The sequence below is a fragment of the Nostoc sp. genome, from assembly GCF_036917155.1.
GTDB lineage: Bacteria > Cyanobacteriota > Cyanobacteriia > Cyanobacteriales > Nostocaceae > Nostoc.
The window spans coordinates 57,672-115,342 of record NZ_JBALDZ010000215.1; the positions used below are offsets into that span (position 1 = coordinate 57,672).

Genomic DNA, 57,671 nt, shown 5'->3' on the forward strand with positions numbered 1-57,671 from the left:
GAAATGCAAAGAGTTATTAACGGTTTCGTACAGTCCTTGGTGGGGTAAGTTGAACGGGCCATCAACTTTATTACCGTAGAAGTCCTTGGAGTCCATCATCTCTTTGATGCTGTGACCGATACCCCAATTAGTCCGGTACATGTGACCCGCAACAATGAAGATTACAGCGATCGCCAAATGGTGATGCGCCATATCCGTCAACCACAAAGATTGAGTCTGGGGATGGAAACCACCCAAAAAGGTGAGAATTGCTGTTCCTGCCCCTTGAGTACTATTAAATACATGGGCTGGCGTATCGGGATTTTGCGCGTATGCCCCCCAGTTAAGAGTAAAGAACGGTGTTAAGCCACTTGGGTGTGGTGCAGTAGACAAGAAGTTATCCCAACCTACATGAATACCACGAGATTCTGGAATAGCAACGTGTATTAAGTGACCAGCCCAAGCCAAGGAACTGACACCAAACAAACCCGCTAAGTGGTGGTTGAGACGAGGTTCTGCACTCTTGAACCAAGCCAAGCCAGGACGGAATTTGGGCTTTAAATGCAACGCGCCTGCAAACAAAAATACAGCCGCCAGCAAAACTAGGAAAATGGCCCCAGCATACAGTTCATTATTCGTCCGCAAGCCGATGGTATACCACCAGTGATAAACACCGGAGTAGCAAATATCTACCGGGTTACGCGCTCCCGCTTGGGTGTAAGCTTCAATTGCTCCTGGACCAAATTGAGCATCCCAAATCGCGTGGGCGATGGGACGGATATGTATGGGGTCTTTAATCCATAGTTCAAAATTACCTTGCCAAGCAACGTGGAACAAAATTCCCGACGCCCACAGAAAGATAATTGCCAGATGACCGAAGTGAGAGGCAAAAATCCTTTGATAAAGATTTTCCTCCGTGATGCCATCTTGACTTTCAAAATCGTGAGCCGTGGCGATCGCATACCAAACGCGTCGCGTCGTTGGATCTTGTGCAAGGTCTTGGCTAAATTTGGGGAATTTAGTCGCCATAGTTTTAAAAGTTTTGAGATTTTCTCGTTCCCAGGCTGAGTCTGGGAATGCACATCCAGAGGTTGAACCTCCTAAGAAACCAGGGAACAGGGAACAGGAAATAAGGTTGCCTTCTGGATCAGGGAGATCAGGGAGATGTTAATACTATTTCTTCTCTCCCTGCCCCCTGCTCCCTGCTTCCTGCCTCCTGCCTCCTGGATTAGGCGAACAAAAGGAGTATCATCCCAATGCCGACATTCGCGCCAGGAAGAACGCCCAAGTGGTGACAATTCCTCCCAAAAGGTAATGAGCTACCCCCACAGCCCGACCATGAGTGATGCTCAAAGCGCGAGGCTGAATAGTTGTGGTAATTTTCAACTTGTTGTGCGCCCAAACAATTGATTCGATTAATTCTTGCCAGTAGCCACGACCACTAAACAGGAACATCAGACTAAAGCCGAAAACGAAGTGTCCACCTAAGAACATTAAGCCGTAGCCCGAAAGTGCTGTATTGTAGGATGTGATTACTTGCGTCGCCTGGGCCCAGAGGAAATCACGCAACCAGCCGTTATTGGTAATCGATGATTGGGCAAAGTTTCCGCCCGTAATGTGCGTTATTACCCCATCTGCATCTACCGTCCCCCAGACATCCGACTGCATTTTCCAGAAGAAGTGGAAAATCACCATTGACAAGGAGTTATACATCCAGAACAGACCCAGGAAAACATGATCCCAAGCTGATACCTGGCAAGTACCACCTCGTCCCGGACCGTCACAGGGGAAGCGGAAGCCCAAATTGGCTTTATCTGGAACTAAACGCGAACTGCGGGCAAACAACACACCTTTCAGCAGCACTAAAACAGTGACGTGAATTGTGAAGGCGTGAATGTGGTGAATCATAAAATCCGCAGTACCCAAGGTAATGGGCATAATCGCCACTTTGCCAGCCACTGCCACAATACCGCCGCCGAAGGCATAGCTGACAGGCTCGTGCAAATTAGGTGCACCAGTTCCCACTCCGCTCAGTTCCAGACCCCGCAAGCCACCGAACGCATTACCCAGAGGTGCAGCAGCTTGGAGAACTGGATTTCCGATGGTCATCGTCTGGATGTGTTGTATCCACTGAGCAAACACTGGCTGCAACTGAATTCCCGTATCCGAGAACATATCTTGGGGACGACCAAAAGCCCGCATGGTGTCGTTGTGGCAGTACATCGCAAAGCTATGGAAGCCCAAGAATTGACATACCCAGGCTAGGTGGGAGATGATTGCATCGCGGTGGCGGATCGTCCGATCCAACACGTTGTTAACATGGTCGGCTGGATTGTAGTCCCGTACCATGAAGATGCCTGCGTGAGCCGCGCCCCCAACAATGCAGAAACCTGCAATCCATACGTGGTGAGTGAATAGCGATGTAACGGTCGCATAATCCGTTGCCAGATAAGGATAAGGAGGCATCGAGTACATGTGGTGCGCCACGAGGAGGCTGGCTGTTCCAAACTGTACTAGGTGGATAGCTAGATTAGCGTGCCAGGAAGTCTCGAAAATTTTATCGAGGCCTTTATGACCGACAGGCCCAATAAAGCTGAATAATGGCAGCATCTTCGGAGTTCTGGCATCATCGAGCATTTCCTTGAAGTCGTGGCCGATGCCCCAATTCGTGCGGTAGAAATGGCCGGCAATGATGAATAGCACTGCGATCGCTAAATGATGGTGTGCTACATCTGTTAACCATAAGCCGCCCGTCACGGGGTTCAGACCGCCCTTAAAGGTCAAAAAGTCAGCAAAATTTCCCCACTGCAAGGTGAAGAAAGGCACTACACCCGAAACGAAACCCCAACTTGCACTGGGATAGAGCTGATCCATCAACTTGGAATTCAAGATGAATTCGTGGGGTAAAGGAATGTCTTTGATAGCTACCCCAGCATCTAACAACTTGTTAGTTGGTGAGGCAACATGAATCAGGTGTCCTGTCCAACCCAAAGAACCCAAACCTAAAAGCCCTGCCAGGTGGTGGTTCATCATTGACTCCCAATTCAGGAACCACTCTAGCTTGGGAGCGCGTTTATGGTAGTGGAACCAGCCAGCAAACAGCATCACTGCTGCCATCACCAAGGCACCAATGGCGGTGCAATATAGCTGGTAGGTATTAGTAAAACCTTGCCCGCGCCACATCTGGAAGAGTCCAGAGGTAATTTGAATACCGTGGAAGCCGCCGCCTACATCTGCATTCAAAATTTCTTGACCGAATATCGGCCAGACAACTTGGGCGCTGGGTTTAATGGCAGTCGGGTTCGCCATCCAACCCTCAAAATTGGAAAAGCGAGCGCCATGAAAATACATACCGCTCAACCAAATAAACACTACAGCTAAGTGTCCGAAGTGAGCGGCGAAGATTTTGCGCGATACGTCTTGTAAATCGCTGGTATGAGTATCAAAATCGTGGGCGAGTGCGTGGAGGTTCCAAATCCAAGTGGTGGTTTTGGGACCTCTGGCAAGGGCGCGGTCAAAGTGTCCTGGTTCCGACCACTTCTTAAATGAAATTGGCACCGGATTGTTATCAACCTCAACCCTTACCTTTTGCTCTCGCTCAGGAGTAATTGTCATTGAAATTCTCCCTTTTCCGTGAAAGAAATGAGAACTTTACTCTGCTCAAAGTTTCTCTATAAGTACTTAGTTATTAGTTGGTAGTCGCTGACCAACTAATAACTAACTGAAGCAAGAATTTACAACTTTGAGTTTTGTTTATTGGTAAGCTGTTCCACATTTAAATTGCATAATATCATAAAGAAAATTCTCTAGAAGCTTAGATGCAATAAGAACTCAAGAACGTCTTTCTGATAAGTTATGCAATTTAGATGAGTTTCAGTTTAATGATTTAACAGCAGAGAAAAAAGCCAGCGATTGACTAACCAGTAACGCTAGATTAGCGAAACAAAGGTAACTCAAGAAAAATAATTAGCTGAAAAACTCTTTCTTTGGAGAGAATAGGAAATAAAAATGAAGAACCCATGAAGAATAATACTTTCTTAATGAAAGGTTACATTTGTGTAGCTATCTGTTGTTGATTATCGATTCCAGCCCAGCACTGCTGAAACTTGGCTAGCTAGAGTTATAAAATCGAAAGGTTTAGCGATCGCAGTTCTTACCCCCAATTTGGTAAATTGTTCTAGTTCCTTAGATGATAATGTCGTCGTTAACAAAATTACAGTTATATCCTGGGTGACGGGGTTGTTCTGTAGTTGGTGCAAAATTGTCGATAAGTTTCTATCGGAGGCAAAAGTATCGAGATCCACAAGGATAACATCAACTGTTTGCGTCTTTGTTTTAGCGATGCCTGCGGCGGGCTACGCCTACGCTTCTTGGCTCGATACCGCCGTCAGTACTTCCCAGCCTTCTACTGTCTCCAAGCAAGGCTGAGTCACTTCCCGAATAGCATTTTTATTCTCAATCAGTAAGATGCGTCGGGTTTTCACTATTAATATTTACCTTCTGGCTTGCGATCGCCAGCTTCTTCTCATAGGGTAGGCAAAAAATATGAAAAACTAATGAAGAATGATAAAGAAAAAGAAAAATAGTTACACATTCGTGAGACACAAGATCCCCGACAATTTTTACGAAGTCGGAGATTTTGGGGTTGCAATTCTCACAAATCAAATATAGCGATTTTCATTTTAATGAGATACACGGTAGGGTAGCACAGCTGTCATTGGTGTCAACTTAAGCTAGAAATAGCTTACCTATTGGCTTCGTCACCCGCCTTGAACTAAAGTTCAAGGCTAATAGCTAAAGTCTACTGAAGTAGACTCAAGATTTTTGGAGATATTTTAGTCATCTTTAGATGACTTTTGCTATTAGCAAGGAACTTCAGTTCCTTGCAGGAGATAGCTTTCACGTTAAGTTGACACCCATGCATATCTGTGGGCCCCTACGGATTGTCTGTACTCCACACGATTGCAAATCGCTATACCCGCATTTCTCACAAGGAGAGAAGGGATTGAACTTGGCAGATTGAACTCTCCCCTGCTCCCCTCACGGGCGAAGTAATAAGTAATAAGTAAGATTCATTACTCATTACTCATTACTTATTTAATTATTGAGATGTGGTGAGAAATCCGGGTATAGGATTGCTATATTAACGCCTGCGCCACTTGTTCAGACAGAGTAAAGGGGTCGTAAGGCTTAGTAATTACTGCCACCACTTTTAGTTGAGTAAACTGACGCTGTTCAGCAGCCTGTGCTTTTGCTGTTAATAAAATCACGGGAATATTCTGGGTTTGGGGATTTGCTTGCAGATTCTCCAACGTCGTCAAGCCATCCATATCTGGCATCATGACATCTAAGAGAATCACATCTGGATGTTCACAAGCAGCTTTGAGCAAACCTTCTCTACCAGAACCAGCTGTCAGCACTTCCCATTCATTAGTTATCTCTAAACATATCTGAGTGGTTTCTCGGATATCTTCTTCATCATCAATAATCAAGATGCGCTTGTTCATTTGTTATCCCATTTTGGATTTTAAATTTTAGATTTTGGATTGTGAATGCGAGTGATTCTCACAGAGAAAAATTTACTGGTATCCATCTGTCGCAGTCATTTTTCAAATTGGTCAGGACTTACGCAAAATAATCAAAAAACGAATAGGTAAGTAATCGGACAGAAATATTTACACATTAGGTTTCAAGCTACATAAGGGTTTCAGGTAGAAATTTGTGTAATTAATTTTGTCTTACTACTTAATTCAAGTAGGGTGTGTTAGAGGTGTGTTAGACGAAAATAACGCACCCCAGCTTTCAATCATGGTGCGTTACGGCTGACGCCTAACACACTCTACATAAGCTTTATATTTGTTTACATGCCTATCTACTTAATGACTAATAGGTAATGTGAAATAAAATGTACTACCTTCCCCTAAAGTACTTTCTACCCAAATCTGGCCTCCGTGCTGTTGTATAATACTGCGGCAGATTGCTAATCCCAAGCCAGTTCCCCCTTGATGACGTGAGTTAGAGGCATCGACTTGCTGAAAACGGTCAAAAATTGTTTCTAATTTATCCTCAGGAATTCCTCGCCCCTGGTCTTTTACCTGGAATAGGATGTTGGAGTGGCAAGGGTCAGAAGAAGAACCAATCCCTTTTGTGTCTGTATTTATTTCTTTCCTAGTCTCTACTTGGGCGCTCAACGAAACTGTAAAACCTGGAGACGAAAATTTAATCGCGTTGCTGAGTAAGTTAGTGAGTGTCTGGATGATGCGGTCTGAATCTGCCCATAGCTGCACTGAAAGGGTCGTTAATTCTAGCTTAATTTCTGCTTTTTCAGCCATTGCCCGCATTTCGTCCACTGCTTGACTCATCAAGTCAGCTGCATTGCAAGTCTGTTTATACATCGTTGCTTTACCGGAATTGATGCGTTCAATATCAAGGATGTCGTTAATCAGACGCACCAAACGGTTAGTGTTATCAAAGGCAATTTCCAGCATCCGCTGACTTTTTTTTGGTTGATCGTTCAAGGAACCACGCGCTAGTAAACCTAAGGCGCTGCGAATTGAGGTGAGAGGTGTCCGTAGTTCGTGACTAACCACTGAGACAAACTCATCCTTCATTTGCTCGACTATCTGTCGCTCGGTAATATCCTTAAAGATGACTACTGCTCCGACAATATCGCCTTGTTCTCTAATTGGTGTACTTACATACTCAACTGGAAATTTCGACCCATCACAACGATAAAATATATCATCAGAAATATGTTGTACTGCCCCAGTTTCCAGAGTGGCGTGAATGGGATTTTCTTCCCAGCAATAGGGAGTGCCATCGGGTTGGGAATGGTTCACAATCTTGTGCATCAACTGATTTTTTAGTTCTGTCACCCCAGATAAAAGCATTCTAGCTGCTGCTGGATTAACAAAAGTGATTTTACCTTGGGAATTTAAACCGTAAATTCCCTCACCTGCGGAGTTCAAAATTAACTCGCTCTGTCGGCTGAGGCGTTCTAGAGAGGCTTGTGTTTGCTGGCGAGCGCGTAGTGCCCGTTCGCGTTTGCTCATTTCCCGCAGCAATCTTTCATTAGCACGCTGTAACTCCGCCGTTCGCTCCTGTACTCGCTCCTCTAGTTCGGCATTCAAGGCAGAGATTTTTTTCTCAGCCTGCTTGCGTTCTTCAATATCCTGCTGCAAGTCAGCATTGAGCGCGTGAACTTGCTGATAGAGTTCATACTGATGAATTGCCATCGCAAAGTGACTGCCCAAAGCTTGAGCGAGTTCAATTTCTGCGGTTTTCCATTCTTGGGCTTGACCTCGCTTTAACTCTCGCCATACTTCAAAAGATTGTATCGGATGCTGATGTCGCAAATCATTACGGTCAACTCGTCGTGCCCACAGAGTCTCTGTGTCTATTTCATAGCGAAAAATACTTAAGTAACCCAATATCTGCTGCCGATATTGCAAGCAAATAACCAATAAGCTGCGAATCCCAGCATCAAAAAACGCCTGTGCCAAGTCTGACTGTAGTGCGGCTTGATATAAATCAGTAATTGCCCAGACTAGTTTTCCCTTCTCGACAGTCGGCTCCATGTTTAAACACTCTTGCCAACCGGGATGCTCCTCGAAGAGGAATGGGGGACTGGGGACTGGGGACTGGGGATTGGGGATTGGGCATGGGGCATTGGGCATTGTTATTCTTTGCTCCTCTGCTCCCCTGCTCCCCTGCTCCCCTGCTCCTCTGCTCCCCTGCTCCCCTGCTCCTCTGCTTCTTCCCCAATCCCCATAGCTAAACACCTGAGCCGCCTCACCTGGGTTTTGGGGAGCGATATAAATTCTGCCACCAGCAGCCTGTAAAGCAGATACAGTCAACTCCAGGGCTTGTTGTAACTGCATTTCGGTCATGGAATGCAGTAGTTTGGCCACGCGGTTAATTGTGGCTTCTTGGTCAGCTTGGGCGCGGGTTTGTTCGAGGAGGGTATTCTGAGCGATCGCAATTGATAATTGATCTGCAACCAGTTGCACTACCTGTAATTCCCGCTCACTCACCTCTCGCGGCAAACTGTGATGAGATACCAACAACCCCCATAATTGGTCACGATGCAAAATTGGCACCACCAGAGAAGACTGCACTCCCATTGAGGTGAGGTATTTTACGTGACATGGGTCTACAACTCGAAACCGGATATCATTTTCATCAAGTGGCTCGGTCGTTTCCGAAGAATCTAAGGGACTCAGCCCAATTTGCTGGGCTGCAACATCCACAATTGAGCGCTGACGAGCTTTCAAAAACAACTCACGAGCTGCAAATGGAATATCCTCAGCGGGAAAATGTTGCCCTAGTAGAGATGGTAAGCGATCGCAGTTAACCGACTCAGCCACAACCTCACCGCTAGCATCTGCATCAAAACGATATACTTTTACACGATCAGTCTCCAAAAATACACGTACTTCAGCAACGGTTCCTGAGAGGATTGCTGGCAACTCTAGGGATTGACGAATGCGGTTCATCATCCGATGTAGCAGCGCTTCTAAGGAGTCGATAGGCTTTTGTTTTTTGTCTTTTGTCATCTGTCAGTTGTCTCAAGAAACAGTGCTGAGTGTTGACTGTTGACTGTTGACTGGAAACTGAGAAGAATTTCTTCCCCTGCTCCTCATCCCCTTCATCGCCCTCATCTCCCTCATCTTCCCCAATCCCCAGTCCCCAGTCCCCAGTCCTATTCACCCACATCGTCTAGAACATAATGGCAAAGGACTTTATCTAATTCTCTAAACGCCGGCTGCTGTAGTTCCCCAGAAAGAAGTTCTACTAAATGGCGAAGATGCAATACCTCACTTTGGTCAAGAGTAATTTGGGATAGCAATATTTGCTCTATGTGTTTAGCCAAGCGTGAACCTTCCGCAAAGCCAAAAATGCCTAAAGCTCCCCCTAGCTTATGTGCTGCATGATATGCTTTTTTCCGTAATTCTTCAGAGAGATTGTTGGCTTGTAACGCGAGTGAGGCTTGTTGGAGAATTTCTAAGCGATCGCTACTGTGTACTTTCAGCCTCTCCCACACAACTGCTAATGCTTCCCTAATCTGTGGCTTCCTTTTGCTTTGGCTTTGTTTTGTCTGTCTTAAGGCTACAGAGGGTTTTTCTTCATCTGCAAATACTTTCAGACGATAACCCAAACCATAGACTGTTTCAATAAAATCAGTTGGTGCGCCAGCTTGCGTTAGTTTCTGCCGCAAACCTTTGATGTGAGCTGTCACCGTATCTTCTTTGGGTGCTTCTTCTACAGACCAGAGGTGGTCTAAAATTTCACTGCGGCTGAAGACAATATGCTCGTTACGCAGAAAAAGCTCCAGTAAGCGATACTCCTTAGGCGTTAAATTCAAACCATGACAACCATAAGTCACTTCACAGCTACCAGGGTCAATACGCAGTTTTTCCCATTTCATCACTGACAACATGGGTGAATTTCGTCGCCGCAATAAAACACGAATTCGAGCTAATAATTCCGAGAGTTCAAAAGGTTTAACAACATAGTCATCTGCTCCTGCATCTAATCCCATCACTTTGTGAGTGCTAGAATTTTGGGCTGTCAGTAGCAGTACAGGTGTTTGATAGTTATGGGAACGTAACCTCTGACAAAGTTTTATGCCGTCCAATTTGGGCAGGATGATATCTAGCAAAATTAAGTCATAGCTAAAAGCTTCTACTAGCTCCCAACCAAGCAGACCATCAGCAGCAATATCAACTACATAGTGTTGATTACCAAGAACATTTTCAAGTGTTTTGGCAATACACTCGTCATCTTCAACTAGTAAAATTCTCATTCCATATCACCCTACTGTACCTAAAAGCTAGGACTTCATCAGAGGGAAAACAAATAATTAGGGAACTCCCAGAAATACATCATTACATAAGATAGGCAAGATGCCTAGACTAGCAAAAAAAAATTGGCTATTTTTTTTCCTTGGCAGTCCCTTAGCAACAATCAAAGTAGAAAAGTTTTACCTCAGAAAAAATCTGCCAATTGTTCACCACATATACTACTAGCACAGCACAGTGCAAACAGAGCAAGCATTGAAAATCAATGAAATTCTTGCAATATTAGGAATTACGAATTACGAATTCTGCCTTGGAGTACTAGCATCTTTGGTGAACAGAAAGCTTTGTATCGAACAAGTCTAATTCAAAATCATTATTGACTATTCTTTGACGCAAAAGTTATACAGCTTCAACCAAATTTACATTTGTTGACTTATTTTGATAATTAAAATGTGACTTACATATTGATTTTTGTATACCTCTATGTAGTCCTAGTAGAACATGGCGTAAATAAACAGACCATCTGGAATTGGTAAAAGGCTTATGGTATGGCTATTCTTTCTTTTGATTTTTGACTTTTGACTTATTGTACTAGGGGTAGGTCTTTTCCCTCTGACCCTTCTGATGAATATTGTGAACTTTTATGAAAATATGAACTTCCTTCATTGGTTCTTCATGTTTTTATTTTATGTTCCTTTTCATCGACCTTGAAGTAGTTTTTGTCTCAACGGCTTTGGTTTGAGTGCAAAAGATTATTCTGTCGTCTCCGGTTTTAGAAACTGCGGCGATAGAGAATTCCTATTTAATTATGCAAGGATCTATGTAACATGACGCCAAAGTCAGACAGCATAATTGCAACTTCGACTGTTAGCGTAGACGAGGCAGTCAGAGCAGCGGCTCCCACCGATGTTAACTGCCATGGGGTGAAGGTTACGCCTGCAAATCACAATCTTCAAACAATACCAACAAACATCTTAGAAAGACGCGAAAAGATTAGTTTATGGGAAAAGTTTTGTTCATGGGTGACTAGTACTGAGAATCGGCTGTATATTGGCTGGTTTGGCATACTGTTGATTCCTTGTGTTTTAACAACCACCATTGTTTTCATCATTGCTTTTATTGCTGCTCCGCCAGTAAACATGAACGGAATGGGTTCACCAATTTCCGGTGCTTTATTCGACGGCAATAATATCATTTCAGCCGCTGTAGTACCGACATCGGCTGCGATTGGTTTGCACTTTTACCCCATTTGGGAAGCTGCTTCTTTAGATGAGTGGCTTTACAACGGTGGTCCTTATCAAATGATTGTGCTGCACTTTGTGATTAGCATCATTTGTTACCAAGATCGGGAATGGGAATTGAGCTATCGCTTAGGGATGCGTCCCTGGATTTCTCTGGCGTTCACTGCTCCCGTTGCTGCTTCCGTCTCTGTATTCTTAATTTACCCAATTGGGCAAGGCAGTTTTTCTGCGGGAATGCCTTTAGGGATTTCTGGTACTTTTAACTTCATGTTGCAGTTTCAAGCAGATCACAATATTCTGATGAGTCCCTTACATCAGTTAGGGGTGATTGGGGTATTAGGTGGTGCAATGCTGAGTGCGATGCATGGTTCCTTGGTGACATCGACCTTGATTCGTACCAACGAAAGCGACTCAGAATCGATTAATGTCGGATACAAACTCGGTCAAAAACATCCAACCTACAACTTTAGGTCTGCTCAATTCTATCTTGGGCGGTTGGGATGGCGGCGGGCAAATTTTCCTAATTCTCGCAAATTGCATTTCTTCCTAGCGGCTTTTCCAGTAGCAGGAATTTGGTCTGCCGCCTTAGGGGTTGATGTCGCTGCATTTAACTTTGAAAAACTCACATTTGAGCAGCCAGAAATCAAAAGCCAAGGACGAGTTATTCACACTTGGGCAGACACAATTGATTGGGCTGATTTGGGGATAAAAGTGGCAGGTGAAAGCGATCGCCGAGATTATCACTTCTCTGAAGATTTAACTACAGAGGAAGCAGTGCCGTTGAGTTTATCATTACCGGAGCCGTAGTCCCGATATTCAACGCCAAATGAGCGCCAGACAGCTTCTTGTCAACTTCTATCTTGGCAGGGAGTGAAAAACCCTTGGAAGAAGTTGGCACGATTGGTATTAAGGGACTGACAAATAAAAAATATCCCACTGTTCACATTAAAAAGTAAAAAGTGAAAAGTAAAAAGATAATCCCCATAAATATATTTAGGGGAAATAATCACGGACGTATTATTTCTCGCGCTGCGCGTCTCGAAATAAATGTTTTTATTTCATTCCATAAATAAATTTAGGGGCTTGTGACCATTTTCCTTTTTCTTTATGAGTGCCTTTTTACTTTTTACTTTTGCTTTGTTCGGTCAACAGTCAGCAACTTCAAGCGGGATAATTTATTTCTTGGAATTACCTAAGAAAATGTACAACAATTTAGAAATTCCTCTCAGAAATATCAAGGCTACGCGCTGCATTCAAGAAGAAGCCATATCCTTGATGAGTGAGGAAGATGCAGTCGAACTATGACCTTATTTTGACTACATCATGAGAGCGTTGTCATAGGAAAATGTCAGGATGAAGTATGAAGTTTAAAAAACAAGTTCTTACTTCATTTTTTCCTAAATGCGGACTCGCTAAGAAGCAGGGGAGCAGGGGGAAAATTGTAGTAGATTTTTTCCATTTGCCCCTGGAGCCTCTTCCAATGACGCCATTTGCTTAAAGTCGTCATAGCCGACGCTAGCCAGTCGCTCATGGGGGCGCTACCCCATATCCCATATCCCATATCCCATATCCCATATCCCATACCCCATGCCCCATGCCCAAATTAGATTTTCTGAAACAGACAATTATTGCTCCCATAGTTGGGAATATTGCAATCGCCTTTTTTTCTGTGCTTGTAATGTTGTTGAAAACCTTTTTTCCCAACTCAATATCGGGCACATACTTACAACTGTTTTTCTAAAAGTTAAGAGCCTTGAAGAAGAATTCAGCTATTCTGAATTCAGGAGTCAGAATCAAGACGCGACTCGAAAATACTCGCTAACGCTGCGCTATCCGCTTTTTCGATCAAAATTCATTCTGTACATGGATAGCGGGGCGTTTAGCCCATTCTGACTCCTGACTCCTGAATTCTTCTTGATAAATTTAAAACTCCTAACTCGTAAATTCAAATTGAACGGTGGCCATTGTTCATCCTAACTAAGCAAAGGACAAAATTATGAAACGAATATTTGCTTTAATTTTGGTAATTTTTCTCTGGCTTAATGTTGTCCCCACAGCTTTAGCGGAGAACACTACATTAGTACCTTGTACCGAATCATCTGCATTTGTAGAACGAGTGCAAAATGCACCTGATAGTTATTACACGACAAAGCCATTAAAGGCTTATTCTCGGTTACTTTGTGGCGAGGATGGTTTACCTCATTTAGTTCTTGACCGCCTCAGCCTTGCCTTTGACGTGCTGACTCCCATAGTGATATTTCTCTACATTGCTGGTTGGATTGGCTGGACTGGTCGTTCCTATTTGCGGACAATTCAAAAACTTGGTTCCCCAGAAGAAAAAGAAATATTTATCGATCTGCCAGTGTTCGTCAAATGTATGATATTGGCTTTTGCTTGGCCGGCATCAGCAGTTCAAGAATTTCTCAGTGGTGAATTAGTTGCCAAGGATGAAGAAATCCCGATTTCAATTCGCTAAAGGTTATTGACAGTTGATGGTTTGTGATGAACTATCAACTGTCAATAAACCGAGTAAAAATGACATCTTGTAAATGTAAACTTAGTTGATTTAGGAGAAAAACATGGAGTCACGTTATTTGTTGAAATATCTCACAATGCTTCCTGTCGTTGCTACCTTAGCAGTGATTATTTTAGCAGTGATTTTCATTGAATTAAATTCCATTTTTCCTGGGTTACAATATGGGACTTTTTTCCATCCTCTACCGTAACTCCGTTGACTTCTACTATTGAAGAAGGCAAAAGGCAGGAGGCAGAAGGTTCCATTTAGAAGGGGATTCAACACAGTACTTAATGGGAACCACAAAACAAGAAAATTTGGTGTTCTTGTCTTAAACCCTTGTTCCCTTTGGTAACAGCAGAGAACAGAGGGCAGTATTCCTTCTGCCTTCTCCCAGGGGGAGACGCTAAAAGCGATCTGCCCTCTTCCCTCTGCCTTTCTTGATAAATTTTCAAACCCTTATTTAGAAAATATCAAAAAATAAATTATCCATTAATCGTAGGGTACGTTAGCTCAAGATGGTGCCGTACTCTCGACACTAACACACCCTACAATATTGGATATTTTTTTAAATTTATTACTAGAATTCACCTAAAAACTGGGATGCACCCGCTAATGACTTGATTGCTGGAATCAATCTAAAATCCAAAATCTAAAATTGTTTGACTACAGCTAAGGCACAATCAGCACTGGGCAAGGGGAAAGGTTAATCACACGAGTGGTAACACTATCATCTGCTCCCTCTTCAGTCAAGCCTAGTCCCCGACAGCCCATAATAATTAAATCGGCCCCAATTTCATCAGCGACATCGCAGATCGTAAAAGCTGGTTTGCCTTGCCTTTCCAGAATTTCAGATTGAATTCCTTGCCCAGAAAATAAAGATTGGGCATTTTCTAGTAGTTTGGCAACTACCTCTGGTGACACCATCGGATCTGCGCTAGGTGCGTCTGGAGGCGGTTCTTCTACCACAGACAGCAGCACTAAGCGACTGCTGTACTTTTTAACTACGTTGGTAACAACGTCAGCAGCTTCCCGCGTTTCCCGGCTTTGATCGATAGGAAATAATACTGTCTTAAATATATCTGTCACTTGGGTACCCCTGACTCCGGTAAAATCTTGATGGTTCTACTTTCAAAACAATAACAAAAAGGCAATCAGGAGAGTTTGGTGTGTCCAAAAAAAGTTTAGCAAGTTTATCTTCGGCTGATATCTCTGGGAAACGTGCCTTAGTGCGGGTTGACTTTAATGTGCCTGTGGACGATAAAGGCAACATTACCGACGATACTCGCATTCGTGCCGCTCTACCAACCATCCAAGATTTGACGCAGAAGGGTGCTAAGGTCATTCTCGCCAGCCATTTTGGCCGTCCTAAAGGTGTGGATGACAAATTACGCCTAACTCCCGTTGCCAAGCGTCTGTCGGAGTTACTGGGGCAAGAAGTCGTTAAAACTGATGACTCTATTGGCGATGAAGTTGCAGCTAAAGTTGGCGCCCTACAAAATGGCCAAGTACTGTTACTTGAAAATGTCCGTTTTTATAAAGAAGAAGAGAAAAACGACCCTGAATTTGCGAAGAAATTGGCAGCTAATGCTGATTTTTATGTAAATGATGCTTTTGGTACTGCACACCGCGCCCATGCTTCTACTGAAGGCGTGACTAAATTCCTCAGCCCTTCTGTGGCTGGATATTTGGTTGAGAAGGAATTGCAATATCTGCAAAATGCCATTGAAAATCCCCAACGTCCTTTAGCGGCAATTATTGGCGGTTCCAAGGTTTCCAGTAAAATTGGTGTGATTGAAACGTTGCTGGAGAAGTGCGACAAGCTGATCATCGGTGGTGGGATGATTTTCACCTTTTACAAAGCCCGTGGTTTGAATGTTGGTAAGTCTTTGGTGGAAGAAGACAAGCTAGAACTAGCGAAATCTTTGGAAGCTAAGGCTAAGGAACGGGGCGTTGCTTTATTGCTGCCCACAGATGTGGTATTGGCAGATAACTTTGCCCCTGATGCCAATTCTCAAACCGTTAGCATTGAAAATATCCCCGATGGTTGGATGGGTTTGGATATTGGGCCCGATTCGGTGAAAGTTTTCCAAGATGCCCTTGCAGATACCAAAACGGTAATTTGGAACGGGCCGATGGGTGTGTTTGAATTTGATAAGTTTGCGGTGGGTACAGAAGCGATCGCTCATACTCTCGCCGAAATCGGCAAAACTGGCACAACCACCATTATCGGCGGCGGTGACTCAGTAGCGGCTGTGGAAAAAGTTGGTTTAGCAGACCAAATGAGCCACATTTCTACCGGTGGTGGCGCTAGCTTGGAGTTACTTGAAGGCAAGGTGTTGCCTGGAATTGCAGCTTTAGATGATGCGTAAAAAAGCTAGCTCTTAAGCTATTGTTAACATCAGCTTAATTGATCGCAAATTTAGTAGGGGTACAGCATACCGTACCCTTGCTATTTTTGTTAATATTTCTGCAACCATGCGACCAATGTTATAGAAGTGATGTTGTAATGGCAAGAATTGAAGAAATTTCAGTCAAAAACTATAGGGTTCTCCAAAATATTACCCTAAAGGATATCAAACCTTTTTCCGTTTTTCTTGGGCCTAATGGTAGTGGCAAAACTACTTTTTTTGATGTGATAGGTTTCCTATCAGATTGCCTAATTGCCAATGTAGTTCAATACCTTGCTGATGAACATCAGGAAACTTTATCTAAAATTTTGAAGTTACTGGCTAGCCGTGTTCCTCAGTTAGAAAAAGTGGAGTCGGAGCCAACAATTGATGGCAGATTGGCTCTTTTATTTAAAGATGCACCTTATTTTTAGTCAAGGAACGAGCAGACGGCTGCTGGACTTTACCTGGTGGATGGGCTGATGTTGGCGAGTCGCCCAGTGAGGTCAATACGGTTCGGTTAAGGCAAGAGACGCGATAAATCGCCGTCTCTACAATAGACATCTCCGAAAAACAATGTAGAGACGTAGCAGTGCTACGTCTCTACAAGGGTTATGGGTAAAGCATATTTAATTTCTGGAGATGTCTAATAATCAGGCTTGTCATCAAAAAACCTTATCCGAACCGTATTGCCAGTGAGGTAGTAGTTAAAGAAGTATGTCAGGAACCTCAGCCTAAAGGCATGAGGCTGAGGTTCCTGACTGCGTAATTAATTATTTCCGACTACTTATTCTGGGGAGTGGGAAGTATTGATTAACTTTCTTCCCTATTCCCTACTCAATTAATTTCCTAAGACTTCGATATGTACTGGTGCCACGCCGCTACCCATCATTCCCAAAATTCGAGCCGCGCCAGCTGACAAGTCTATAACTCGACCGCGAACGTATGGGCCTCGGTCATTAATCCGTACCACTACAGAACGACCATTGCTGGTATTGGTTACACGAACTTGTGTACCAAAGGGTAAGCTACGATGGGCAGCAGTCATTTCCTCTGGATTGAACCTCTGACCGCTAGCGGTACGATTACCAGAGCCATCATAGCCGTAATAGGAGGCCATACCTCCGAAAGAGATTCGCACTCCGCCGACGGAAATCTCTCGTGGCAATTTCGGTATTGATAATGGTAAATTCGCAATTTCTTTTAAGGGAGAGGCATTGCCTAGTAGTCTGCGTAGGCGATTGGTTGCTTGCAATGCATCTTGCGCTAGATTGTTGGTGGTACCTGCTAATCGCGTACCTTCATTGATTTCGACCAATTCTTCGCCATTAATTTTGATGACATAGCGATCGCCATTTTGCTGGACAGGAGCGCTTTTATTTTGCGCTTGATTAGCAACTGTAGATTTTTCCCCCGCTTTCCAACTTACGGTAATCTTGCTGCCGTCCACGTTTTCCCGATTTAATTGATTGATCTTAGCGGCTATTATACCAGCTATCTGAACCGGGTCATCGTCAGCAGAGCTAATCTGGTTGTTCACAGCCATTGCGTTCTCAGTACTCACTGCCTTTGATGAGTTGTTAGCAATAAGGGCGTACGATTGTACGCCCCCAGCATTTCCAACTTCACCAACTTTTCTACTTTCAAGATTCGTATTTGATACAGAACTCAAAAATGTGAGAACAGGTATATTTTTGATAAAAAGAGTTGCCGCCTTACGTCCTCCAACGTTGTGAGGATGAATTTCTGTGATCACAGCATCCAAGGTTTGCTTTCCTGCTGTTGATTGATACTCTCCCACCTTCACAACATCAGTGATAGGAGTGATAGGTGATTTTTGGGATGCTAGCGCATTTCCCTTGGTGGTTTGAGTACAACCGACTGAGGGTATACCCAAAACAGTCATAAACAGGGCAACAATAGTCCACAAATGTCTTTGATTCATGCGTCCGTTTTTAAAGCGTCTGTAGAACTTAAAAGTTTTATAATTTGCGGGATTTATCACTTTGTAAAAGTGACTTCCCTTCTGAAAAACTCGAACTCGTTCCGCTTTCACTTTTTATTTATAACTGCAACAGACTAACATGAACCTTTCGGCTTGGGGATCAGGGTTTTAGCGTAATTATTGGCCACTTTTTCAAATTTCAATTCTCATTTTCAGGGTGAAACCTTTCTCAAATGAGGACTTTGGCTATGTAACGCTTTTTTCAACAAGTCAAAAATTTCTTAAAAAAACTTTATCCTTATTGCACGCTAAAGTGACGATACCCCATTCACATTGGTTCTAAAGGCTCGCAACTACCCGTGTATTTTATATTACATGTATTTTCTCTATTTACTATAAGAAGTTAATATACCTTTAAGTAAATGGCATCGGCATAAATACTCAAAATCACTTATTTAATGAAATATTTAGATTTCTCTATGAATAGGTCGTGATATGAGTTACATCTAGGATATTTATGCAAATCAGGTTGAGTTTCATCTCTTTTTCAAGGTTTGTTCTACGTACATTAATCATAAATTTGATTTTCCATGACTAGATGAAAATAAGTAATATATATAACACGCAACAACAGTATTACTGAGTATAAAATAAAGGAAGATACTCAAGTTAATATTTTTTGTGATTAATCATGAAAAAATGAGGAAATCTTTGCGATCGCTTGCATAACAGATTCCATACGTATCAAAAATTACAATAGCTCTTTTATACCCTCAGTAATTGCTCAAGCATGATTTTTGAGAGCAAGCTATTTTTGCCAAAATCTTTGCAATTGTAGGGATGTATGGCTGTAGACCCCTATTATATATAGTGAATATTTTGGGAAATGCTATCAGCCTGATGACAAACCAAGCACATCAAGGGGATTTAGAAATAGAACTATCGCCATTATTAGTTGTTCTTAAGGAGTTGCATTCACAGTACAAGTCAGTACAGGAGGGTGCAGTAGCGAAATACATTCCCGAATTGGCAAAGGCAAACCCGGACTTGTTCAGCATTTGCATTGTCACAGTAGATGGTCAGGTTTATCAAGTTGGAGACTACGAGCAACTTTTTACCATTCAGTCAATTTCCAAGGTATTTGCTTATGGACTGGCCTTAGAAGATCATGGACTAGATTACGTTTTGACTAGAGTTGGCGTGGAACCGACAGGGGATGCATTTAACGCGATTATTTTGGATGAGCAATCGAAGCGACCTTATAATCCAATGGTAAATGCTGGAGCGATCGCAACCACCAGCTTAATCAAAGGTTCCGGCCCCACCGAACGCCTCAACCGAATGCTAGATATGTTCCGGCGATATATTGGCCGCGACGTGTTCGTTGATATTTCAGTTTTTACCTCAGAACGTAGTACCGGGCATCGGAACCGTGCAATGGCCCATCTGATGCTCAACTTTGGCATGATTGACCGGAACATAGAAGAGGCGCTGGATCTTTATTTTCAGCAGTGTGCTGTGATGGTAAATTGCCAAGACTTAGCCGTGATGGCAGCTACCCTGGCTAACAGAGGTATTAACCCCATTACCAAAGATCGGGCGGTAGATAAGCGTTACATCAAAGATATTCTCAGTGTGATGTATACCTGTGGAATGTACAACTTTGCAGGTGAGTGGGCTTATAAAATTGGTATTCCGGCGAAAAGTGGTATTTGTGGTGGGATTATTGCCGTTGTACCTAATAAGATGGGCATTGGCGTTTTTTCGCCGCTGCTGGATGTGCGTGGTAATAGTGTGCGGGGGGTAAAGGTGTGTGAAGAACTTTCCCAACGCTTAGGTTTACATCTATTTGATTGTTCAGGTCAAGAGGCGAAATTTGATTGAACTGGGGGTTGGGGATTGGGGATTAGGGATTGGGGACTGGGGATTGGGGATTGGGGACTGGGGACTGGGGATTGGGGATTATTCAAAGGAAAATAAGTTAGCACTTTATCGTAAATTAAAGGGTTTAAGAACCTGCAATCTACATGTAGCACCCATTTCAGTCGGGGTTTAAATCCCCGTCTAAAATGTCTTTAATTTTGTTAGCGCAGCGTAAAGCCTTCTCTTTCAGAGACGCGAACGCGAACGGCATGGCTTCGCTTAGAGCGAGTCAGACGCTCAAAGATTCGCTAACGCTACGCTATCGAGCGTCATTTTGAATTTTGAATTGTTAAATATATTTGTTGCCTGACTTTGCCTTTCATATTAAAATCTTGGAGTAATGCTTCATGGTTAATGCAGTCAAACATTCAATTCGGATCTTAAAGATGCGCCCCTGTATGCCTGATTTCCTATATCAACCTACAGAATTTATTTTCTATTTCCAACCCTGTTTTGTGGTGGACTGTACTTAGGGTCAGTGGGGCAGGCGATCGCGTAGGTGCGATCGCGTCACTAATTAACTATCTACTGGATGCAGAGAGTTGGCTCGTATGTCATCCTATGATTAGGAGAGTTAATTCAGTGATGTCTTTGGTTTTAGTATTGAAAGGCTTTTTCCTTTTAGTATTTACAGACTTCTCAGAGAAATTAAAATCTCTACACAGTGATGATTTTGGAGAGAATCGATGTCAATTTATGTAGGTAACCTCTCTTATGACGTTACACAAGAAGATTTAAGTGGTATTTTTGCAGAATATGGAACTGTAAAGCGAGTTCAAGTACCTACTGATCGTGAAACAGGTCGTCCGCGAGGCTTTGCTTTTGTGGAAATGGGAACTGAAGCTGAAGAAGCCGCTGCCATTGAAGCCCTCGATGGTGCTGAGTGGATGGGTCGTGACCTGAAAGTGAATAAGGCTAAACCCAAGGAAGACAGAGGTGATAGAGGTTCCTTTGGTGGCGGTAACAGAGGAGGATACGGCGGTGGCGGTGGCGGACGTGGCGGACGCTACTAACTTTGGAAACAAGAAAATTTACCTAAAGTCTTAAGGTCAGACAAGGAGTCTGTCTTTTTTTTGTAATGTTACCAAAGCAGTGCTGAGTGCCCAAAAACAAGTGCTTGTCATTATTTCAATAATTCGACAAGCTCTGTAACCATCCCCTAGATTTATCTATGGGGTTACTCAGCACTCCTGAATGTCCCCATAGCCATTGATAAAGTCAACTTAGTTAGGAGAAATAATGACCCAAGTAATTGTAGGTGACAATGAACACATTGAGTCAGCCTTACGACGATTTAAGCGAGAAGTTTCCAAGGCTGGAATTTTTCCAGACATGAGAAAGCATCGTCATTTTGAAACACCCCTAGAAAAACGCAAGCGCAAAGAAGTTGCCAAGCACAGACAAAGTAAGAGAAGTTTTCGTAATTAAGGGCTGACATACAGCAGAATTCAGGAGTCAGAATGGGCTACGCCCCGCTGCGCTAACAGAATTCAGAATGGGCTAACAGAAGTAAAACAGGCTTTATACCTTGCTTTGAGACTTAGCTTTTGTAATTCACCTTCTTGGAAATCTGCTGTAAATATAAGCGAATGCCCTCATAAAATCTATGAGGGTTTTCCTTTTGCCTATTTTAAAATCAGGAAACCTCAAGAAACGCTAAAATCAAGTCAGCCTTTGTATTGTAGCGGTTGTGTCCCACATCACTCAGAGTGCGGTTCACTGCATAAATCCTGATTGTCAACGTCCTTATCCTCAGCCTTGGGGAAACAAATTTTGCAACAGCTGTGGCGCACCGCTAGAGTTGTTAGACCGCTATGTTCCACTTCAACCCTTGGGATCGGGAGGATTTGCTCAAATCTACACAGTTTGGGATGAAAAAACTCAAACTGAGAAAGTACTGAAAGTGTTGGTAGAAGATTCGCCAAAGGCACTGGAATTATTTACCCAAGAGGCGGCGGTTTTATCTAGCTTGCAGCATCCGGGTGTGCCCACAGTTGATGCCGATGGGTATTTTAACTTAAACCTGTTTAATCCTAAACCGCACCAACTACCTTGTCTGGTAATGGAAAAAATCAATGGGCGGACTTTAGAGGAGATATTAAAAAAGTTTCCCCAAGGGTGTCCAGAGGATTTGGTTTTAAATTGGTTTGCCCAATCTCTACAGATTTTACAAGAATTACACAAACGTCAGATTATTCACCGAGATATTAAACCTTCTAATTTAATGCTGGGAACATCTTCGCCATCTGTAACCCAGTCTCAAGGGTCAACAGAAGGCGATCGCTTGGTACTAATTGATTTTGGCGGGGCAAAACAATTTACCCCCTCTAAGCTGCGTTCTCAGTCTAGTTCCACCCGCTTATTTTCTTCTGGTTACAGTCCACCAGAACAAGTAACTGGAGGTATTGTCGGGCCAGGTGCCGATTTTTATGCCCTTGGTCGAACGGTGATTGAACTATTAACAGGCAAATACCCGCTAGAGTTAGAAGATCAGCAAACGGGGAAATTACGCTGGCGAACTGGGGTGAATGTCAACCCCCAACTAGCAGATTTGCTGGATGAGATGGTACAGGAAGATGTGCGATCGCGTCCAGCAAATGCAGCTATAATTCAAAAACGTTTGGCGAAAATTTCTCAACCATTACCGCCATTAGGGTTGTTTGCCCAACTGCGAAACAAGATTAAGCAAACCTCAACCCAAGTTTCCCAGAGATTTACACTGCTAACACAAGCTATTGAGCAACTTTTAGCTAACTTTAGCCAAGCTGTCACCAAAACCATTATTTTTATTGCTCAGACAATCATCAAAATTTTCCGAGCTTGTTTGGCGACGATTTGGGCAATGATATTGAGTAGTATCGGCGCTTGTTTTGGTGCGATCGCTGGTTTTATTTTGGCCTATCACACCAGCTTAGGACGTCAGTTTGTGGAATCTATTTCGAGTCAGCTAAAGGAATTAGTGCCAAATACTCAACCCGTCTTTGGGGCAGATATTTTGGTGTTCGTTGCCGCAGGCTGGGGAACCGCTTGGGGACTGACAGTATCGGGGTGTTTTGGCCAACGGCGGCGGTTTTTAGTAGCATCCCTGATGGGCATGATTAGCTACGGCTTTGGCTGGTTGATTTTGCAATTAATCACCCCAAAAGACAGCGGCGAGGGCTTAGTGGCAGTGATTTTAGTAGCAGCTAGCTTACTCACCTTGGGCTTAGGACTTCGCAGCCATCATATAGTATACGCGGTGTTCTCGGCCTTTGGAAGTGCGATCGCCTATGCCGTTTTGATTCTTTTGAAGTTAGCACCTCCCATCTTCCAATTTACTAGTCAACCAGCCTGGTCAGACTTATACTCGCCTCTGATTTTTTTTGGTTCTGTGGGCTTCTTCATCAGCTTATGGTTAGGAGCGAGTTACTACCTAATTGTCCCTGGATTGCGCCTTTTGGGATGGCGATGAGGGAGCAGGGGAAGATGAGGGGGATGAGGGGGATGAGGGGGATGAGGGGGATGAGGGAGATGAGGGGGATGAGGGAGACAAGCCCAGTCCCCAGTCCCCAGTCCCCAGTCCCCAGTCCCCAGTCCCCAATCCCCAAAAACAAGATCCCCCTAGTCGTATTTTTCATCGAGCTAGGGGGATCACATATGTGGTAGTCTATAATTGGTTCGGTATAGTTCCTTACGACTCGATTCTATAGCCTATATTTCAGTTTGAGTAGTCTTACCATTAGAATTTATAGTATTTTTACAGCTTCTTAATGAAGGCTTCATCCCTGTTCTTCCTTAGAGAAGCGGTATATGTAAGTATGACAGTACGCTGTGTGCGTAATTTGTCATTTTTGTAAATATCAGTAAAAAATATGAAACTTAAAATTGTTGCTACCGTCGCCCTGTTAACTTGTTTTGGGTTTGCAGAGCAGGCCGTTGCATTAAATCAGCTAGACTTGGATCAGTTGAAGGCAACAAGTGCCTGTCCCCGGTGTAATTTGAGTGGTGCTGACCTAACTAAACTGAATCTAACTGGAGCAAATTTGCGAGGGGCTGACTTGAGTCGCGCTACATTATCTCAAGCTAATCTCACCAATGCCGATCTCACTGGTGCAAATTTAGAAGGTGCAGTTCTGAATGAGGCGAATCTCAGCGGTGCTTCCCTAACAGGAGCAAATTTGAAATCAGCATCCTTGGAAAGTGCCGATCTATCTTATGCAGGTTTCATTAGCGCCAATTTAGAAGCAGCAAACTTAAAAGATGCCAAATTGGAGTTTACTAATTTTCGGGGGGCTAACTTCCGACTAACAACTCTGGCTAATGGTGTCGTCACCTCCGATATGATTTATGACTGGTCGTCAGAGCGTCAAAAGACCAGAGAATGTAACCAGTTCAAACCCGAAAATACTTTAGGCACAACCTGCTATTCAAAATAGATTGGGGCACTGGGCATTGGGCATTGGGCATTGGGGACTGGGGACTGGAGACTGGGGACTGGGTATTGATTATTTGTCCCTCATCTCCCTCATCTCCCTCATCTCCCTCATCTCCCTCATCTCCCTCATCCTCCTCCGCCCCTTTGCTTGCTATCAACTATCCTGGTATAGCAAAAGCATTTTGTTTGTTAACAATTCTTTATCATGGGAAAAAAGCCTATAGATTAATTGAATCCATGCTTACCCATATAAAAGACTTAGCAGCAAAACTAGCGCCTCGCTTAATTGAAATTCGCCGCCACATCCACTCTCACCCAGAACTCAGCGGTCAGGAGTACCAAACAGCAGCCTTCGTAGCTGGTGTTTTGTCTTCCAGTGGTCTGCACGTACAAGAAGGAGTTGGTAAAACGGGCGTGATTGGAGAACTCCAAGGCACTAGCCAAAATGACCGTTTATTGGCAATTCGCACCGATATGGATGCCTTGCCAATTCAAGAGGGGACTAATTTGGAATATGCCTCTCGTGCAGATGGTGTTATGCACGCTTGTGGTCACGATGTCCACACCACAGTGGGCTTAGGAACGGCAATGGTGCTGTCCCAATTGGCTGAGGAATTGGGTGGGAAAGTGCGGTTTTTATTTCAGCCAGCTGAAGAAATTGCCCAAGGGGCAAGCTGGATGCTGAAAGATGGGGCAATGGAAAATGTCTCGGCTGTATTAGGGGTTCATGTTTTCCCTTCTATACCCGCAGGATCTATTGGTGTACGTTATGGGGCTTTGACAGCCGCCGCTGATGATTTAGAGATTTTGATTATGGGAGAATCTGGACACGGGGCGCGTCCCCATGAGGCCATTGATGCGATTTGGATTGCTTGCCAAGTTATTACTGCACTGCAACAAGCCATCAGCCGGACACAAAATCCTTTGCGTCCTGTAGTATTGAGTATCGGAAAGATTAATGGTGGCAGAGCGCCAAATATAATTGCTGATAAAGTGCAGTTGTTGGGAACCGTGCGATCGCTCCATCCCGAAACCCGTGCCCATCTCCCAAACTGGATTGAAAATATTGTATCTAATGTTTGCCATACCTACGGAGCAAACTATCAAGTTAATTATCGCCAGGGTGTACCCAGCGTCCAAAATGATTATACCCTAACACAATTGTTACAATCAGCCGCCGAAGAAGCTTGGAGTAGCGATCGCGTTCAAGTCTTACCCGAACCCTCTCTTGGTGCTGAAGATTTTTCGATGTATTTGGAACACGCCCCTGGTTCGATGTTTCGCTTGGGTGTAGGCTACAAAGAAAGAATCATTAATCACCCATTACACCATCCCCAATTTGAAGTTGATGAATCTGCTATTATCACCGGGGTTGTAACTATGGCTTATGCCGCTTATAAATACTGTCAGCAAAATTTGTAAATAAAAACTCCCAGCGCTTATCTGCTGGGAGTTTTTATTTAACTAACCTTTTTTAGTGGATATAGAAAGCTTAAAAGCATCCTACTTCGATTCGGTAACAACACCAAGTTTTTGTTGAATTCTAGTCTTGGCAGCTTTGAATTCAGTAGCAAGTTGTTCACTTTGCCCAGTACTTAAGTTATTGCGAATGGCAGCAAACATTGTGGTTTCTTCTTGACGAGTATGATCGCCAATAGCGTCCATCAACTGTTTAACTTTCTCTTTGAATTGCGGTGAAGATGGGCTAAGAGCCTTAATTTCCTCTAACGCCAGCTTGGCATGAGCTTGTTCATCAAACAATTCTTGGGTGTTATCTTGACCGTAGAAAGGACGTACTCTGGGGTAGACTACTTCCTCTTCAGCTTCAGCGTGGGCACTTAAATCCTTGTAAATTTGACCGAAGTATTCTTGGATCTTCTGCGGATCGTTGCTTTGTAGTAATTCGGTGAATAAGGTATTTACCTTGTTGTGATCGAGGCGGATGACATCTTGGATATTCAGATCCTTTTTGTCGCTGGCTTGGGTGACAGTACTACCTACCACACCACTGACTGCGGCCAAAGCATCTTGAACACGTGCCCAAATTCCTTGATCTGCGTCTTGTCCAGTGAGTTCGCGGACACCCAGAATTTCCAGAATGCCTTTGAGTTGCTCTTGGTGAGCGCGGTTTTCAAAGTTAATGGTATTCAAAGGTGCGATCGCTAGCAACACATCAGCGCCAACTTTTTGAGCAGCTTTGTGAACTATCAAGCCACTCATTACTAATTGATGTTTCAGCAATTCATGCTGAGATACTTTTTCATACAGGCTCAACTCAGAACCTTTGAACAATTCACGAGCTTTTTCAATGAATTGTGTAACAGTTTTCTTGGATTCAGCTTGAATGCCATACTGACCAATTACAGTTTCGAGAATGCCAAGATTTTTTTCGTCATCAATGAGGAAATTTCGGATGCGATCGGCAATTTCGGCATCAAGTCCTTCTCTCAAAAGTAATTGCTCATTTTCGATGACCAACTGTTGGATTGCTTTAAGACTTGCCAATTTTACAGCAATAGCATTGCGTTTCGTATCATCTAATGTAGCTACCATCGGTGTTCTCCTCGGCAAAGTGTTCGTAATTCTTACTGATATAACCTTGACACAGAGGTTAGGGTGATTCCATCTTTCTTTTGAGCGATCGCACTCACAACTATGGGTAGAGAAACGAAAGTTTTCGTTATAGATAAATAGAAGCGATCACTTCTATTTATGATTGCAATAAAAGTAATACCAATTTGAAAAAAGAATGCGACAAATAGATCATCTGTAGAGATGCGATTCATCGCGTCTTTAGCCAAGGATATGTTGCAATCATTAATTGAATTGGTATAACCAGTTTAGTATTACATTCAAATTAAACAGATTACCTATTTGCTTGCAATCTATATCTTTAGAATGAAAATTAACGTTAAAAAACTACTTCTTATTCAAGAGGGCAAAATCATAACCAGTTCCACTAGAGCAAGACTCACAACGCTCAACTTTGACAAGTAAAGCTTCTCCTTGACGCTCCCCAGAGGGTGAAAACTTAATCATTCCGGTTGCTCCAGAAGTTGAAAAATTGGGATTAGACAATACCCTTTGTAATCCTTCGCGGGTACTGTCTTGTTTTAAGCCAGCAATAATTGCTTGGAGTGCATCATAAGCTCCCGCCGTTCTCTGATTTACTTGTCCATTCCAAAGCTGAAAGGCATTTTTCGCAAAGGGATTATCTTTACTAGCATCACGATGCCAATAGACAGGTAATACCATTCCTTCGAGATCCTTGCCATTTTGTAAAGTTGTTGCACTGTACATAGTTTCAGAGGCAAACAGTGGCTTTCTACCTTTAACTTCTTGTGCCACTTTACTAGCAAAATATATATTTCTGATTGAAGGCATTAATAAAAAGCCACTGGCATTTTCTGTTTCTATGGCTTGATCTACAAAAGCTCTAGGGTCAAAATTCTTATCTGACAAATTGCAAGGCGTACTAATAACGTTGCTGCCATATTTTTTGATAGCTTGAGTGTACTGTTCTAAAAGTATCTGATTTGATGAAGTAGTTGAATTATCTCTTGAGCTACGAACATCGCCACAAATAGCAACATTTCTTGCTTGTCGAGCAATGTAGCGAGAATGAGTATCTATTAAATTATCATATAGTGGATTTACATGAAATGAGTAGTTAATTGGGGAACTATTAGGCTGACTATTTATGGAATTGTTGTCTAATTTTTCTTGATTTTCGGCTTGATTTGGTCGCTCGATAGGAAACACTAATACCAAGTGATTCTGATTATAAACTGCGGCGTTACGTCTAACTCCTACTGCTGCCACAATGCTCTTGTCTTGAACTAATTCATTATCTAGTCGGGCAAAATCTTCTCTATTTTCAGCACTTGCAATCACAATTTGCAGCTTCTTACCAGCAATTCCTCCCTGGTTATTAACTTCATTTTGAGCTTGAGCTACACCACGCAAAATTTCTTCTGATAAACTAGGATCGAAGTTAATTGATGCTATCACAGCAACTTTTAGATTGTCTGAATTATCACGTGCAATTTTGGCATTGTTTAAATAAATTAAAGTTTCCGGGTCATTAGGATTATTTTTCAGTGAAGCAGTAAACTTTTTCACAGCAGTGGTAAAATCTTTTTCAGCAAAAGCTTTAACTCCATCTGTTTTCTCAGGATATGTTTGCACTTTCAACAAAATCCTTGTACCCAAATTCATGAATGAAGGCTTATTTGCAACCGAAGATGAAGTTTGTGTGGGGTTTGATGATGTTGTTATGATAGTAGAAGAAACTTTGCTAATTAACCATAAAATAGCTGCTACCATTACCCCAGCTAGACCTAGAGAAATAAGCAGCCTCAGATTTTCTTTTTTATTTGTCATGAATAATTACCCCAATTCTACAAATTTTATCTGAGTTCAAGAGATTTATGACAATTGAGCAAGACCAAAAGTTTAAAAATATTTAGAAATAACTTTATTGATTATTTCAGACACACCTATAATAATAACTGTCAATAAACCTGTCAGAATAACTAGCAATCCTACAAGTAGCAGTCCATTGACACCAGTTTTGAGAAGATTATTGATTAGGAGATTTCTGAAAATCAAGACAACGAGTAAATTTGCTATTATAGAAATAACAATTAAATAAGTTTTTTCTACAAGCGGCCGAGATTGAATAAAGACTAATCCTCCTAAAATTAGTAACCACAATCCAGAGCTAATCCAAGTAGTTCCGAGAAAACTGATAAGTGCGATCGCTAAAAATGAGCTACCCGATCCAGCAATTATTGCTCCAAACAATAATTTAATATTAGAGAATTGCGATAGATATCGAGTTGATTTATGTTGATTTTGTGGTTGCGATCCTGATGGCAGTGTAGGTGGAATAACTGTAGGAGCTAATGTATACTTTAGCGGCGGCAACTTCTTTAAGTCTTCTAAGATAGCCTGTGCAGATTGATAACGCTGTTCATGGTTTTCTTCTAATGACTTATCAAGAATCATCCCTAATTCCTGACTTATAGGTTGCGTTAAATGCTGTCGCCAACTAGAAGTCCAACCATACCCTTGTTTCACCCACAAACTCGAGGGAGAAATATTGGTCAGCAGGTGAAAGCAAGTTATTCCTAAACTATAGATATCACTGGATGGGAAAACTTTACCCGCCTGCATTTGCTCAATCGGTGCATAACCTAATGAACCAATAATTGTCCCCAACGCAGTATTTGTAGCTTCCGTATTTTGCTTTGCCACCCCAAAATCAATTAATACTAGCTTTCCATCATTTTGACGACGAATAATATTTTCTGGTTTAATATCTCGGTGAATTACCTGCTGTTGATGTATGTCTACCAGCACAGATAATAAATCATTTAAAAAATCTCGAATTTTGGCTTCATCAAAAACTCCCTGCTGTTTTAACTCTTGCAACAGATTTTGCCCTTCGATAAACTGCTGCACTAAATACAGATATTCAGCTTCCTTAAAATATGCATACAAATTGGGAACTTGGAGATGTTCTCCTAGTTCTTTGAGACGTTTGGCCTCTTTTTCAAACAACTCAGTCGCTTTTTTATGTGCCTGACTACCCTGACTGCCATAAAATTGACTTAGAACCAGCTGCTTAACAACACATCTTTCATTGAGCTTATCTATATCTTCTGCGATATATGTGCGTGCAAACCCTCCTCTCCCCAATGGCATGATAATTCGGTAACGATTTCTTAGTAGCGATACCAACTCTGTGCCGCAACGAAGGCAGAAATTTGCCTCGTCAGGATTTTGGGGATTCTCACAATTAGGATTTAGGCAGCAGACCATATAATTATCGCTGTCATTTTATTCGTTTTTAGAATATACCTTAACTAGAGGCGTTGCATTGTAAAGTCTCTACATAGGTAATAGGCATCTGGTGAAAATGAATGTAGAGACGTAGCACTGCTACGTCTCTACAAGGATTCTGGATAACGCATATTTAATTTCTGGAGATGTCTAATGACGATCACTAGCACAAGAAGGCAAAAGTAAAAAGGCAAAAGTAAAAAGAAAGAATGCTTATTTTTTAAGCTTTCTGGCTATTTAAAATGGATGGTTTATTTCCGCGTGCTGTACTAGGAATATTTTTGTAGAAATACTCACCCCATTCTAGCTAGTAAAAACAAGGCTAGGCGATCGCTTCCCTTTGATCCCAGACACGAAATCACCTGACTTTCAGCAGCCAGCAACTTCATTTCTATTCGACTCATTGCTCTGCCCAAATCAACCGCAATTCTCAAAAACAATACCGCCCTTTAAGCAACACCTGTTTCTAACAGAAGCTTTTTTTATCCCAGCCATGCCGTAATTACCACACATCCTCATTGTCGCGTTTACAAAACTCACCGCAATTGTGACGATTACGCTAGAATTATTAAAGGTTCTTTACAGAGTTTGCCGATCATCCCCAATTCTGTTAAAACAGCCTAGCATTCAAATGTAAATCTTATAAACACCCTCTAGAGTTCACCAAAAGCTTCTATGACGCTCCCAATTCGCAACGTCGCCATTATCGCCCACGTTGACCACGGCAAAACCACCCTGGTTGACGCACTCCTCAAACAATCCGGCATTTTCCGCGAAGGCGAAGACGTTCCGGATTGCGTTATGGACTCCAACGCCCTAGAACGGGAACGGGGTATTACTATCCTGTCTAAAAATACAGCAGTTCGCTACAAAGAAACACTAATCAATATTGTTGACACTCCTGGACACGCTGACTTTGGTGGCGAAGTTGAACGCGTACTCGGCATGGTTGACGGCTGTCTTCTGATTGTCGATGCCAACGAAGGCCCCATGCCCCAAACCCGCTTTGTCCTGAAAAAAGCTTTAGAAAAAGGGCTACGCCCCATCGTTGTCATCAACAAAATTGATCGTGGACAAGCTGACCCCCACGTTGCCGTTGATAAAGTTTTGGATCTGTTCTTAGAATTAGGGGCAGACGAAGACCAGTGTGATTTTACCTATCTGTTTGCCTCCGGTATGGCAGGTTTCGCCAAGGAAAGCTTGGAAGCAGAATCGGTAGATATGCAGCCTTTGTTTAACGCGATTCTGCAACACGTTCCATCACCAGTGGGTGACAGCACTAAGCCTCTGCAATTACAAGTCACAACCCTAGATTATTCTGAATATCTGGGACGGATTGTGATTGGCAGAATTCACAACGGTACTATTCGCTCAGGACAGCAAGCCGCTTTGGTAACAGAAGACGGCACTATTGTCAAGGGCAAAATTACCAAGTTGATGGGCTTTGAAGGGCTGAAGCGCGTAGACCTGGAAGAAGCAACTGCAGGTTATATTGTCGCGGTAGCTGGTTTCGCTGATGCTTACATTGGAGAAACCATTACTGACCCCAATGAACCCCAAGCTTTACCACTAATTAAAGTGGATGAACCAACCTTGCAAATGACCTTCTGGGTGAATGATTCCCCCTTTGCGGGTCAAGAAGGTAAGTTGGTGACATCAAGACAAGTGCGCGATCGCCTATTCCGTGAACTTGAAACCAACGTGGCTTTGCGGGTCGAAGAAACCGATTCTCCCGATAAATTCCTCGTTTCCGGTCGTGGAGAACTCCACTTGGGTATCTTAATTGAAACCATGCGCCGGGAAGGCTTCGAGTTTCAGGTATCTCAGCCACAGGTAATTTACCGCGAAGTCAACGGTCAACCTTGCGAACCTTACGAACTCTTGGTGTTAGACATTCCTGTTGATGCTGTGGGTAGCTGTATTGAACGCCTGGGACAACGCAAAGGCGAAATGCAAGATATGCAGCCAGGTAGTGGCGATCGCACCCAGCTAGAGTTTGTCATACCCGCCCGTGGATTGATTGGTTTCCGAGGTGAATTCATGCGGATGACTCGTGGCGAAGGCATCATGAACCACAGCTTCTTAGACTACCGTCAACTTAGTGGTGATATTGAAGCCCGTAACAAAGGCGTTTTAATCTCCTTTGAAGAAGGTGTTTCTACCTTCTACGCCATGAGAAACGCCGAAGATAGAGGAGCATTCTTTATTGTTCCCGGTACAAAGGTTTACAGAGGCATGATTGTTGGCGAACACAATCGTCCCCAAGATTTGGAACTAAATATCTGTAAAACCAAGCAGTTAACCAACCACCGCGCGGCTGGTGGCGATGAACTAGTGCAACTGCAAGCACCGATAGACATGAGCCTAGAGCGTGCTTTGGAATACATTGGCCCCGATGAATTGGTGGAAGTTACACCCCAATCAATTCGTCTGCGGAAGATGTCGAAGAAGTTAGCGAAACGGTAAATAAAGCCATAACTGAATTAATTTAGAAAGCCCACTGATGTGGGCTTTTTTGTTTGGTGACTACTTTTCTATAAAGTAAAAAGTGAAAAGTAAAAAGTAAAAAGATAATCCCCATAAATAAATTTAGGGGAAATAAAGAAGGCAGAAGGCAGAGGGCAGAGGGCAGAAGGATCAAGTCAGAAGGGGATTCAAACCCCTCCTGACTTGGAGCCACCAAATTAAAAATTTGGTGGGGGTCTTAAACCCTTGTTCCCTACGGTCATGGGCAGAGGGCAGGAATCAGAATTCCCTTCTGCCTTCTGCCTCCTGCCCTCTGCCTTTCTTGATAATCACGGACGTATTATTTCTCGCGCTGCGCGTCTCGAAATAAATGTTTTTATTTCATTCCATAAATAAATTTAGTTGCTTGTTACCATTTTCCTTTTTCTTTTGCCTTTTTACTTTTGCCTTGTTCGGTCAAGTCCAATGAATCTCTTTGGAACGAAAAGCTCTATCCCAATCGTTAGCAATCACCTCCATCATATTGATCATGCCTTCATAGCCAAAATATGGCTTGTCAACATAAGTTTCTCTGTTAGTGGGGCTAAAGACATCAAAGGCAATTTTGATTCCTAGTTCCTCAGCCATATATTTTTCCCATGCCGAGCCAATCACAGCATCAACATCCAATTCTTGTAAGGTCTGTTTAATCTGATAGCCATCTGCCGAAAATGCCACACGGGGAGCAAGACCAAGACTATCTAGTTCTCGCTCCAGAATTAAACGAGAATCAGGCATCGCCGAGCGAAATAATAAGACTTCAGGAATCATCTCCAATTCTTCAAAAAGCATTCTGACTAGTCCAATGCCAAGCGTCCCATCCGCAGATACAGCAATTCTACAGTTACGATATCGGGGAATAATCATCAATGCTCGTTTGCGAAGTGTATCTACGACCATTTCTTCCCCTTGTTTAATTAGCGGTTCGACTTTTTCTTCTATCTTGAAATGTGCCGCCAATGCCTTCAACCATCGAGTAGTGTTATTTACACCTACTGGTAAAGGTATATCATCAAGGATGAGGGGGATATTGTGGGTCTCTTGCATTTTCCGAGCAAACTTATACCCAACATCATGACTGAGAACAATATTGGCAGTTGCCTCACCAGCTTGCTCCAGTTCTTCAAATGAGGTATTATGAGAGAAGACAGTCTGTACTCTGATCCTTAAAGATTTTAACGTCTGCTTTACCCATTCCAAATCAGCCCACCAAGTAGGATTCAAATTTGCTTGTGGCGCAATGATATTTACAATCCTTGGCTTTCTGCCCCTTCTCTTAGTCTGCCTTTTTTTGATAAAAGGAAGTATTGCCTCCAAACCCATCTCTAAGCCATCATAAGCATTGCCCCGAAACCCACCAGCAAGTAAAGGAACGAGTTTGGCTTTGATATCTGGCTGAAGTTGGTTGCACAATCCCGCAATATCTTCACCAATAATGTCCGCCGCGCAAGTACCAACGACAAACATCACCTTAGAATCAAAAGATTGATCCGCTTCTTTAATCATATTTTTGAGTTTCTCAGACGCTCCCATCACAATGTCTGACTCAAAAAGGCGGGTACAACCTACTTTCCGCTTGGTGAAATCAACTTCATGAGCATCATACCCAGCGGCGACAGTTGACGCGCAACCCTGTGGAGACTGAATCACAATACTGACATCTTTAATACCAGCAACCGTAGTTGCAATACCTTCAAGAGCACAGCCAACGATTGGGTCTTTACTATGATCACAATTATCAAAAGTTAGTCCAGCAGACATTTTTCCCTCCTGTTTCTCTAAGGTTTGAATATGGTAAAAGCGTTTCACGCAGCCTGTAGCGACTTCTGCTTCAACGTTTCCGTGTTTTGTACAGCCTGTAACGGCTTCTATCTTCTCTGTAGCGACTTTTGCCTTGACGTTTCCGTGTTTCACGCAGCTTGTAACAGCTTCCGCCTTGACATTTTTGGCTTAAGTCTTGCCCGTATCAGACGCCATCGAATCAGCGTGTAGTTGGGTTTTGTTTCTTAACCCAACATTTCCGAGAGTTTGTTGGGTTTCACTTCGTACCCCTACGGGGAAGCAAGCTACCACCCAACCGACAATTTTCTTCGTTAGACAAAATTTCATTTATTACTCGTTAAAACATTTTCCCCGCTTCTTTCCTGCTGCGTATACGGTACAATCAGGCAGGTCTTGAGCTAGTTTTCCGGTTAGTGATTGAGCAGATGCTAACCCGGAATTTTTCGGGAATACCATTTGCTTGGTTAAAGCACTCCGAGGTCTAAAGCCATATTGAAGTGCTGTTTTAATACACCTTGCGACCTTTAAGGCTCCGCGATAGCCAAATCTAGGACGATTTAAGATGGCATTTAAATCAACTACGGGAATATGGGGGAAACTCAAGGAAGAACCAAAATACACTACTGAGTCTGCATCAAGACCACCAATAAAATCCAGTAATTCATCTTCCGTTTGTTTCATGGACTCATACTTACCAAAGGCCAGCGTCCCTTTCGTAATCAGGATTTCTGGGTCTAACCCCGTTTCCAACAAATAATCTACACTGGTTTCTCGTGCTTCTGTACTCCAGGGATGGAAGTTATAGATTACTACACGCATCCCAAAATCACGATCCAACATGTGAGCAAGGGATAAGCACTTGATAGCATCATGTCCTTCGATAATCGCTAACTTCCCTTCTATATAACCCTTAGCTGCTTCAAATTCAGTCTTGATTGCGGCATATTCCCTTTCCATCAAAGCAGCCGCTTGTTCTTCCATGCCTAAATATTTTGCCGCCCCTTCGAGCCATTTTTCTGTAGCGCTGATTCCATAGGGAAGGATAGTAGAATTTAATGGCGTACCAAACTTGTCTGACATGGCTTTGCCGATGGTATAGCCAAGATCCAAACATAAGGTACAATTAACCGCCGCACTCGGTGCTTGCTTGAGTTCTTCTAAAGTACAATCACCAGCGATGACGCTATGAACTCTTGCCCCTATTCCTTCTATCAACCGCACCAGTTCCTTGACATCGGTTTCAACTTCCGTTCTTTCAGGGCCCATCTTTGCGCCCACAATATTGACAGAATCAGCTAGTTGTGCTTTTCTTTCTGGAGTTGGCGGCTCCATAAAGTCTACGATTTGCCGAAATACGATATCAAATCCACTGCGATACTCCCCGGCGAATCCTTCGCAATGTATCGTCATGATTTCAGCATTGATTTCGCTGCGGGCTTTATTCACTACGTCATCAACACAGTCGCCAATAATACCAGACGCACAACTAGTAGCAACAACGATCGCATCGGGATGGTATTTTTCATCTACTTCTCGAATCGCGCCTTTTAATTCTTTTTCCCCTCCAAAAATGACCGCCTTCTCACTCATGTTCGTAGTCACCACGGGTTCATAAGGGGAACCACTATTGCGGCTATTAGTCAGCTTGTATGCCCGTTTTACTCCATAAGCACAGCCACTCGGCCCGTGAGAAATGACGATCGCATTTTTAATCCCACTTAAAATCTTCGTTGCCGTCCAAAATTTACAGGGGCGGGTATGACTACCTTGTAAACTGGTCTTAATCTTACCCTCTTTTGCCAAGCGATACAGTTCGCTCAAATTTCCGTAAAATACGACATTCTGATCTATCATCATAGTTCTCCAAATATTTCATCTTTTTTAAACGCAAAGGATCGCTGAGGTTGGCGCAAAGGAACGCAAAGTTTTGAATAGAGGCTCAAACTCTGCGCTCCTCTGCGTTTTACTCTGCGTTCCTTTGCGTTGAAAATTCAATCTACCAGACGTTTAAGATCCACTCGCGATCGTGCTTGTTCTCCATATCTGCAAACATGGCGTTGGCAATGTTATCTGCTAGCCATTCTGCTCCTTTATAGCCAATCACCGGATATTTCCATAGACCTGCACGGTCAAAGCTGGGGAAGCCTACCCGAACCATCGGAATGTTGTTATCGATGGAAATATATCGACCCTTGGAATGACCTAGAATCAAGTCGATTTCTAGGGATTTATCTTTAATGCGGCGCTCCAATTCCCAGAGGTCTGCGTTCCAAATGACTTCGATATCACAGGCTGCTTGCTTCTCCAACTCGGCAATTCTTGGGTCTTTGGTGCAGGCTCTGTTGTCGTCTCCCAACAACATCAGCACTGGCTCTAACTCAACTTCTAAGCAGAACTCTGCTAGACCAATTACTAAATCGGGATCTCCGTAAATAGCAACCTTCTTGTTGGCGAAGAACATGTGGGCGAGGTCTGCGATCGCATCAATAGCTTTACCCCGTTCTCTGACTAAAGATTCTGGTATTGGTTTACCAGTCATTTTGCTGATATTTTGCAGCCAGATGTCGGTATTTTTGATCCCAATTGGTGTTGGGCCAAGAATTGCCGGAACCTTAAACTTCTCTTGTAAGAATTCGGCTGAACTGCCTCCTTCATATTTGCATAAGGCAATAGTTCCCAACGCATTGGCAGAATCAGCAATGTCTTCGATAGTTGTATTCCCAAAGGCAAAACTTGTCTTATCGGGCATGGTGGGCGCATCGAAGGTTTCTGTATCCAGTAAAATGTTTCCTGGAACGTCCATCTCTTTTAAGATGCGCTTAACTTCAGTGACATCTCCAGGATTCAACCACCCAGTGATGATGTTCAACTTGCCAGTTGGTTCGCCTTTTTTTGCTAAGGAAGAAATGATTGCGTGTACGCCGACATTATAGCCAGTGACTTGAGAGCCTTTGTAACTGGGAGTATGTACAGGAACCAGGATAACCTTGCGATCGGGATAGGCCTGCTTTAAATGGACGTTGAGCTTGTTAATGGTTCCTTCGATATCGTCCCCAATTGTTTCAGTTGAACAAGTCGTAATAATTGGGATAATCCGTAAATCGGGATAGCGTGCGATTAAGGTCTTTACACCTTCCTCAATCCGTGGTATGCCTCCAAGAACAGCGCTATTTTCATGGAGTGAAGAAGAAGCAATGTCGAAATTTTCCTTCAAATGCTGGGCAAACAGGAGACGAACGAACATACTACACCCTTGTCCTCCATGCACTAGGGGAATACAATCTTTGATTCCGATGGAAGCGTATTCAGCCCCAGCAGGCTGACAGGTAAATATAGGATTGATGATTCCCTTGCGTTCTTTCTGTTTTACGACTAAAGACATTCTCTTGACTCCTATGTGGTAAAAAATTGCGTGATTTTGTTTGGCGTTGCTGAACGAAGAGATGAAGTGTCTTTTCGAGCTTAAGAAAGTAGAGCGGTGTCTGCGGCAAGCTAACGCTGCATCCAACCAAGAAGTAAGCTGCCCATAGCATCGATTACAGAAGAAAAGTAGAATTGAATTTCGTGAAAATCTTGAAAGCTAGATGAGATGCTTCTGTAGTCAGACACTACGCTTCTTAGGAATGCTTTTGGTGTAGCCCTTCGGTGACATCGCTCTCTACTCTGTAAGTCTCTACTCTGTAAGAAAATTTCTGCACAAACACTAACAGGATGACAAGACTCTAATTCATACTCTAATTCAACAACGCCGTTTGTTTGTAGGACCTACGCAAAAACCCTCTCAAACTCTCATTCCCCCGTGGCCTCTGCGTCCTCTGTGGTAGCCTGCGGCAAGCTGCTTTGCGTCTATGTTTTTCCTTGTCTTTGCGTAAGTCCTAGTTTGGTTGAATTACCGATCTAATTGCTTTAATAAAGCGAATAATGCAATTCACCATTCTTCGACTTGGTTACTACAATATCGATCAGCATTCCCTTAACAGCTTCCAGTACTGCTTTCTTTTGCGAATTCTCCATGCTATTTAACCATGCAAACCTAATTTCCAGGTCAGCCGCAAGGATCTTCGCATCTGCATAAAAACCCCTGTCAATCAAGGTTTCTAGAACTACCTTTTCTCCAGTCAAGATTTGGGCGGTCTTATTGAGAACACCATTGATGTTTTCTTCCCGATCCCATGCACGAGAGTGAAACTGCCACAAACAACGTTCTTGAATTAATTTTGTGACTTCCGCAGCTCGCTCTTGAATGTATGACGCGATTTCCTTAGCTTGCACTTGAACTTGTGGTGCAACTTCCTTAGCTTGTGGTTGAACCTGTGGTGCAACTTCCTTAGCTTGCGGTTGAACCTGTGGTGCGGCTGCCTTAGCTTGTGGTTGAACCTGTACAGCTTCCTTAGCTGGCTTTTGAACCTGTGGTGCAACTTCCTTAGCTTGTGGTTGAACCTGTACAGCTTCCTTAGCTGGCTGTTTAACCTGTGAAGTGGCTTCCTTAACTTGCTGTTGAACTAAAGAAACGACTTGTTCAGATACCTCTTTGGTTGCTTTACCGTTGCCATTACCATTGGTACTTGGCAGATTTTGCTCACCACGGATGTCATCTTTAGCGAGTTTCATCAGAGGAGAATAAATGGCATTGTACATATCCCGTGCCATATTCACCGCACCTTCAAAACCCATATAAGGGCCATTGTGGTAGCCATGACCATTCACATAAGGCAAATGCAACTTCTTCACCAATGCACCCACCCGTGGCCCAGTCAACACCAAATCCGGCTTGACCATCTCCAGCACTTCAAAGAACTCAAGTTCATTACCATCATCAATATAGATAGTCCCTTCTTCACCTCTGGCAATGACCTTTTCAAAATCCTCTTGGTGTCCAAACTTGGACGACATCGCCACCACTTTCATCCCCAAATCGTCTTCTAGCGCCTTTGTCCAGTGCCACAAACGTGGGCCTCCTGTCCAGATACAGACCTTTTTACCAGTCAAGCGCTCCTTATACCAAGCCAACTTCGACTCATATTTAGCGACTTCTTCAGCAATCACCGCTTCGGCTCTATCTTCAATCCCAAAGAAAGCCCCGATTTTGCGTAACCCTTCCTTAGCATAGTCAAAACCCCAAGTATCCACATCAATCCGGGGAATGCCGTATTTTTTCTTTAACTCATTGGCAATATATCCCGCAGACCGCGCACAGTTGGTAACGTTCAACTGCGCTCTGTGCATCCCACGCAATGAGTCATAAGTACCATTGCCGGTAAAATGGGCGATAATTTGCACACCCATTTTTTCCATATATCTTTCAAGGACAAAGGTATCTCCTTGAATGTTGTAGTCACCAATCACATTAATTGTGTATGGGCTGGTAATTTCTGGCTCATAGGTTCCTACTTTGTCAGTCATCCAACCCATGTTAAATACGTGGTGTCCTTTGGATTGACTTACACCAGCAAAACCGGGACACTCAACGGTGAAGATATCGACATCACCAAGTTCTTTTTCGACTTCTTTGACTACAGGCTTAATATCATCGCCAATCAAAGCAGTAGAGCAGGTGGTGTATACCATCATCCGCTTAATGTCAGGAAATTCGGCAAAGGCTTCAAGCATCGCTTTTTTAAGCAGCTTTTCACCACCGAAGACAACGTGCTGTTCCTTCATGTCTGATGACCAGACATATTTAAGTTGGAAGTTGCCGTTGTCGCTGGGATAGCGTTTGGTGTGCCATGTATCATAAGCACAGCCTACAGGCCCATGTATCAACTGGATAGTGTCTTTGAGGACACCACCAATTACTAGCTTTGCACCACAATAGCTGCATCCGCGTTCTGATAATGAGCCAGGAATGGTTTCGACGTGGGCGCTAGGGAGAAATTGGGTTGTATCTTCTCCTTTTTCTTTTATATATATGTGCTTCTCCCGTTCAGGGATGGTTTCGTCGCACTTAAACAACTTCATTGGCATGGCTGATTGCTCCTTGTGCAATAGCTGATAAGAAGACAGATTCTTCTATATCTTGATTTTTGTCAGAAACTTCTTTGAGTTCCTTGATTTCAAAATCCTATCAATCTTTTTAATTAATAATAGTAAATCTTGTAACAATTAGCGGAATTAATATTGCAAAATGGAAATAAAACCAGTTTAAAATAGACAGTTCTGTCTAGATTTTAAGCAGCCGCAATCCTCTTATATATAAGACTTTTTACAACGAAAATAGACAGACTATTCTAACTATATATAAGAACGTTAATGATTTAATTGCTATCCTGATTTTAGATATCTCAATTGGATAAATCGGTGATAATTGCTCAAATCAAAACAATAGGACAAACACAATTGTTTGCTTTTAAGCTTTCTAGCTGATGAGTAATTGTAACCACGAATACTGTTTGTAAATTAATTCCTCAGCGCAAGTAAATTGGCCAGATGTATGATATTCTTTATTTATAGGGAATCTAAATCGCTAAAGCACAAAGGATCTCCAAGCACTTGCGCTCTAGTGAAGAAGCCAAATCCCATAAGTTAACCAATTGTTTGATGAACTGATGGTCTTGCTCCACAAGTCTCTGGAGGATTGTGGAAGTACTTGATCGGTAGCAGTTCCAAAGTTCGGGGGGACTTTGGTTTGCTTGCAGTTCATCAATCACTTTTGGGATAAACCCTTTATTCTCTACAGATAGTTTTTTCTTAAGTCCTTAGAAAGAATCGAAGTTAAAGAATAGAACAAGCAATAGATAACAGCCCTAATTCATGAAAAATTAGATCCCCGACTTCTCAAAGAAGTCGGGGATCTGGACAACGCCAATTTCCATAAATCACATAAAATTTCTATAGATTAAACACTCTGATCTTTACAATGAATCAAAGGATAGTTAAGAGTGTTTTCTAATTTCCAATTTTTGTTATATTCACACTGTCACTTCAAAAAGATAGTCAAGATTCAGGTTTGAACCATTGTGAAATTGAGAATAGTTTTGTCATTATTATTTATCAAGCATTGAAAAATTAAACGTTATTCAAGGATGTGATCTAAATGACTAAAGCGAAAACAACCCGTAAATCTGTTCGTGATCGCATCCTAAGTACAGCATCAGGTTTGTTCTATCGAGAGGGAATTCGCAATGTCGGTATTGACAGAATCATTGCGGAATCTGGCGTTGCTAAAATGTCGCTCTACAATCATTTCAAGTCAAAGGATGCATTGATTGAAGCGTGGCTGCGACAACAGGATGTAGAATGGTGCCAATGGCTCAAAACCACCATTGAGCAAGGAGCTTCTAACCCATCCCAACAACTATTGGCAATATTTGATGCCTTACGGGAATGGTTTGAAGGCCCAGATTTCCGAGGTTGTGCATTCATTAATGCTTCAGTGGAACTAGCTAATGCTGACCATCCTGGACATCGAGTTGCGTTGGAGCATCAACAATCGATCTACAACTACATCAAGAGCCTAGCTCAAGCCGCAGAAGTTTCATCACCGGAACAGTTGGCCAGACAACTGATTCTTTTAGTGCAAGGTGCGATCGTGGTGGCGATGATGGAAGGAAGTTGGTCAACCGCTTCACAGGCGAAAAAAGTGGCGGCAACGCTAATCCAGACTGCATCAAAATCTGGCGTTACTGAAACAGTGCTGAGTGCTGAGTAAAAAAGTCTATGATACGATTTAATTTGACATACTCCCCGCCCTAAAAGGGACGGGGATTCTAGGCTCAAACAGCAATTGCAGGCACAGCCCGTCTTACATCGCCTAACCCAACAGTTGATGCCCCAACTGCACAAATATTCTTAGCTGCGTTCTCGTCCCTCCCATTCACTGACTCACAGGATGGACAGCGCCACTCTCTTGTAGACAAATCCAGCTTTTCTAGAACGTGTCCACAATTAGAACAAGTCTTGCTAGACGGATACCATCGATCTATAAATATGACCTGCTTGCCTTTATTTTTAGCAATCCACTCTAGAATTTGCAGAAATTCCCCAAAGGCTAGGTCGGAGATTTTTCGTCCCCAAAGACGTTGCATTCCCTTAAGATTGAGTGTTTCAAAACATAGCACATCAAACTTATTGGTTAAGTTGTGTGCTAACTTCCAAAACCAATCACGTCTGGCATTGCAAATATCCTCATGCTTGCGTACTAAATTCTTTCTAGCCCGTTCTCGGTTGGATGACCCTTTTAGCTTTTTGGAATGTTGTTTACTCGCTTTCTTAATGGTGTTGAGAGACTGTTTCAGAAATTGAGGAGATTCAATATTGGAGCCGTCAGAACAAGTGAGGAATGTCTTTAAGCCAAAATCAAATCCCGCTATTCTACTAGTCGTGAATTTGATTTCTGGTTCAGGTACATCGTCAACCACGACAACCATAAACAATTCACCCAACGGTGTGCGTTTAATGGTTAGAGTTTTGATCGTCCCCTCTATCTCCCTAGATTTCCAAAACTGATATACTTTGCTCCCAACCTTAACTCGATTACCACCTAGTAACTTGTATCCTGCTTGCTTTAGAGTGAATGATTTATACTTCTTGACCTTCTTGAATCCCGGCGGTTTAACTCCTTTTTTGCTGTGTTTAAAAAACAACTGGTAGGCTTTCTCAATGCGCTGGCATATATCTTGTACCGCTTGAGAACCAACCGACTGCCAAAACTCTTTGCGCTTACGAAGTTTTGCAACATGAGCTTGAAGTTTGGCACAATTCAAGTGTTTTCCCCACATTTGGTAGTAGCGTTTGTGGAGAGCAATACAATGGTTGTAGATTACTCCAGCAGCATTGATTGACCGCTTGAGAAATCTATTCCGCTTGTGTTGATATAACTTGAACTTTAGTGTTTTCATGCTAAGATTGTACCATAAATAGACGGCATTATGACGGCATGAAGAAATTAACTGTGCGATGTTCTGATGAAGAATATAAGATCCTGTTGGAATATTGTACCCAAACAGACCGCACACAAAATGATGTATTGAGAGAAATAATTCGGAAATTAAATAAAAGCCGTCCTTTATGACGGGGCTTTAAACCCATTTTTTCGGTAAAAAATCACACTGCAACTAAATTCGGAGCAGTCAGCGATGAGAATTCATTACTTACAACATCCTGTTTTTGCTTCATGTCAATACGGTGAGATCAAAATCGTGAAGACGACAGGTGAATATCATGCAATCCCACGCACCAGCCCTCGCAGAACAAGCTAAAACCTGGAAGTTTCTAGAACTCTGGGTTGATCCAGTTCTTTTTCCACCTAAGATTCTCATGTTAATTGGCGATCGAGATGGCACTTGTCGTATTTTTAACCCTGCATCTGACTATAAACTTATAGTCACTCACTCTAACTATCAAGCCGCCCAAGAATGGCTTCTTGAAGATGAATATGAACGAGTCAAGGGACAACTTTTGGCTGAAGAAGTTCTCTAATTATAGGCTTCAACTCTTGCAGAAACGCTGCATAACATTTGGTTGACAAAACATGATTTCTGTGAATTCATCTGTGCAATCAGTTTTCTTACTTTCATGCCGACAAACGACTCTGAATTGCAAATCTGAGCTTCGGAGAATCCTGGATGCGATCGCCTTCACACCCTTTGAGCAATGCCAGCCTTTGAGCCGCGAATTTGCCAACATTCCTGCTCGTCCTGGTATCTATGCAATCAGACACAAAACTGATGGGTTGCTTTATATTAGACATCTGGTGAAAATGAATGTAGAGACGTAGCACTGCTACGTCTCTACAAGGACTCTGGATAACGCATATTTAATTTCTGGAGATGTCTATTGGTAAAACTAAGAGTTTACGGGGTCGCTACGCTAACGCGCTGGAGTGTGGTTTTGCCAATCAGAGGCATTTTTTCTAAACAAAATGTGCATCTTGGGGATTGAATGCCAGCTTAATTATTTCATGAGGATATACATTGCCGAATATATGATTTCGAGGCACTCTGGCAATTAAAGTTTGTTCTCCCACCTTAACCCAAATACTACAAATCCCAATACCATTTAAAACCCGTTCTACTAGCCCTTCAATAATTACTGACGAAGGTTTATGCAATATTGAAGAACTGGCATCGAAAATATTGAAAGTATCGCCAGATAAACAACATGAAGTAATTGGCTTGGTGATTTCCCCAGGATATAAAAACTCTATGCCGTTTGCAAGTTTGATAAAACTTCCACGGCTACTCCGTTCTACCTGACACGGAATAATATTATCTATCCCTACCAATCTGGCAAGTTGCTCGTTAGCTGGTCGGCGGATGATGGTTTCCAAGTTATCATCTTGGACAATACAGCCATCAAATAAAGCGATCGCACGATCAGCAAAATGCAGGATATCTGTAAAATTATGACTGACTAATATGACTGCTGAACCCCTATCTTGGGCTAATTGTCTAATTTTCTCAATCATCTGGGGACGTATTCCCACATCTAAAGAGGCAGAAGGCTCATCCAACAGCAGCAATTCAGAATCAGCAACTAAACCGCAGGCAATACAAACTCGTTTCGCTTCACCACCAGACAGAGAACGCGCTGACTGATTTGCCAGGTGTTCACAGCCAAAAGCTGTAAGTGCAGTATGTACCCTTTGCTTAATCTTGTGTGTTGGTGTGCCGCGAAACTTTAATACCTTGGCAACATTATTAAAAACAGTGTCATCTAGTAGTAAAGTTTCCTGAAAGACCAAAGCCGAACGACGACGCAACAATGTTTTATTGGCATTGGGGACATCCTCTCCAAATAATTGCATCTCACCACGGTAAGGTTGCAAGAGATTGATTGTTCTTAACAGAGTGCTTTTACCAGCGCCATTGGGGCCAAGCACAGCAACCAGTTCCCCAGGACGGACTGTAAAATTTCCAATTGACAGGATATTTTTACGTGTTTTGCTATCAACGCTCACCTGTCGCATATTCAGGACATACTCGTTAGTATTCATAAAATTTTCTTGTCATGTTGTAGGATAGTCAGCAACACGATCACGGTGTAGGTGATGATCAGAAGAATGTATGCGATCGCCATTGCCACATCGTAATTTCCTTTCCCTACCTCCGTAACGATCGCTGTAGTCAGGACTCTAGTCTGCCCCTTGATATTGCCGCCCACCATCATGGATGCGCCAACTTCCGAGATGACGCGACCAAAACCAGCCATAATTGCAGCCATTAACCCCAAGCGTGCTTCCTTGATTAGCAACCAGTTGGCTTGCCACTGTGTCGCCCCCATTGATAACAGTCGCCAGCGTAGCTTCGGATTAATACTGATAATTGCCGCAAAACTGAAGCCAGCTACAATTGGAAAAGCAATGATGGTTTGGGCGACGATCATAGCTGTGGGTGTATAAATCAAATCAAGATTTCCTAACGGCCCAGATCGCCACAAAAATATACTGACGAATAAACCGACTACGACAGGTGGCAATCCCATACCGAAGTTAATCAAACTAGTGAGAGTCTGCTTGCCGACGAAATCCACTAATGCTAGCCACAGTCCTAATGGTAGTCCCAGTAAAACGCTAATAGCTGTAGCTGTTCCAGATACGAACAATGTCATTGTCATTACCTGGAAAACGTCACTATCGCCACTGGTTAATAGCTCAAGAGCTTTCACAGCCCCTTCGATGATTGTATTCACAGTTTATTACCCTGACAATCTGATTGCTGCTGTCAAACGCCAGATATCTATACTCAGAGAAGTAGGAGAATATGCGAGATTCGTTGAGGTTGTCTGTCTAAATGCTACACATCTGCTGCGAGATGCGATGTCGAAGGGAAAGCAGACAGATCCTCGTTTGTGGTTAGAACTGCAATAGCTTGCAACACAAGAACACTTGCAAGAATTACCCGACTTTGGGTGCAAATACGAAAATCATCACCAAAATCTCCCTCGCGCCATCTTTGAGTAGATGGCGTTTGTAAAAAAAGATTTGGGTGTACCTCAGTTGCTTAAGGATTCGTTATGGTAATTTATTTCCAGGCTTCCTCTGAGTGTTGATCATAATCATTGTAAGCATTCACCAGACCCTTGAGAACTTCGGCTGTAGTCTCAAAAAGAGCCTGAGCCTTTGGCTCTTCGATTTTGGTGATATCTTCACGCAAGTGTGTGATTAGATCGTTCAACTGATCTTTGATTTTCGCTGTATGGTGGTGTGGGTCGGTTTTGGACAAGTTTTGTTGGGTTGTCATGAGCTTACTCCTGGTATAGAAAAGAATAGTTTCTATTCTGTCCAATTGTAACAATTTTTTGGCTCATTGTGTGATATAGAAGTTTCTTTAAAATCCATAATCTTTCTCCGTTTTACCGGCATCAACATAAAATAGTGGTTGTTTGAACTCTTTTTTCCCGTGGGCTGCAATTATTGTCTGTCCTTCAGGAGACAAGACAAAATTAATAAACGCTTTAGCTCCTGTACTATTCACTCTGGGAAATTTTTTTGAGTTCACCTCCATCACATGGTAGAGATTTAACAGTTTCTTATCTCCTTGCACCAGTATTGGCAAAGACAGGTTTTTCTGCTGAAATATGTAGGTTGCTCGATCTGCTAAGGTATATCCCAGTTTTTGATTAGCAATTTGCAAAGTTTCCCCCATCCCTGAACCTGTTTGCTGATACCAACTGCCATATGGTGTGATGTTTGCCTGTTTCCATAAATCTTTTTCTAGTTTGTTAGTACCTGAGTCATCACCCCGCGATACAAACAATGCTTGATTTTTGGCAATCAGACTGAATGCTTCCACAGCATTCTTTTTCCCTCTAATCTTTGCCTTATCTGCATCTGGCCCGACAATCACAAAGTCATTGTGCATTACCAAGTGGCGATTAATTACCGCACCACCTGACAAAACTTTGCGTTCAGCTTTCGGTGAATTGACGAATAGCGCGTCAACCTCACCTTTTTCAGCCAGAGCCAAAGCCTGTCCGGTACCGACTGCAACCTTTTTCAGCCTATATCCTGTTTTCTTTTCAATCGCCGGAACTAAATCATCTAGCAGCCCGCTATCCTCAATGCTAGTTGTCATCGCCACGATCACATCTTTCTTGACTGGGGACTGTCCAAGAGTTGGCTCTTGGTTGACTAGGGTACTACCAAAACTGATGCAAAGAATCGCCAGGAAACTTACCACACACCCATCGCGCACAGTTCGATGATTGATCATTGCACTCTCCTACCAATTTGTCTGCCAATATTTTTTACTATGGCAAGTAAACCTTACATTGGGAAGTATAAGCAAGATTGAGTAGGAAATCAACCATTTATGTTGTTTTCCAGACAATTTTTATGATGAGAAGGATTCTTGACCAAAGAGGCAGGGGAGCAGTTCTTGCTGGATGTATGGCCTGCTAAAAGCCCCTTGTCCTCTTCAATGACAAGATGCTGAGATGATTCACTCTTCGGAATTAGCTTTTACAGTAACTAATAAGAGGATATTTAGGAGATTACTAATTCATGCCTAATGAGCATCCCTTGCAGGAACAATAGTAGGATTGACAGTAGTTAAAGATAGTTTTTGTTACTGAGGGATGATGTAAATATCAGAAAATTTTTCTAATATTTGGAAAGCTACTTATTTTTAAATTCCAATTATGCAAGAGTATGATGTTGTGCTGATCGGTGCTGGACATAATGGGCTAGTTTGTGCAGCTTATTTACTAAAAGCTGGTTATAGCGTTCTGTTACTAGAAAAACGTCCTGTTCCAGGTGGTGCAGCAACAACTGAAGAGTGTTTACCTGAAGAAGCCCCTGGATTTAAATTTAATTTGTGTGCTATTGACCATGAATTTATTCACTTAGGGCCAGTTGTTGAAGAATTAGAATTAGAAAAATACGGCTTGCATTATTTGGAGTGCGATCCAGTTGTTTTCTGTCCTCATCCTGACGGCAAGTATTTCTTAGGACATAAGTCGGTGGAAAAAACTTGTGCCGAAATTGCTCGTTACAATGAACGTGATGCCAGAAAATATGCAGAATTTGTAGACTTTTGGCAGCGATCGCTAGGTGCAATGATTCCGATGTTTAATGCATCACCAAAGTCAATTATAGACATCCTTGGTAACTACGACATCACCAAACTGAAAGATTTATTTTCGGTTATTGGTTCTCCAAACAAAACGCTGGACTTTATTCGCACGATGCTAACCAGCGCTGAAGATTTACTTAACGAGTGGTTTGATGAGGAATTTATAAAAGCACCACTAGCCAGGCTAGCATCAGAACTTGGTGCGCCGCCATCACAAAAAACCCTTGCCATTGGTGCAATTATGATGGCAATGCGTCATAATCCTGGGATGGCTAGACCTCGCGGCGGCACTGGCGCACTTGTGCAAGCTTTGGTGAATTTAGTCACAAGTAAAGGTGGCGTTATTCTCACAGATCAGCACGTTGAAAAAGTTTTAATTGATGATGGCAAAGCTGTAGGTGTACGGGTTGCTGGAGGTAAAGAGTATCGCGCTAAATATGGGGTTATTTCTAATATTGATGCCAAGCGATTATTTTTACAAATGACTGATAAAAGCGATGTTGATGCAGCCGATCCAAATCTATGGGAGAGATTAGAACGCCGCATCGTTAATAACAACGAAACTATCCTTAAAATAGATTTGGCTTTAGATGAACCATTGCGCTTTCCATACCACGCCCACAAAGATGAATATCTCGTCGGTTCTATCTTAATTGCAGATTCCGTAGCTCATGTAGAACAGGCTCATAGCAAATGTACCTTGGGAGAGATTCCTGATGCTGACCCATCAATGTATTTGGTAATGCCTAGTTATTTAGATCCCACATTAGCACCATCAGGCAAGCACACCCTATGGATTGAGTTTTTTGCCCCTTATCAAATTGCTGGTGCAGAAGGCACTGGTTTAAAAGGTACTGGTTGGACTGATGAATTGAAAAACAAAGTTGCAGATAGGGTGATTGATAAGTTGGCAGACTATGCACCAAATGTCAAGAATGCAACTATTGCCCGTCGTGTAGAAAGTCCAGCAGAACTAGGAGAAAGATTAGGTGCATATAAAGGCAATTATTACCATGTTGACATGACTCTAGATCAGATGATCTTTTTCCGCCCCTTGCCAGAAATAGCGAACTACAAAACGCCAATTGATAATCTATTTTTAACTGGTGCCGGTACTCATCCAGGTGGTTCGATTTCGGGAATGCCGGGACGCAATTGTGCGCGTGTATTTTTGCAGGCAAAACATCCCATTAGCCAAACTTTAAAGGATGCGCGAGATTCGATTAAGTCAACTGTTGAGTCAGTTTTTGGTATCAATTAAACCTTGCAAAAATAGAGCCTATTATCTTCTATTTTTTGCCTTTATGTCTTGGTACTGAAAATATGATTTTGGTATTACAAAGACATGAAGGCAAGCTATTGCACCTACAAATTGCATTTTACAGCTATTTTCAGGTAAATAGACCACGCGCTAGGGGCACAGCATTGCTGTGCCCTTAGAGGACTTTTGAAAAGTATTAGGCGAATAGAATTCGTTACTACACAAACCAAGTCCACCTCCGTGGAAAGCATGAAAAATCAAGAGTTTTTAACCCACGGAGGTGGGTAAAGTCTCGTGTAGCCGCAATTTCTAATCGCCAGGGCTAGTAATAAATTAGACTTTTCAAACAACCTCTTACGACAGATGTGGTTCAAATACATGAAAACTGCTCTAAGCTGCATATTTTCAATCGCGAGAAAGACACAAAGACAGAATTTGAATAATGATTAGCTTAGATAATTGCTTGATACAATAAAGCAAATAACAGCCTTTTATCCTAAAAAGCTACTACGATCGCACCCTTGTTAATTAAAGGGAAATACTACATATACGAGTGCGATGTCTATGACGAGCTATGCTTACGCAACGTATGCAGCAACACAAATTATCGTTTTTTGACTGAAAATAGAACCTAAGCGATTGCTTTGTGTGTATCTAATATGATAATGTAATATACGCTTGATTTTAATAAAAATCTCTGCATCCTCAACAAAGCTCTTTCTCAAAATATAAGTAAATTAATGGCTAAAAAATAGTGTATTTTGATAATACTCAAAAAACAAACAGATTTTAACATCATTTAATAAGTTTTGTAGGTACAGCATGGTTTTTCGGCACTGCTTCGTTGCATCTAACATGATAGTTTTCTTAGCATTTGGTTGTAGTAGTGGGGCAAATTCATCGATAGAAAATACTACACAATTTGTTCAAGAAAGTAATGTAACCCAACTTTTCATAGAAGCGAAGGCTACGCAAAAAGCAGAAGATTTCTTTCATCAAGGCAATCATTTATTAGATGGACAACTTTATGAAGATGCCATAAAAGCTTATGACAAAGCGATCGCCATCAAAGTTGAGAATCCTGAAGCTTGGATTAACCGTGGCATAGCCTTAACATCGTTGCAACGCTACAAAGATGCTCTTGTATCTTACGACAAAGCGATCGCCATCAAACCCGACAAATATGAAGCCTGGTATAATCGTGGCATCGCCCTAACATCGTTGCACCGCTACCAAGATGCTCTTGCATCCTATGATAGAGCGATCGCTACCAAACCTAACAAATATGAAGCCTTAATTAACCGAGGCATAGCTCTGACAAAGCTGCACCGCTACGAAGATGCGATCGCATCTTATAATAGAGCGATTGCCATCAAGCCGGATTTGCACCAAGCATATTACAACAAAGCTTGCTCTTATGCTTTAGAAAGTAATCTGGAATTAGCAATTGAGAACCTAGACAAAGCAATCAAGCTTCTTCCTGATAAATATAAGAAATTAGCTAAAACTGACCCCGACTTTAGCAAAGTGCGTAGTGAAAAGCAGTTTCAGAAATTGCTACAATAGTATTTTATTACCACCACTCAGTGTAGAATATAAGCTTAACAAGATTTTTTTCGTGATGCTAGCGGTTTACGATTAGACATGAAAAAATTGTTAATCACCGGAGCAAGTGGTTTTTTAGGATGGCATCTTTGCCAGCTTGCCAAACCAGAATGGGAGATTTATGGCACTTATTTATCCCATCCCTTAGAAATTCCTGACATGAAAATGTTAAAAGCAAACTTAACAAATTTTCAGGAATTGAAACGCATATTTAATGATGTCAAACCAAGCGCAGTTATTCATACTGCTGCACATTCGCAACCAAATTTTTGTCAAACCAACCCCCAAGAATCGCACGCAATTAATGTTATAGCATCCTGCAATATTGCCGGACTGTGTGCAGACAATTCTATTCCTTGTGCTTTTACCTCAACCGACTTAGTTTTTGATGGCTTAAATGCCCCATATCAAGAAACAGATGCCGTGTGCCCTGTCAATCTTTACGGTGAGCAAAAGGCGATCGCAGAAGCAGATATGCTAGAAAGGTATCCCATGACCGCTGTGTGTCGAATGCCATTAATGTTTGGTGCGGCAACACCGACAGCTAAAAGCTTTATTCAGCCATTTATTCAGACTTTACAAGCCGAAGAAGAACTAAGTTTATTTATAGATGAATTTCGCACACCAGTAAGTGGAACAACTGCTGCCAAAGGACTTTTATTAGCATTAGAAAAAGTTAACGGCATCATTCACTTAGGTGGCAAAGAGCGGATTTCGCGTTATGATTTTGGACAGATATTAGTGGAAGTATTTCAGCTTCCCACTACCGGACTTAAATCCTGCCGACAACAAGATGTGAAAATGGCAGCACCTAGACCAGCAGATGTTTCTTTGGATAGTTCCAAAGCATTTGCATTGGGGTATCAGCCTTTATCTGTAAAGGAAGAATTAGAGGATGTTTGTAAAGTCTTAATTCATACTAGCCCTGGCGAATAGAATTCGCGGCTATACAGAGAAAACCCACGCAGGTGGGTTTTAAACCCTTGATTTTCTCTTAGTCCACAGAGGTGGACTTTGCTTGTGTAGCCGCGAATTATATTCCAATACAGTTCAGATAAGACCAAAACACTTGTAGAGACGGCGATTTATCGCGTCTCGAAAACCCAAAATTTTTGCCAGTCGCCCTTAACTGAACCGTATTGAATTATATTCGCCCTTTTCAAGGAGTTAGGAGTTTTAACTCCTAACTCTTCACTTTATTTTAATAAGCATTCATTGGTAGACAAGAACAAACAAAATTCCTGTCACCAAAGGCTGCATCAATGCGACCAACAGCAGGCCAGAATTTATATTCACGAGTCCAAGGCGCAGGATAGGCAGCTTGTTCACGAGAATAAGGATGATGCCATTCTCCGGTAATCAGACTTTCGGCTGTGTGGGGTGCATTCTTCAAAACATTATCTTGAATATCCACCTTACCTGATTCTATTTCGGCAATTTCTTGGCGAATAGAAATCAACGCATCACAGAAACGATCTAACTCTTGTTTAGATTCACTTTCTGTAGGTTCCACCATGATTGTACCCCCTACAGGCCAGGAGACAGTCGGCGCATGGAAACCGTAATCCATAAGACGCTTGGCGACATCATCGATTTCGATCGCAGCTGATTTTTTGAGCGATCGCAAATCTAAAATACACTCATGGGCAACTAGACCATTTTTCCCTTGATACAAAACCGGATAATACGATTCCAGTTTCTTAGCAATGTAGTTAGCGTTCAGAATCGCCACCTTCGTTGCATGGGTTAAACCATCTGCACCCATCATCGCAATGTACATCCAAGAAATCACCAAGATACTCGCACTACCCCAAGACGCAGCCGCCACAGCACCAATATGCTGGGTATTGGGAGTTTCCTCTTTCCTAGTACCCAGTCCCCAGTCCCCAATCCCTACCACAGGATGTCCAGGGAGAAAAGGCACAAGATGAGAAGCAACGCCAATTGGCCCCATACCAGGGCCACCGCCACCATGAGGAATACAGAAGGTTTTGTGCAAGTTTAAATGGCAGACATCCGCGCCAATATCTCCAGGACGACAAATTCCCACTTGGGCGTTCATATTTGCCCCATCCATGTAAACTTGTCCACCATGACTATGGACAACAGCGCAGATTTCCTGAATTGGTTCCTCAAATACACCGTGAGTTGAGGGATATGTCACCATTAAGGCGGCTAATTCATTGCTGTGTTTTTCTGCCTTAGCCTTCAGGTCGTCAACATCAATATTACCTTGTGAGTCACAGGCAACAGCCACCACCTTCATCCCACACATCACCGCACTTGCAGGGTTTGTACCGTGTGCCGAGGTGGGAATCAAACAGACGTTGCGGTGTGCTTCGCCCCGATTTTCGTGATATTGACGAATTACTAAAAGTCCAGCATACTCACCCTGAGAACCAGCATTTGGTTGCAGAGAAATTCCCGCAAAACCAGTAATTTCAGCTAACCATGCCTCAAGTTGCTGGAATAGGATTTGATAACCTTGCGTTTGCGACGCCGGGGCAAATGGATGAATCTTGCCAAATTTCTCCCAAGTTACCGGAATCATTTCAGCAGTTGCATTCAACTTCATTGTGCAAGAACCCAAGGGAATCATCGATGTTGTTAGCGACAAGTCCTTGCTTTCTAGCTTGTGCAGATAGCGCAACAACTCCGTTTCTGAGTGATAGCGGTTAAAGACTGGGTGAGTGAGATAGGTACTTGTGCGGGAGAGAGGGAGATGAGACAATGAGGAAGAAGTTAATTCTTCTAAAGTGAAGGGTAAATCATCTGTACCAGCAAAAATCTGCCAGAGGTCGATTAAGTCTTCTGGTGTAGTTGTTTCATCCAGCGAGATACCAACAGCAGTTGCATCAAAAACCCGTAGGTTAATTTGAAGCTGTTCGCTAGCTGCCAGAATATCTTTTAAATTTTGTCTTCCCAGTTCTACTCGCAGCGTATCAAAGAAATCTTTAGAACTGATGCTGTACCCCAAACGCTTCAGTCCTTCCGCCAATAACACTGTCAAAGAGTGGATATTTTCGGCAATTTGCTTCAGTCCAGCAGGCCCATGATAGACGGCGTACATACTCGCCATCACCGCTAGTAGCACCTGTGCAGTACAAATATTACTAGTTGCTTTTTCCCGGCGGATATGCTGCTCACGGGTTTGCAAGGCGAGACGCAATGCAGGCTTACCCTGAGCATCTTTTGATACTCCCACAATTCGCCCTGGAACCAGCCGCTTGTACTCTTCCTTCGTAGCAAAGTATGCCGCATGAGGGCCCCCAAAGCCCAAGGGAATACCGAATCTCTGAGTGCTACCGACAGCAATATCAGCGCCAAATTCCCCAGGAGGGGTTAGCAAAGTTAAACTTAGAGGATCTGCTGCTACCGTCACCAATGCACCCTTAGCATGGGCTTTTTCTATAAAAGCGCGGTAGTCGTAAATGGTGCCATCACTTGCAGGGTATTGCAGAACAGCCCCAAAAATTGGTTGATCGAAATCAAATGTTTGATGATCGCCAACAATAATCTTAATCCCCAATGGTTTAGCACGTGTTTGCAACACGTCAATAGTTTGGGGATGGCAATCATGAGAGACAAAATAGGCATTTGCCTGATTTTTGGAGACACCATAGCTTAGGCTCATCGCTTCCGCTGCTGCTGTGGCCTCATCAAGCAAGGAAGCATTGGCAATTTCTAAACCTGTGAGGTCAATAATCAGGGTTTGGAAATTCAGCAGCGCTTCTAGTCGCCCTTGGGCAATTTCTGGCTGATAGGGAGTGTAGGCAGTATACCAACCAGGGTTTTCTAGAATGTTACGCCCAATCACAGGAGGGGTAATACTGTCGTAATATCCCATACCAATGTATGAACGGAAAACCTGATTTTTGGCTGCAACTTTTTTTAATGATACCAGTGCTGCATACTCACTTTCTGCTGCTGGTAACTTTAGCGCTTGCGTCAGCCTGATTGACTGTGGAACTGTTTGGTCAATTAGGGCATCCAGGCTAGGAAACCCCAAAACTTTCAGCATTTGCTGGATGTCATCAGTGTTAGGGCCAATGTGTCTTGGCACAAAACTACTTAACTTTTGACTTTTTTCGTCCAGCACTTGCTGCTCATTAGACTTGAGAATAGGGGCGTGTGATACCACAAATTACTCTCCAGATGGTACTATTTCATATTTTGCAATAAATACTGATGAGAAGTAGGTGTAACTTTGTAGTTTATCTAAATTTCATGACTTATTTTCGAGTGGGGATGAGGGGGATGAGGGAGCAGGGGGAGATGGGGGAGCAGGGGGAGATGAGGGAGCAGGGGGAGATGGGGGAGCAATATCCTCCTCATCCCCCTCATCCTCCTCATCCCCCCCCTCCCCCTCATCCCCCTCATCCCCACTCCCCACTCCCTACTCCCTACTCCCCTTCTACCAGTGCGCGATACTGAGCCGCTGTCAAGTCGTCGTCAACTTCACCAGGATCATCGACGCGCACTTTCAAGAACCATCCTTCGCCATAGGGGTCATCTGACACTTGTTCGGGATCGTCAATCAAAGCATCATTACGTTCTATGACTGTGCCGGTCACTGGTGAATTCAGTTCTTCAACGGCTTTCACTGATTCAATTGTGCCAATTTTATCTCCCTTGCTAATAGCTTCGCCGATATCTGGCAGTTCTAAAAACACGATATCACCCAATTCATGTACGGCAAACTCAGTAATGCCAATGGTGGCAATTTCACCATCTAGTCGCACGTATTCATGAGAATCTAGGTATTTGAAATCTTCAGGATATTCAAAAGACATATCACTTCCTCTCCCTTATTAAAAAATTATTGCCTCGATAGTCATCCAAGCCATATCTGGTAATGAACCTTAGTGTAGATTGAATAACTCACAACACATTATTCCTCAAAAACCTTGGCGCTTGTTAGTTAGCAACACGATTTTTTGACCGATAGAAGGGACGTTTAACTACAACTGCTGGATAAGCTTTGCCACGAATCTCAACTTCTAGTTGCTGAGTGACAGTTGCTAGCTGGGTGGGAATGTATGCTAAGGCAACGGGATAACCCAGTGTCGGCGATAGAGTGCCACTGGTAACTTCTCCCACAACTTTACCTGCGGATAACACTTGATAGCCGTGACGGGCAATGTTACGTCCTTGGGTTTGCAAACCGACCAATCGGCGCTGCACTCCAGTGGCTTTTTGCTGTGCTAAAACTTCCCGACCAATAAAATCGCCTTTGGTATCTAAGTGAACTAGCCACCCTAAACCTGCTTCTAAGGGTGTGGTGATGTCATCGATATCTTGTCCGTAAAGTGCCATCGCCGCTTCTAGGCGCAGAGTATCTCTCGCGCCGAGTCCACAGGGAATAACACCAGCTTTATGGAGACTTCGCCACAATTCTACCCCCACATCTGGATCTACCATCACTTCAAAGCCATCTTCTCCGGTGTAACCTGTGCGGGCTAGGAAGGCAGGTTTACCTAGTAGGGTTGCTTCTAAATGTCCAAAGGCTTTGATTGGTTGTAAGTCTTCTTGCACTAATGGCTGGAGATATTTAATCGCTTTTGGCCCCTGGACGGCAATTAAGACTTTATCTGGTGAAAGGTCTTGGAATTGCAATTTATCTAGGTCAAGGTGTTGCAATAGCCATGCTTTATCTTTACTGGAGGTTGCCGCATTAACTATGATGAATGCTTTTTGTATCCCAGTGGTGTCTTCACCTTGATAATAAACAATGATGTCGTCAATAATTCCGGCTTGGGGATTTAACAATACGGTGTATTGTGCTTGACCAGCTTGCAAACGACTCAAGTCGGAAGGCACTAATTGCTGGAGTTGGGAAATCAGATTTTTACCTTGGAGGGTAAATTTGCCCATGTGGGAAATATCGAACATTCCGACTGTATTTCTTACAGCCTCGTGTTCGCGGCTAATTCCACTAAATTGCACGGGCATTTCCCAGCCGCCAAAGCTGGTAAAGCGGGCTTTGAGTTCTACACCCAATTGATATAAAGGGGTTCGCGCCAAAGATTGGGCGTTGTCTTCTTGATTAGCCACAGGTAATTATTTTGCGATCGCACCTCAACATCTATCATCCTACGAGATGCTTTCCGGTTTTGGGCATTGGGCATTGGGCATTCTACCCTTACTCCTCATCCCCCTCATCCCCCTCATCCCCCTCATCCCCTTTGTCCCCTTCTGTAAGGTTTAATAGTTAATGGTGGAAGTGTTGAGATTTATTAAGAAGACATTATGAAATATTGGCGACTGTTAGCTAGCTTTGTCTTAGCTTTGGTTCTTTTTTTGTTTCCTCTATCGGCACAAGCTGCAAGTTCTTCCAGTATTACCCGTTCTGTGGGGAATGATGAACTTAAGGGCAAGGATTACTCTGGTCAAAGTTTAATTGGTACTGAGTTTACCAATCTCAAATTAGAGAATGCTAATTTTAGCAATGC

General features: G+C 42.8%; 49 protein-coding genes (2 of these 49 cut by a window edge). 22 read left to right on the forward strand and 27 right to left on the reverse strand.

What is annotated here, in order from left to right; translation table 11 throughout:
- From psaB to V7K67_RS28200, 7 genes are all read right to left on the reverse strand, one after another.
- Window positions 1–1,008, reverse strand: the start of a protein-coding gene (gene psaB / locus V7K67_RS28170; protein ID WP_334710679.1) for a photosystem I core protein PsaB. Its footprint begins 1,215 nt before the window's first position; the window shows 1,008 of its 2,223 coding nt (coding positions 1–1,008); it begins with the start codon at window positions 1,006–1,008; its stop codon lies beyond the left edge, outside the window.
- Window positions 1,009–1,227: 219 nt separating this feature from the next.
- Entirely contained in the window at window positions 1,228–3,594 is a 2,367-nt protein-coding gene (gene psaA, locus V7K67_RS28175; RefSeq protein ID WP_335169365.1) for a photosystem I core protein PsaA, read from the reverse strand.
- Window positions 3,595–4,055: 461 nt separating this feature from the next.
- Window positions 4,056–4,283, reverse strand: a complete 228-nt coding sequence (locus V7K67_RS28180) for a hypothetical protein (protein ID WP_334731747.1) — start codon at window positions 4,281–4,283, stop codon at window positions 4,056–4,058.
- 57 nt (window positions 4,284–4,340) lie between these two features.
- Entirely contained in the window at window positions 4,341–4,463 is a 123-nt protein-coding gene (locus tag V7K67_RS28185) for a hypothetical protein (protein WP_334710639.1), read from the reverse strand.
- A gap of 654 nt (window positions 4,464–5,117) precedes the next feature.
- A complete protein-coding gene (locus tag V7K67_RS28190; RefSeq protein WP_292781778.1) occupies window positions 5,118–5,486 on the reverse strand; it encodes a response regulator in 369 nt (122 codons plus the stop codon).
- 369 nt (window positions 5,487–5,855) lie between these two features.
- Window positions 5,856–8,534 carry an ATP-binding protein gene (locus V7K67_RS28195; protein WP_335169368.1) on the reverse strand — a complete coding sequence of 893 codons (2,679 nt, stop codon included), beginning with the start codon at window positions 8,532–8,534 and terminating at the stop codon, window positions 5,856–5,858.
- Between the two features lie 146 nt (window positions 8,535–8,680).
- On the reverse strand, window positions 8,681–9,784 hold the full coding sequence (locus V7K67_RS28200) for a response regulator (RefSeq protein ID WP_334731749.1): 1,104 nt from the start codon (window positions 9,782–9,784) through the stop codon (window positions 8,681–8,683).
- 822 nt (window positions 9,785–10,606) lie between these two features.
- Here V7K67_RS28200 and V7K67_RS28205 point away from each other — a divergent pair.
- From V7K67_RS28205 to V7K67_RS28220, 4 genes are all read left to right on the forward strand, one after another.
- Window positions 10,607–11,827 (forward strand): photosystem II q(b) protein, encoded by a 1,221-nt coding sequence (locus tag V7K67_RS28205; RefSeq protein ID WP_334731750.1) that lies wholly within the window; start codon window positions 10,607–10,609, stop codon window positions 11,825–11,827.
- A 300-nt stretch (window positions 11,828–12,127) separates the two neighbouring features.
- Window positions 12,128–12,325: a hypothetical protein gene (locus V7K67_RS28210; protein ID WP_334731751.1), complete on the forward strand. Its 198-nt coding sequence runs from the start codon at window positions 12,128–12,130 to the stop codon at window positions 12,323–12,325.
- 691 nt (window positions 12,326–13,016) lie between these two features.
- Window positions 13,017–13,496, forward strand: coding sequence for a Photosystem I reaction center subunit III (locus tag V7K67_RS28215; protein ID WP_334710643.1), 480 nt, complete (start codon window positions 13,017–13,019; stop codon window positions 13,494–13,496).
- A gap of 103 nt (window positions 13,497–13,599) precedes the next feature.
- Complete coding sequence (locus tag V7K67_RS28220; protein ID WP_334710644.1) at window positions 13,600–13,746, forward strand: photosystem I reaction center subunit IX; 147 nt, start codon at window positions 13,600–13,602, stop codon at window positions 13,744–13,746.
- A gap of 461 nt (window positions 13,747–14,207) precedes the next feature.
- Here the strand turns inward: V7K67_RS28220 and V7K67_RS28225 are convergent, their stop codons facing one another.
- Window positions 14,208–14,615: a universal stress protein gene (locus V7K67_RS28225; protein WP_179069103.1), complete on the reverse strand. Its 408-nt coding sequence runs from the start codon at window positions 14,613–14,615 to the stop codon at window positions 14,208–14,210.
- A gap of 89 nt (window positions 14,616–14,704) precedes the next feature.
- Between V7K67_RS28225 and V7K67_RS28230 the strand changes: the two genes are divergently transcribed.
- On the forward strand, window positions 14,705–15,907 hold the full coding sequence (locus V7K67_RS28230) for a phosphoglycerate kinase (RefSeq protein ID WP_334731752.1): 1,203 nt from the start codon (window positions 14,705–14,707) through the stop codon (window positions 15,905–15,907).
- A gap of 137 nt (window positions 15,908–16,044) precedes the next feature.
- A complete protein-coding gene (locus V7K67_RS34600) occupies window positions 16,045–16,359 on the forward strand; it encodes an AAA family ATPase (protein WP_442943947.1) in 315 nt (104 codons plus the stop codon).
- Here the strand turns inward: V7K67_RS34600 and V7K67_RS34605 are convergent.
- On the reverse strand, window positions 16,337–16,489 hold the full coding sequence (locus V7K67_RS34605) for a hypothetical protein (RefSeq protein ID WP_442943948.1): 153 nt from the start codon (window positions 16,487–16,489) through the stop codon (window positions 16,337–16,339). The two genes, V7K67_RS34600 and V7K67_RS34605, sit on opposite strands and share 23 nt — an antisense overlap.
- A gap of 277 nt (window positions 16,490–16,766) precedes the next feature.
- A complete protein-coding gene (locus tag V7K67_RS28245; RefSeq protein WP_334731754.1) occupies window positions 16,767–17,870 on the reverse strand; it encodes a septal ring lytic transglycosylase RlpA family protein in 1,104 nt (367 codons plus the stop codon).
- Window positions 17,871–18,770: 900 nt separating this feature from the next.
- Between V7K67_RS28245 and glsA the strand changes: the two genes are divergently transcribed.
- The 5 genes from glsA (at window position 18,771) to V7K67_RS28270 (ending at window position 23,244) form a co-directional block, all read left to right on the forward strand.
- The gene (glsA, locus tag V7K67_RS28250; RefSeq protein WP_335169372.1) at window positions 18,771–19,754 is read left to right on the forward strand and encodes a glutaminase A; all 984 of its coding nucleotides are present in this window, start codon (window positions 18,771–18,773) and stop codon (window positions 19,752–19,754) included.
- Complete coding sequence (locus tag V7K67_RS28255) at window positions 19,747–19,926, forward strand: hypothetical protein (RefSeq protein WP_334731756.1); 180 nt, start codon at window positions 19,747–19,749, stop codon at window positions 19,924–19,926. The genes glsA and V7K67_RS28255 overlap by 8 nt, the downstream gene beginning before the upstream one ends.
- Window positions 19,927–20,479: 553 nt before the next feature.
- Window positions 20,480–20,806 (forward strand): RNA recognition motif domain-containing protein, encoded by a 327-nt coding sequence (locus V7K67_RS28260; RefSeq protein WP_179065315.1) that lies wholly within the window; start codon window positions 20,480–20,482, stop codon window positions 20,804–20,806.
- 226 nt (window positions 20,807–21,032) lie between these two features.
- The gene (gene rpsU / locus V7K67_RS28265; protein ID WP_012407716.1) at window positions 21,033–21,221 is read left to right on the forward strand and encodes a 30S ribosomal protein S21; all 189 of its coding nucleotides are present in this window, start codon (window positions 21,033–21,035) and stop codon (window positions 21,219–21,221) included.
- Between the two features lie 262 nt (window positions 21,222–21,483).
- Window positions 21,484–23,244: a serine/threonine protein kinase gene (locus tag V7K67_RS28270; protein ID WP_334731757.1), complete on the forward strand. Its 1,761-nt coding sequence runs from the start codon at window positions 21,484–21,486 to the stop codon at window positions 23,242–23,244.
- Here the strand turns inward: V7K67_RS28270 and V7K67_RS28275 are convergent.
- Window positions 23,206–23,373: a hypothetical protein gene (locus V7K67_RS28275; protein ID WP_335169375.1), complete on the reverse strand. Its 168-nt coding sequence runs from the start codon at window positions 23,371–23,373 to the stop codon at window positions 23,206–23,208. The genes V7K67_RS28270 and V7K67_RS28275 overlap by 39 nt on opposite strands.
- A 271-nt stretch (window positions 23,374–23,644) precedes the next feature.
- Between V7K67_RS28275 and V7K67_RS28280 the strand changes: the two genes are divergently transcribed.
- Together V7K67_RS28280 and V7K67_RS28285 are read left to right on the forward strand one after the other, a co-directional pair.
- A complete protein-coding gene (locus V7K67_RS28280) occupies window positions 23,645–24,208 on the forward strand; it encodes a pentapeptide repeat-containing protein (protein WP_334731759.1) in 564 nt (187 codons plus the stop codon).
- 236 nt (window positions 24,209–24,444) lie between these two features.
- The gene (locus V7K67_RS28285; RefSeq protein WP_334731771.1) at window positions 24,445–25,629 is read left to right on the forward strand and encodes a M20 family metallopeptidase; all 1,185 of its coding nucleotides are present in this window, start codon (window positions 24,445–24,447) and stop codon (window positions 25,627–25,629) included.
- Between the two features lie 81 nt (window positions 25,630–25,710).
- On the opposite strand, the gene V7K67_RS28290 is transcribed toward V7K67_RS28285, so the two are convergent.
- The 3 genes from V7K67_RS28290 to V7K67_RS28300 all read right to left on the reverse strand — a co-directional run bounded on the left by V7K67_RS28290 (window position 25,711) and on the right by V7K67_RS28300 (window position 30,033).
- Entirely contained in the window at window positions 25,711–26,760 is a 1,050-nt protein-coding gene (locus V7K67_RS28290; protein ID WP_334731760.1) for a hemerythrin domain-containing protein, read from the reverse strand.
- 366 nt (window positions 26,761–27,126) lie between these two features.
- Window positions 27,127–28,590 carry an ABC transporter substrate-binding protein gene (locus V7K67_RS28295; protein WP_334731762.1) on the reverse strand — a complete coding sequence of 488 codons (1,464 nt, stop codon included), beginning with the start codon at window positions 28,588–28,590 and terminating at the stop codon, window positions 27,127–27,129.
- Between the two features lie 72 nt (window positions 28,591–28,662).
- Complete coding sequence (locus V7K67_RS28300; RefSeq protein WP_334731763.1) at window positions 28,663–30,033, reverse strand: serine/threonine-protein kinase; 1,371 nt, start codon at window positions 30,031–30,033, stop codon at window positions 28,663–28,665.
- A gap of 696 nt (window positions 30,034–30,729) precedes the next feature.
- Between V7K67_RS28300 and typA the strand changes: the two genes are divergently transcribed.
- Window positions 30,730–32,520 (forward strand): translational GTPase TypA, encoded by a 1,791-nt coding sequence (gene typA, locus V7K67_RS28305; protein WP_334731764.1) that lies wholly within the window; start codon window positions 30,730–30,732, stop codon window positions 32,518–32,520.
- 456 nt (window positions 32,521–32,976) lie between these two features.
- On the opposite strand, the gene V7K67_RS28310 is transcribed toward typA, so the two are convergent.
- The 5 genes from V7K67_RS28310 to vnfD all read right to left on the reverse strand — a co-directional run bounded on the left by V7K67_RS28310 (window position 32,977) and on the right by vnfD (window position 40,305).
- A complete protein-coding gene (locus V7K67_RS28310; RefSeq protein WP_335169378.1) occupies window positions 32,977–34,473 on the reverse strand; it encodes a nitrogenase component 1 in 1,497 nt (498 codons plus the stop codon).
- A 36-nt stretch (window positions 34,474–34,509) separates the two neighbouring features.
- A complete protein-coding gene (locus V7K67_RS28315; protein WP_334731766.1) occupies window positions 34,510–34,668 on the reverse strand; it encodes a hypothetical protein in 159 nt (52 codons plus the stop codon).
- A gap of 3 nt (window positions 34,669–34,671) precedes the next feature.
- Window positions 34,672–36,198 carry a nitrogenase component 1 gene (locus tag V7K67_RS28320; RefSeq protein ID WP_334731767.1) on the reverse strand — a complete coding sequence of 509 codons (1,527 nt, stop codon included), beginning with the start codon at window positions 36,196–36,198 and terminating at the stop codon, window positions 34,672–34,674.
- Between the two features lie 139 nt (window positions 36,199–36,337).
- Window positions 36,338–37,723: a V-containing nitrogenase subunit beta gene (gene vnfK, locus V7K67_RS28325; protein WP_334710663.1), complete on the reverse strand. Its 1,386-nt coding sequence runs from the start codon at window positions 37,721–37,723 to the stop codon at window positions 36,338–36,340.
- 524 nt (window positions 37,724–38,247) lie between these two features.
- Window positions 38,248–40,305, reverse strand: a complete 2,058-nt coding sequence (gene vnfD / locus V7K67_RS28330) for a nitrogenase vanadium-iron protein, alpha chain (RefSeq protein ID WP_335169381.1) — start codon at window positions 40,303–40,305, stop codon at window positions 38,248–38,250.
- A 1,069-nt stretch (window positions 40,306–41,374) separates the two neighbouring features.
- Between vnfD and V7K67_RS28335 the strand changes: the two genes are divergently transcribed.
- Entirely contained in the window at window positions 41,375–41,989 is a 615-nt protein-coding gene (locus V7K67_RS28335; RefSeq protein WP_334731476.1) for a TetR/AcrR family transcriptional regulator, read from the forward strand.
- Window positions 41,990–42,053: 64 nt separating this feature from the next.
- On the opposite strand, the gene V7K67_RS28340 is transcribed toward V7K67_RS28335, so the two are convergent.
- On the reverse strand, window positions 42,054–43,178 hold the full coding sequence (locus V7K67_RS28340; RefSeq protein ID WP_335169383.1) for an RNA-guided endonuclease InsQ/TnpB family protein: 1,125 nt from the start codon (window positions 43,176–43,178) through the stop codon (window positions 42,054–42,056).
- Between the two features lie 322 nt (window positions 43,179–43,500).
- On the opposite strand from V7K67_RS28340, the gene V7K67_RS28345 reads away from it, so the two are divergent.
- Window positions 43,501–43,758 carry a hypothetical protein gene (locus V7K67_RS28345; RefSeq protein ID WP_335058266.1) on the forward strand — a complete coding sequence of 86 codons (258 nt, stop codon included), beginning with the start codon at window positions 43,501–43,503 and terminating at the stop codon, window positions 43,756–43,758.
- A 61-nt stretch (window positions 43,759–43,819) separates the two neighbouring features.
- Window positions 43,820–44,056 carry a hypothetical protein gene (locus V7K67_RS28350; protein ID WP_335169385.1) on the forward strand — a complete coding sequence of 79 codons (237 nt, stop codon included), beginning with the start codon at window positions 43,820–43,822 and terminating at the stop codon, window positions 44,054–44,056.
- Between the two features lie 135 nt (window positions 44,057–44,191).
- Here the strand turns inward: V7K67_RS28350 and V7K67_RS28355 are convergent, their stop codons facing one another.
- Window positions 44,192–45,274 (reverse strand): energy-coupling factor ABC transporter ATP-binding protein, encoded by a 1,083-nt coding sequence (locus V7K67_RS28355; protein ID WP_334731478.1) that lies wholly within the window; start codon window positions 45,272–45,274, stop codon window positions 44,192–44,194.
- On the reverse strand, window positions 45,271–45,969 hold the full coding sequence (locus tag V7K67_RS28360; protein WP_334710670.1) for an ABC transporter permease: 699 nt from the start codon (window positions 45,967–45,969) through the stop codon (window positions 45,271–45,273). The genes V7K67_RS28355 and V7K67_RS28360 overlap by 4 nt, the downstream gene beginning before the upstream one ends.
- Between V7K67_RS28360 and V7K67_RS28365 the strand changes: the two genes are divergently transcribed.
- Window positions 45,956–46,147 carry a hypothetical protein gene (locus V7K67_RS28365; RefSeq protein WP_334710671.1) on the forward strand — a complete coding sequence of 64 codons (192 nt, stop codon included), beginning with the start codon at window positions 45,956–45,958 and terminating at the stop codon, window positions 46,145–46,147. The genes V7K67_RS28360 and V7K67_RS28365 overlap by 14 nt on opposite strands.
- 154 nt (window positions 46,148–46,301) lie before the next feature.
- On the opposite strand, the gene V7K67_RS28370 is transcribed toward V7K67_RS28365, so the two are convergent.
- Window positions 46,302–46,520, reverse strand: coding sequence for a hypothetical protein (locus V7K67_RS28370; protein ID WP_334710672.1), 219 nt, complete (start codon window positions 46,518–46,520; stop codon window positions 46,302–46,304).
- An 87-nt stretch (window positions 46,521–46,607) separates the two neighbouring features.
- Entirely contained in the window at window positions 46,608–47,492 is an 885-nt protein-coding gene (locus tag V7K67_RS28375) for a substrate-binding domain-containing protein (RefSeq protein ID WP_335169388.1), read from the reverse strand.
- A gap of 427 nt (window positions 47,493–47,919) precedes the next feature.
- On the opposite strand from V7K67_RS28375, the gene crtO reads away from it, so the two are divergent.
- The 3 genes from crtO to V7K67_RS28390 all read left to right on the forward strand — a co-directional run bounded on the left by crtO (window position 47,920) and on the right by V7K67_RS28390 (window position 52,155).
- Window positions 47,920–49,614 (forward strand): beta-carotene ketolase CrtO, encoded by a 1,695-nt coding sequence (crtO, locus tag V7K67_RS28380; RefSeq protein ID WP_335169390.1) that lies wholly within the window; start codon window positions 47,920–47,922, stop codon window positions 49,612–49,614.
- A gap of 822 nt (window positions 49,615–50,436) precedes the next feature.
- Entirely contained in the window at window positions 50,437–51,180 is a 744-nt protein-coding gene (locus V7K67_RS28385; protein WP_334731481.1) for a tetratricopeptide repeat protein, read from the forward strand.
- Window positions 51,181–51,258: 78 nt separating this feature from the next.
- The gene (locus V7K67_RS28390) at window positions 51,259–52,155 is read left to right on the forward strand and encodes an SDR family oxidoreductase (protein WP_334731482.1); all 897 of its coding nucleotides are present in this window, start codon (window positions 51,259–51,261) and stop codon (window positions 52,153–52,155) included.
- A 265-nt stretch (window positions 52,156–52,420) separates the two neighbouring features.
- On the opposite strand, the gene gcvP is transcribed toward V7K67_RS28390, so the two are convergent.
- The 3 genes from gcvP to gcvT all read right to left on the reverse strand — a co-directional run bounded on the left by gcvP (window position 52,421) and on the right by gcvT (window position 57,273).
- The gene (gcvP, locus tag V7K67_RS28395) at window positions 52,421–55,360 is read right to left on the reverse strand and encodes an aminomethyl-transferring glycine dehydrogenase (protein WP_335169392.1); all 2,940 of its coding nucleotides are present in this window, start codon (window positions 55,358–55,360) and stop codon (window positions 52,421–52,423) included.
- A 262-nt stretch (window positions 55,361–55,622) separates the two neighbouring features.
- Window positions 55,623–56,012, reverse strand: coding sequence for a glycine cleavage system protein GcvH (gene gcvH, locus V7K67_RS28400; protein ID WP_179065104.1), 390 nt, complete (start codon window positions 56,010–56,012; stop codon window positions 55,623–55,625).
- A gap of 124 nt (window positions 56,013–56,136) precedes the next feature.
- Window positions 56,137–57,273: a glycine cleavage system aminomethyltransferase GcvT gene (gcvT, locus tag V7K67_RS28405; protein WP_334731484.1), complete on the reverse strand. Its 1,137-nt coding sequence runs from the start codon at window positions 57,271–57,273 to the stop codon at window positions 56,137–56,139.
- 195 nt (window positions 57,274–57,468) lie between these two features.
- Between gcvT and V7K67_RS28410 the strand changes: the two genes are divergently transcribed.
- On the forward strand, window positions 57,469–57,671 hold the 5' portion of the coding sequence (locus V7K67_RS28410) for a pentapeptide repeat-containing protein (protein WP_334731486.1). Its footprint extends 295 nt past the window's final position; only the first 203 of its 498 coding nucleotides appear in the window; it begins with the start codon at window positions 57,469–57,471; its stop codon lies beyond the right edge, outside the window.

Excerpts from the sequence above, each read along its gene's own strand:
- V7K67_RS28345 (WP_335058266.1), top strand. The coding sequence starts at position 43,501 with ATGCAATCCCACGCACCAGCCCTCGCAGAACAAGCTAAAACCTGGAAG.
- vnfD (WP_335169381.1), bottom strand. The coding sequence starts at position 40,305 with ATGCCAATGAAGTTGTTTAAGTGCGACGAAACCATCCCTGAACGGGAG.
- glsA (WP_335169372.1), top strand. The coding sequence starts at position 18,771 with ATGACAAACCAAGCACATCAAGGGGATTTAGAAATAGAACTATCGCCA.
- V7K67_RS28385 (WP_334731481.1), top strand. The coding sequence starts at position 50,437 with ATGGTTTTTCGGCACTGCTTCGTTGCATCTAACATGATAGTTTTCTTA.
- V7K67_RS28195 (WP_335169368.1), bottom strand. The coding sequence starts at position 8,534 with ATGACAAAAGACAAAAAACAAAAGCCTATCGACTCCTTAGAAGCGCTG.
- gcvH (WP_179065104.1), bottom strand. The coding sequence starts at position 56,012 with ATGTCTTTTGAATATCCTGAAGATTTCAAATACCTAGATTCTCATGAA.
- crtO (WP_335169390.1), top strand. The coding sequence starts at position 47,920 with ATGCAAGAGTATGATGTTGTGCTGATCGGTGCTGGACATAATGGGCTA.
- V7K67_RS28320 (WP_334731767.1), bottom strand. The coding sequence starts at position 36,198 with ATGATGATAGATCAGAATGTCGTATTTTACGGAAATTTGAGCGAACTG.
- rpsU (WP_012407716.1), top strand. The coding sequence starts at position 21,033 with ATGACCCAAGTAATTGTAGGTGACAATGAACACATTGAGTCAGCCTTA.
- typA (WP_334731764.1), top strand. The coding sequence starts at position 30,730 with ATGACGCTCCCAATTCGCAACGTCGCCATTATCGCCCACGTTGACCAC.
- V7K67_RS28190 (WP_292781778.1), bottom strand. The coding sequence starts at position 5,486 with ATGAACAAGCGCATCTTGATTATTGATGATGAAGAAGATATCCGAGAA.
- V7K67_RS28375 (WP_335169388.1), bottom strand. The coding sequence starts at position 47,492 with ATGATCAATCATCGAACTGTGCGCGATGGGTGTGTGGTAAGTTTCCTG.
- V7K67_RS28315 (WP_334731766.1), bottom strand. The coding sequence starts at position 34,668 with ATGAAATTTTGTCTAACGAAGAAAATTGTCGGTTGGGTGGTAGCTTGC.
- V7K67_RS28355 (WP_334731478.1), bottom strand. The coding sequence starts at position 45,274 with ATGAATACTAACGAGTATGTCCTGAATATGCGACAGGTGAGCGTTGAT.
- V7K67_RS28280 (WP_334731759.1), top strand. The coding sequence starts at position 23,645 with ATGAAACTTAAAATTGTTGCTACCGTCGCCCTGTTAACTTGTTTTGGG.
- vnfK (WP_334710663.1), bottom strand. The coding sequence starts at position 37,723 with ATGTCTTTAGTCGTAAAACAGAAAGAACGCAAGGGAATCATCAATCCT.
- V7K67_RS28220 (WP_334710644.1), top strand. The coding sequence starts at position 13,600 with ATGGAGTCACGTTATTTGTTGAAATATCTCACAATGCTTCCTGTCGTT.
- V7K67_RS28210 (WP_334731751.1), top strand. The coding sequence starts at position 12,128 with ATGAGTGCCTTTTTACTTTTTACTTTTGCTTTGTTCGGTCAACAGTCA.
- V7K67_RS28245 (WP_334731754.1), bottom strand. The coding sequence starts at position 17,870 with ATGAATCAAAGACATTTGTGGACTATTGTTGCCCTGTTTATGACTGTT.
- V7K67_RS28390 (WP_334731482.1), top strand. The coding sequence starts at position 51,259 with ATGAAAAAATTGTTAATCACCGGAGCAAGTGGTTTTTTAGGATGGCAT.
- V7K67_RS28335 (WP_334731476.1), top strand. The coding sequence starts at position 41,375 with ATGACTAAAGCGAAAACAACCCGTAAATCTGTTCGTGATCGCATCCTA.
- V7K67_RS28285 (WP_334731771.1), top strand. The coding sequence starts at position 24,445 with ATGCTTACCCATATAAAAGACTTAGCAGCAAAACTAGCGCCTCGCTTA.
- V7K67_RS28295 (WP_334731762.1), bottom strand. The coding sequence starts at position 28,590 with ATGACAAATAAAAAAGAAAATCTGAGGCTGCTTATTTCTCTAGGTCTA.
- V7K67_RS28370 (WP_334710672.1), bottom strand. The coding sequence starts at position 46,520 with ATGACAACCCAACAAAACTTGTCCAAAACCGACCCACACCACCATACA.
- V7K67_RS28340 (WP_335169383.1), bottom strand. The coding sequence starts at position 43,178 with ATGAAAACACTAAAGTTCAAGTTATATCAACACAAGCGGAATAGATTT.
- V7K67_RS28215 (WP_334710643.1), top strand. The coding sequence starts at position 13,017 with ATGAAACGAATATTTGCTTTAATTTTGGTAATTTTTCTCTGGCTTAAT.
- V7K67_RS28290 (WP_334731760.1), bottom strand. The coding sequence starts at position 26,760 with ATGGTAGCTACATTAGATGATACGAAACGCAATGCTATTGCTGTAAAA.
- V7K67_RS28365 (WP_334710671.1), top strand. The coding sequence starts at position 45,956 with ATGATTGTATTCACAGTTTATTACCCTGACAATCTGATTGCTGCTGTC.
- V7K67_RS28200 (WP_334731749.1), bottom strand. The coding sequence starts at position 9,784 with ATGAGAATTTTACTAGTTGAAGATGACGAGTGTATTGCCAAAACACTT.
- V7K67_RS28300 (WP_334731763.1), bottom strand. The coding sequence starts at position 30,033 with ATGGTCTGCTGCCTAAATCCTAATTGTGAGAATCCCCAAAATCCTGAC.
- psaA (WP_335169365.1), bottom strand. The coding sequence starts at position 3,594 with ATGACAATTACTCCTGAGCGAGAGCAAAAGGTAAGGGTTGAGGTTGAT.
- V7K67_RS34605 (WP_442943948.1), bottom strand. The coding sequence starts at position 16,489 with ATGTCTATTGTAGAGACGGCGATTTATCGCGTCTCTTGCCTTAACCGA.
- V7K67_RS28205 (WP_334731750.1), top strand. The coding sequence starts at position 10,607 with ATGACGCCAAAGTCAGACAGCATAATTGCAACTTCGACTGTTAGCGTA.
- V7K67_RS28260 (WP_179065315.1), top strand. The coding sequence starts at position 20,480 with ATGTCAATTTATGTAGGTAACCTCTCTTATGACGTTACACAAGAAGAT.
- V7K67_RS34600 (WP_442943947.1), top strand. The coding sequence starts at position 16,045 with ATGGCAAGAATTGAAGAAATTTCAGTCAAAAACTATAGGGTTCTCCAA.